The sequence below is a fragment of the Spiroplasma sp. ChiS genome, from assembly GCF_002968355.1.
In the GTDB taxonomy this organism is placed as follows: domain Bacteria; phylum Bacillota_I; class Bacilli_A; order Mycoplasmatales; family Mycoplasmataceae; genus Spiroplasma; species Spiroplasma citri.
Map to the genome: position 1 here is coordinate 1 of NZ_PUUH01000002.1, position 57,671 is coordinate 57,671.

The 57,671-nt window shown below is 27.8% G+C and carries 58 protein-coding genes and 5 pseudogenes (1 of these 63 running past the window's edge); 56 read left to right on the forward strand and 7 right to left on the reverse strand.

Going from position 1 to position 57,671, the window contains the following annotated elements; all coding sequences use genetic code 4:
* From C6B38_RS12255 to C6B38_RS10845, 4 genes and pseudogenes are all read right to left on the reverse strand, one after another.
* Positions 1 to 126, reverse strand: a pseudogene (locus tag C6B38_RS12255) (hypothetical protein); the annotation flags it as partial.
* 253 nt (positions 127 to 379) lie between these two features.
* Positions 380 to 700: a DUF3137 domain-containing protein gene (locus C6B38_RS10835; RefSeq protein ID WP_233485439.1), complete on the reverse strand. Its 321-nt coding sequence runs from the start codon at positions 698 to 700 to the stop codon at positions 380 to 382.
* Positions 678 to 920: a hypothetical protein gene (locus C6B38_RS10840; protein ID WP_233485440.1), complete on the reverse strand. Its 243-nt coding sequence runs from the start codon at positions 918 to 920 to the stop codon at positions 678 to 680. Before C6B38_RS10840 ends, C6B38_RS10835 begins: the two co-directional genes overlap by 23 nt.
* Before the next feature lie 111 nt (positions 921 to 1,031).
* On the reverse strand, positions 1,032 to 1,511 hold the full coding sequence (locus tag C6B38_RS10845) for a hypothetical protein (RefSeq protein ID WP_233485441.1): 480 nt from the start codon (positions 1,509 to 1,511) through the stop codon (positions 1,032 to 1,034).
* Positions 1,512 to 1,692: 181 nt separating this feature from the next.
* Here C6B38_RS10845 and C6B38_RS00470 point away from each other — a divergent pair, with 181 nt between their 5' ends.
* From C6B38_RS00470 to C6B38_RS00565, 23 genes are all read left to right on the forward strand, one after another.
* Positions 1,693 to 3,579 (forward strand): prolipoprotein diacylglyceryl transferase family protein, encoded by a 1,887-nt coding sequence (locus tag C6B38_RS00470; protein WP_105298237.1) that lies wholly within the window; start codon positions 1,693 to 1,695, stop codon positions 3,577 to 3,579.
* A 48-nt stretch (positions 3,580 to 3,627) separates the two neighbouring features.
* Complete coding sequence (locus C6B38_RS00475; RefSeq protein WP_105298238.1) at positions 3,628 to 4,152, forward strand: ferritin; 525 nt, start codon at positions 3,628 to 3,630, stop codon at positions 4,150 to 4,152.
* Between the two features lie 182 nt (positions 4,153 to 4,334).
* The gene (locus C6B38_RS00480) at positions 4,335 to 4,544 is read left to right on the forward strand and encodes a hypothetical protein (protein WP_105298239.1); all 210 of its coding nucleotides are present in this window, start codon (positions 4,335 to 4,337) and stop codon (positions 4,542 to 4,544) included.
* 311 nt (positions 4,545 to 4,855) lie between these two features.
* Positions 4,856 to 6,385, forward strand: a complete 1,530-nt coding sequence (rny, locus tag C6B38_RS00485; protein WP_105298240.1) for a ribonuclease Y — start codon at positions 4,856 to 4,858, stop codon at positions 6,383 to 6,385.
* Between the two features lie 86 nt (positions 6,386 to 6,471).
* On the forward strand, positions 6,472 to 7,830 hold the full coding sequence (gene ffh, locus C6B38_RS00490; protein ID WP_105298241.1) for a signal recognition particle protein: 1,359 nt from the start codon (positions 6,472 to 6,474) through the stop codon (positions 7,828 to 7,830).
* Positions 7,831 to 7,977: 147 nt separating this feature from the next.
* Positions 7,978 to 8,190: a hypothetical protein gene (locus C6B38_RS10850; RefSeq protein WP_233485442.1), complete on the forward strand. Its 213-nt coding sequence runs from the start codon at positions 7,978 to 7,980 to the stop codon at positions 8,188 to 8,190.
* Positions 8,191 to 8,271: 81 nt separating this feature from the next.
* Positions 8,272 to 8,478, forward strand: coding sequence for a hypothetical protein (locus C6B38_RS10855; RefSeq protein ID WP_233485443.1), 207 nt, complete (start codon positions 8,272 to 8,274; stop codon positions 8,476 to 8,478).
* A 6-nt stretch (positions 8,479 to 8,484) separates the two neighbouring features.
* Complete coding sequence (locus tag C6B38_RS10860; protein ID WP_233485444.1) at positions 8,485 to 9,150, forward strand: hypothetical protein; 666 nt, start codon at positions 8,485 to 8,487, stop codon at positions 9,148 to 9,150.
* 125 nt (positions 9,151 to 9,275) lie between these two features.
* Complete coding sequence (gene pyrH / locus C6B38_RS00500) at positions 9,276 to 10,001, forward strand: UMP kinase (RefSeq protein ID WP_105298242.1); 726 nt, start codon at positions 9,276 to 9,278, stop codon at positions 9,999 to 10,001.
* The gene (frr, locus tag C6B38_RS00505) at positions 10,002 to 10,550 is read left to right on the forward strand and encodes a ribosome recycling factor (RefSeq protein ID WP_105298243.1); all 549 of its coding nucleotides are present in this window, start codon (positions 10,002 to 10,004) and stop codon (positions 10,548 to 10,550) included.
* 61 nt (positions 10,551 to 10,611) lie between these two features.
* The gene (gene uppS / locus C6B38_RS00510) at positions 10,612 to 11,319 is read left to right on the forward strand and encodes a polyprenyl diphosphate synthase (protein WP_105298244.1); all 708 of its coding nucleotides are present in this window, start codon (positions 10,612 to 10,614) and stop codon (positions 11,317 to 11,319) included.
* A complete protein-coding gene (locus tag C6B38_RS00515) occupies positions 11,300 to 12,388 on the forward strand; it encodes a phosphatidate cytidylyltransferase (RefSeq protein ID WP_105298245.1) in 1,089 nt (362 codons plus the stop codon). Before uppS ends, C6B38_RS00515 begins: the two co-directional genes overlap by 20 nt.
* A gap of 3 nt (positions 12,389 to 12,391) precedes the next feature.
* The gene (gene dxr / locus C6B38_RS00520; protein WP_105298246.1) at positions 12,392 to 13,534 is read left to right on the forward strand and encodes a 1-deoxy-D-xylulose-5-phosphate reductoisomerase; all 1,143 of its coding nucleotides are present in this window, start codon (positions 12,392 to 12,394) and stop codon (positions 13,532 to 13,534) included.
* 39 nt (positions 13,535 to 13,573) lie between these two features.
* A complete protein-coding gene (gene rseP / locus C6B38_RS00525) occupies positions 13,574 to 14,923 on the forward strand; it encodes an RIP metalloprotease RseP (RefSeq protein ID WP_105298247.1) in 1,350 nt (449 codons plus the stop codon).
* Between the two features lie 27 nt (positions 14,924 to 14,950).
* Positions 14,951 to 19,309 (forward strand): PolC-type DNA polymerase III, encoded by a 4,359-nt coding sequence (locus C6B38_RS00530; RefSeq protein ID WP_105298248.1) that lies wholly within the window; start codon positions 14,951 to 14,953, stop codon positions 19,307 to 19,309.
* A gap of 59 nt (positions 19,310 to 19,368) precedes the next feature.
* Entirely contained in the window at positions 19,369 to 20,262 is an 894-nt protein-coding gene (era, locus tag C6B38_RS00535) for a GTPase Era (RefSeq protein ID WP_105298249.1), read from the forward strand.
* A gap of 1 nt (position 20,263) precedes the next feature.
* Complete coding sequence (locus C6B38_RS10865) at positions 20,264 to 20,461, forward strand: recombination protein O N-terminal domain-containing protein (protein WP_233485446.1); 198 nt, start codon at positions 20,264 to 20,266, stop codon at positions 20,459 to 20,461.
* A complete protein-coding gene (gene recO / locus C6B38_RS00540; protein WP_233485455.1) occupies positions 20,421 to 21,011 on the forward strand; it encodes a DNA repair protein RecO in 591 nt (196 codons plus the stop codon). The genes C6B38_RS10865 and recO overlap by 41 nt, the downstream gene beginning before the upstream one ends.
* Positions 21,012 to 21,070: 59 nt before the next feature.
* A complete protein-coding gene (locus tag C6B38_RS00545; RefSeq protein WP_105298250.1) occupies positions 21,071 to 22,438 on the forward strand; it encodes a glycine--tRNA ligase in 1,368 nt (455 codons plus the stop codon).
* 18 nt (positions 22,439 to 22,456) lie between these two features.
* Positions 22,457 to 24,337: a DNA primase gene (gene dnaG, locus C6B38_RS00550; RefSeq protein WP_105298251.1), complete on the forward strand. Its 1,881-nt coding sequence runs from the start codon at positions 22,457 to 22,459 to the stop codon at positions 24,335 to 24,337.
* A gap of 5 nt (positions 24,338 to 24,342) precedes the next feature.
* The gene (locus C6B38_RS00555; protein ID WP_105298252.1) at positions 24,343 to 25,680 is read left to right on the forward strand and encodes a sigma-70 family RNA polymerase sigma factor; all 1,338 of its coding nucleotides are present in this window, start codon (positions 24,343 to 24,345) and stop codon (positions 25,678 to 25,680) included.
* Positions 25,681 to 25,691: 11 nt separating this feature from the next.
* Positions 25,692 to 26,354 carry a tRNA (adenine(22)-N(1))-methyltransferase gene (locus tag C6B38_RS00560; RefSeq protein WP_105298253.1) on the forward strand — a complete coding sequence of 221 codons (663 nt, stop codon included), beginning with the start codon at positions 25,692 to 25,694 and terminating at the stop codon, positions 26,352 to 26,354.
* Positions 26,354 to 27,097 carry a Nif3-like dinuclear metal center hexameric protein gene (locus C6B38_RS00565; RefSeq protein ID WP_105298254.1) on the forward strand — a complete coding sequence of 248 codons (744 nt, stop codon included), beginning with the start codon at positions 26,354 to 26,356 and terminating at the stop codon, positions 27,095 to 27,097. The genes C6B38_RS00560 and C6B38_RS00565 overlap by 1 nt, the downstream gene beginning before the upstream one ends.
* A gap of 9 nt (positions 27,098 to 27,106) precedes the next feature.
* Here the strand turns inward: C6B38_RS00565 and ispH are convergent, their stop codons facing one another.
* Positions 27,107 to 27,988 carry a 4-hydroxy-3-methylbut-2-enyl diphosphate reductase gene (gene ispH / locus C6B38_RS00570; RefSeq protein ID WP_105298255.1) on the reverse strand — a complete coding sequence of 294 codons (882 nt, stop codon included), beginning with the start codon at positions 27,986 to 27,988 and terminating at the stop codon, positions 27,107 to 27,109.
* A gap of 287 nt (positions 27,989 to 28,275) precedes the next feature.
* On the opposite strand from ispH, the gene C6B38_RS00575 reads away from it, so the two are divergent.
* From C6B38_RS00575 to C6B38_RS00600, 11 genes are all read left to right on the forward strand, one after another.
* Complete coding sequence (locus C6B38_RS00575; protein ID WP_105298256.1) at positions 28,276 to 28,674, forward strand: hypothetical protein; 399 nt, start codon at positions 28,276 to 28,278, stop codon at positions 28,672 to 28,674.
* A 220-nt stretch (positions 28,675 to 28,894) separates the two neighbouring features.
* Complete coding sequence (locus C6B38_RS10870; RefSeq protein ID WP_233485447.1) at positions 28,895 to 29,272, forward strand: hypothetical protein; 378 nt, start codon at positions 28,895 to 28,897, stop codon at positions 29,270 to 29,272.
* Between the two features lie 52 nt (positions 29,273 to 29,324).
* Positions 29,325 to 29,489, forward strand: coding sequence for a hypothetical protein (locus C6B38_RS10875; protein ID WP_233485448.1), 165 nt, complete (start codon positions 29,325 to 29,327; stop codon positions 29,487 to 29,489).
* Between the two features lie 137 nt (positions 29,490 to 29,626).
* Complete coding sequence (locus C6B38_RS00585; protein ID WP_105298257.1) at positions 29,627 to 31,009, forward strand: DEAD/DEAH box helicase; 1,383 nt, start codon at positions 29,627 to 29,629, stop codon at positions 31,007 to 31,009.
* A gap of 268 nt (positions 31,010 to 31,277) precedes the next feature.
* Positions 31,278 to 31,547: a hypothetical protein gene (locus C6B38_RS10880; protein WP_233485449.1), complete on the forward strand. Its 270-nt coding sequence runs from the start codon at positions 31,278 to 31,280 to the stop codon at positions 31,545 to 31,547.
* Between the two features lie 72 nt (positions 31,548 to 31,619).
* Positions 31,620 to 31,973 carry a hypothetical protein gene (locus C6B38_RS10885; RefSeq protein WP_233485450.1) on the forward strand — a complete coding sequence of 118 codons (354 nt, stop codon included), beginning with the start codon at positions 31,620 to 31,622 and terminating at the stop codon, positions 31,971 to 31,973.
* Positions 31,963 to 32,091 (forward strand): hypothetical protein, encoded by a 129-nt coding sequence (locus tag C6B38_RS11780; protein WP_255401046.1) that lies wholly within the window; start codon positions 31,963 to 31,965, stop codon positions 32,089 to 32,091. The genes C6B38_RS10885 and C6B38_RS11780 overlap by 11 nt, the downstream gene beginning before the upstream one ends.
* Before the next feature lie 350 nt (positions 32,092 to 32,441).
* The gene (locus C6B38_RS11785; RefSeq protein WP_255401047.1) at positions 32,442 to 32,570 is read left to right on the forward strand and encodes a hypothetical protein; all 129 of its coding nucleotides are present in this window, start codon (positions 32,442 to 32,444) and stop codon (positions 32,568 to 32,570) included.
* Positions 32,571 to 32,609: 39 nt separating this feature from the next.
* On the forward strand, positions 32,610 to 33,116 hold the full coding sequence (locus C6B38_RS10890; protein ID WP_233485451.1) for a hypothetical protein: 507 nt from the start codon (positions 32,610 to 32,612) through the stop codon (positions 33,114 to 33,116).
* A 2-nt stretch (positions 33,117 to 33,118) separates the two neighbouring features.
* Positions 33,119 to 34,048 carry an ABC transporter ATP-binding protein gene (locus tag C6B38_RS00595; RefSeq protein WP_105298282.1) on the forward strand — a complete coding sequence of 310 codons (930 nt, stop codon included), beginning with the start codon at positions 33,119 to 33,121 and terminating at the stop codon, positions 34,046 to 34,048.
* A 110-nt stretch (positions 34,049 to 34,158) separates the two neighbouring features.
* Positions 34,159 to 35,754, forward strand: coding sequence for an MATE family efflux transporter (locus C6B38_RS00600; RefSeq protein WP_105298258.1), 1,596 nt, complete (start codon positions 34,159 to 34,161; stop codon positions 35,752 to 35,754).
* An 84-nt stretch (positions 35,755 to 35,838) separates the two neighbouring features.
* Here the strand turns inward: C6B38_RS00600 and C6B38_RS00605 are convergent, their stop codons facing one another.
* Positions 35,839 to 36,954 (reverse strand): GNAT family N-acetyltransferase, encoded by a 1,116-nt coding sequence (locus C6B38_RS00605; RefSeq protein ID WP_105298259.1) that lies wholly within the window; start codon positions 36,952 to 36,954, stop codon positions 35,839 to 35,841.
* 241 nt (positions 36,955 to 37,195) lie between these two features.
* On the opposite strand from C6B38_RS00605, the gene C6B38_RS00610 reads away from it, so the two are divergent.
* From C6B38_RS00610 to C6B38_RS00680, 17 genes and pseudogenes are all read left to right on the forward strand, one after another.
* Positions 37,196 to 37,591: a hypothetical protein gene (locus C6B38_RS00610; protein ID WP_105298260.1), complete on the forward strand. Its 396-nt coding sequence runs from the start codon at positions 37,196 to 37,198 to the stop codon at positions 37,589 to 37,591.
* A gap of 66 nt (positions 37,592 to 37,657) precedes the next feature.
* On the forward strand, positions 37,658 to 37,792 hold the full coding sequence (locus C6B38_RS11790) for a hypothetical protein (RefSeq protein WP_255401048.1): 135 nt from the start codon (positions 37,658 to 37,660) through the stop codon (positions 37,790 to 37,792).
* A gap of 197 nt (positions 37,793 to 37,989) precedes the next feature.
* Positions 37,990 to 38,280: pseudogene (gene rplU / locus C6B38_RS10895) on the forward strand (50S ribosomal protein L21); the annotation flags it as partial.
* Positions 38,281 to 38,540: 260 nt separating this feature from the next.
* Complete coding sequence (locus C6B38_RS00620; RefSeq protein ID WP_004028591.1) at positions 38,541 to 38,855, forward strand: ribosomal-processing cysteine protease Prp; 315 nt, start codon at positions 38,541 to 38,543, stop codon at positions 38,853 to 38,855.
* 2 nt (positions 38,856 to 38,857) lie between these two features.
* Positions 38,858 to 39,148, forward strand: a complete 291-nt coding sequence (gene rpmA / locus C6B38_RS00625; RefSeq protein WP_105298283.1) for a 50S ribosomal protein L27 — start codon at positions 38,858 to 38,860, stop codon at positions 39,146 to 39,148.
* A gap of 81 nt (positions 39,149 to 39,229) precedes the next feature.
* On the forward strand, positions 39,230 to 39,544 hold the full coding sequence (locus tag C6B38_RS00630) for a hypothetical protein (RefSeq protein ID WP_105298261.1): 315 nt from the start codon (positions 39,230 to 39,232) through the stop codon (positions 39,542 to 39,544).
* Positions 39,545 to 39,822: 278 nt separating this feature from the next.
* Positions 39,823 to 41,370 (forward strand): annotated as a pseudogene (locus tag C6B38_RS00635) (sodium-dependent transporter); the annotation flags it as partial.
* Positions 41,371 to 41,373: 3 nt separating this feature from the next.
* Positions 41,374 to 41,532 (forward strand): hypothetical protein, encoded by a 159-nt coding sequence (locus C6B38_RS09490; RefSeq protein WP_162475777.1) that lies wholly within the window; start codon positions 41,374 to 41,376, stop codon positions 41,530 to 41,532.
* A 307-nt stretch (positions 41,533 to 41,839) separates the two neighbouring features.
* Positions 41,840 to 44,506 carry a valine--tRNA ligase gene (locus C6B38_RS00640; RefSeq protein ID WP_105298263.1) on the forward strand — a complete coding sequence of 889 codons (2,667 nt, stop codon included), beginning with the start codon at positions 41,840 to 41,842 and terminating at the stop codon, positions 44,504 to 44,506.
* Positions 44,487 to 45,822: pseudogene (gene trmFO / locus C6B38_RS00645) on the forward strand (methylenetetrahydrofolate--tRNA-(uracil(54)-C(5))-methyltransferase (FADH(2)-oxidizing) TrmFO). Before C6B38_RS00640 ends, trmFO begins: the two are co-directional and overlap by 20 nt.
* 60 nt (positions 45,823 to 45,882) lie before the next feature.
* Positions 45,883 to 47,301 (forward strand): NADP-dependent glyceraldehyde-3-phosphate dehydrogenase, encoded by a 1,419-nt coding sequence (locus C6B38_RS00650; protein ID WP_105298264.1) that lies wholly within the window; start codon positions 45,883 to 45,885, stop codon positions 47,299 to 47,301.
* A gap of 59 nt (positions 47,302 to 47,360) precedes the next feature.
* A complete protein-coding gene (locus tag C6B38_RS00655) occupies positions 47,361 to 47,699 on the forward strand; it encodes a hypothetical protein (protein WP_105298265.1) in 339 nt (112 codons plus the stop codon).
* 32 nt (positions 47,700 to 47,731) lie between these two features.
* Positions 47,732 to 48,187 (forward strand): peroxiredoxin, encoded by a 456-nt coding sequence (locus tag C6B38_RS00660; RefSeq protein WP_105298266.1) that lies wholly within the window; start codon positions 47,732 to 47,734, stop codon positions 48,185 to 48,187.
* A gap of 142 nt (positions 48,188 to 48,329) precedes the next feature.
* A pseudogene (locus C6B38_RS00665) lies at positions 48,330 to 49,035 on the forward strand (type 1 glutamine amidotransferase domain-containing protein).
* Positions 49,013 to 49,939: an NAD-dependent epimerase/dehydratase family protein gene (locus C6B38_RS00670; protein ID WP_105298267.1), complete on the forward strand. Its 927-nt coding sequence runs from the start codon at positions 49,013 to 49,015 to the stop codon at positions 49,937 to 49,939. The pseudogene C6B38_RS00665 and the gene C6B38_RS00670 overlap by 23 nt, the downstream one beginning before the upstream one ends.
* A gap of 435 nt (positions 49,940 to 50,374) precedes the next feature.
* Positions 50,375 to 51,973, forward strand: coding sequence for an MATE family efflux transporter (locus tag C6B38_RS00675; RefSeq protein ID WP_105298268.1), 1,599 nt, complete (start codon positions 50,375 to 50,377; stop codon positions 51,971 to 51,973).
* A gap of 138 nt (positions 51,974 to 52,111) precedes the next feature.
* A complete protein-coding gene (locus C6B38_RS00680; protein ID WP_105298269.1) occupies positions 52,112 to 53,149 on the forward strand; it encodes a hypothetical protein in 1,038 nt (345 codons plus the stop codon).
* Positions 53,150 to 53,295: 146 nt separating this feature from the next.
* Here the strand turns inward: C6B38_RS00680 and C6B38_RS00685 are convergent, their stop codons facing one another.
* Positions 53,296 to 53,652, reverse strand: a complete 357-nt coding sequence (locus C6B38_RS00685; protein WP_105298270.1) for a hypothetical protein — start codon at positions 53,650 to 53,652, stop codon at positions 53,296 to 53,298.
* Between the two features lie 139 nt (positions 53,653 to 53,791).
* Here C6B38_RS00685 and thyA point away from each other — a divergent pair, with 139 nt between their 5' ends.
* From thyA to C6B38_RS00710, 5 genes are all read left to right on the forward strand, one after another.
* The gene (thyA, locus tag C6B38_RS00690) at positions 53,792 to 54,661 is read left to right on the forward strand and encodes a thymidylate synthase (RefSeq protein ID WP_105298271.1); all 870 of its coding nucleotides are present in this window, start codon (positions 53,792 to 53,794) and stop codon (positions 54,659 to 54,661) included.
* Positions 54,661 to 55,143 (forward strand): dihydrofolate reductase, encoded by a 483-nt coding sequence (locus C6B38_RS00695; protein WP_105298272.1) that lies wholly within the window; start codon positions 54,661 to 54,663, stop codon positions 55,141 to 55,143. The genes thyA and C6B38_RS00695 overlap by 1 nt, the downstream gene beginning before the upstream one ends.
* Before the next feature lies 1 nt (position 55,144).
* Positions 55,145 to 55,936: a lysophospholipid acyltransferase family protein gene (locus C6B38_RS00700; RefSeq protein ID WP_105298273.1), complete on the forward strand. Its 792-nt coding sequence runs from the start codon at positions 55,145 to 55,147 to the stop codon at positions 55,934 to 55,936.
* 20 nt (positions 55,937 to 55,956) lie between these two features.
* Complete coding sequence (locus tag C6B38_RS00705; protein WP_105298274.1) at positions 55,957 to 57,267, forward strand: thymidine phosphorylase; 1,311 nt, start codon at positions 55,957 to 55,959, stop codon at positions 57,265 to 57,267.
* Positions 57,268 to 57,368: 101 nt separating this feature from the next.
* Positions 57,369 to 57,671, forward strand: partial view of a segregation and condensation protein A gene (locus C6B38_RS00710; RefSeq protein WP_105298275.1) — the beginning only. It continues 459 nt past the right edge of the window; the window shows 303 of its 762 coding nt (coding positions 1–303); it begins with the start codon at positions 57,369 to 57,371; its stop codon lies off the right edge, out of view.

The window sequence follows — 57,671 nt, forward strand, 5'->3', positions numbered from 1 at the left end:
TTGTTTAATTTTTTGATAAATTGATAAACCAAAATAAAGAAAAATTGCTAATACAATAACAACAAAATAAAGAAAAATTGCTAATACAATAACAACACTAAATATTGTCGTTAATCAAGTTGGCATAATACATCTCCTTTCTAAAAACTAAAAAATTGAAATTTGCAAACTCGCTCCGCTCGTTGTCGCTTCGCTCCATTAAAAACACTACTGAATAAATTATCCGCTAATAAATTACGCGGAATAATTTATTCTTTTACTTTTTAATTTCAATATCTTTTGCAATCTACTTTTTCACTCGGGAAACATTATCTTTACCATACTTTTTCACTCGGGACCGCAAAATAAAATATTGCTTTGTTTGCATAATTTCAACTCTTTAGTTAAAAATATTAAAAAAATTTACTTTCCAAAACTGTAAAAACCAAAAATACAAAATGTGTGTGGTTTCTACATTTTTACTATAGAAATATTTATCTAATAAAAGAGTAAATTTATTGTTAACAAATGACATCGATAAAACTTCTTGATATTTGTTACTATTATCAATTAGATTAGCCATTGCTTTTGGGGTTAAAATTTTACGTAATTTTACAGGGTCTGTTGTATTAGTATCAAAAAGATTAGGAAATTCTGTTCCTTCTAATTCAATTTTTTTATTATTTAAAATAAATTTTTTAAATTTGCCTTGATGTGGCACAATATTGGCTGCAATTTCAATATTTTTTTGATAAAGTAGCTGTAAAGAAAAAGTAGTTTTCAGAGCGTTTCATTTTAATTCATAATAATAAATATGTTATATTAATTCCATTTGCAATACTATTTGATGTTTTTTGGTCTTTTGATTTATTATTAGAAAGAGAAACTAAAACAATTAAACCAATAAAAAGACAAAAAATTAATGTTTTTAAAAAAACCATTGTTTTACGAACCCCTAATAACGCCTAACGAAAAGGCGTTATTTTTTATTGTGCCGTTAATAACTTTGTTATCAATTTTTCTTCTAAACTACTAACTTGAATTAAACTTTGTTACAATAAATTATTTTTTTTCGGATTTTTACTAAAACTAGTGAAATTTAGTTCTGGGATAATTTTAAAATTATTACTTATTTCATCTAAAATAACTTCATCTTTTCAAAGATCAGCAATTGCAATTCGGTAATATTCATTATAATCTAATTGATTAAGGAAAAGACTAATACTAATAGCACCAGCTTTAATCAACATATAAAGAATAATTGTTATTACTAACAGTGGTAAAGGTAAATATATTAAATAAAATGTGAGTGCAGGGTCATAATTATTAGCAATAAAGGTAAGAATAATGCCAATAATTAAAGCAGTAGTAAAAAATAAGATTAATGAACTGAAAATAACATCAATAATAATTGATTTAATAATTGATTTACACCAAAAACTAGTAATTTTTCGATAATGATTTTGTATGTGTTCTTGATGAAGTGCCTTAATTTTATTAATTGCTGGTTCTGATAACGCAGTGCTAGTCATTTGTTATTTTACATCGCTTTCTAAAAGTAATATTGTTTTAAATAAATTATAGTTTAAAAAAATTAAGATTACAATTAAGTCCTAAAAATAAATGGACTTTTTTGTTTGAACTTGGTATATAATAATTATGCATTGTTTTATAATTTAGAAATTAAAAACACTTAAGGAGTGAAAAAAATAAATGAACAGGTTACTATTAACAAGTGGACCACCAAATCCAGGATGAATTACACCAACTAATACGCCACATAATATTTTAGCAACATATGGTGGGTGAATTCATATGTATGCTGTTTTTATTACATTAGGAATGATTTGCTCAGTTTTAGCATGTTTTATTCGACTAAAATTAAAAAAAGTTCCAATTGAACCATTAATTTGATCAATTTTTGCTATTATTCCATTTTCATTATTTGGAGCTAGTTTTTTTGGAAAATTTAATAATGATGTTAATCATACTTGAGTATTAGAACCAGGTGATGTTCCATTTTGATCTTTATTTGCGTTTTGAAAAGCTGGAATGAGTATTCATGGTGGTGTTTTATTTGGAACAATTACTGGTTTAATTGTTTTTGGCATTGTTGGTCGAAAAGCAAAAGTTTCACTTTGAGTTTATACTGATTGCATTATTCCAAATATTTTATTAGGACAAGTATTAGGTCGTTGAGGTAATTTTTTTAATCATGAATTATTAGGAAGTGTTACTTCCTATGATTCATTACGCTGATTACCAGCTTTTATTCGTGATAATTTATGACAGTGGGATGGTTTATCACCAGAAACAAATAAACTTGGTGAAATTGTGTTTCGCCAACCAATCTTTTTATATGAATCATTCTTTAATTTCTTAGCATGATTATTTATTACTTTTTTTATTCCTGTTGCTGGGCAATTATTTAGTAAAAAGCCATGAAAAAAAGATGCAAAAGAATATCCTTTTGATTTAAAGTATAATTTTATTCATTTTTTTAATCGAAAATATATTAAACCCGATAAACTGACTTGAAAAGAAGTTTGAGATAAAGCATATTTTAACTATATACCAAACCAAAAACAATTAGATGAAATGGTTAAAAGAAATGAACAAGCGGATAGTTTAAAGGAAGAATCTGGTTTTACAAATAAAATTAAAAAATGATGACATAATGATAGTAGTGCTGCATTAACAAAATTAAATAATCCAGGGCGTTATGCAATTACACGCAGTGGGGTTCATACTGGTTTTTATTTCTTTTTATGAAATTTAATTCGTTTTATTTTAGAAACACAACGTGATGATGACACAAGTTTATTTATTAAAAATCATCGCACTCTAGATTATACGGTCTTAATTTTAATTGCTCTGTTTGGTTTAGGATTAGCAATTTATGCCCAATGAGGAGCACCTAAAAAATTCCGTAAGAATGGATTTATGTATGAAAAAGAATATGTTGATTTTCATAGCTTGCAAACATGAAAATTTGAGAAATATTTAAATAATAATATTGTTATTGGCGAAGACAATTACATTGATAAACTACTAACAGTCATTAAAATAAAAGTAATGGAATTCTTAGGATATCAAGTTGAACCTTTTGAAAAATATTTTGAATTAAAATATGTTAAAACAAGTGAACACGAAGGAAGTAAAGATGAAGTTATTAATTATAGTTTTAAAATAGTTGCATTAGCAACAGCAAAGAATAAATTTATTGATGAATTAGTTGTTAATCAAACTTTTAAATTTAATTTAAGTAAAATTTTACAACAAACAACATTAGAATTATCAAAACCTGATAATAATAGTTATTTTACCTTAACAAAAAAACAATTGGGATTATTATTAAATGATATTATTCATACTTCTGAAAAGACAAGTGAAATTAAAACAAGTTGGCATCAATTTTATCCTCATATTAATGAACAAAAAACAACAATTTTTAATCTTGATTTTAATGATTTAATTGCTTTTGATGAATTAAAAATTAATCCAAAAGCTAAAAAAATTGAAATATCAAAATTCCAATTTAAAGAAAATCAATTTTATTACTTTAATAAAAAGATTTATTTTAAATTAAAATGAAAATAATTAACTTTTAAGAGTGTACAATAAGAATAGAAAGAGAGAGAAGAAGTTATGTTAACAAAAGATATTGAAAAAGATTTACAACATTATATTGATGAACACATTAAAATGCAATTCTTTTGCTATAATTTGAGTTCAGCCGCTGATAAATTAGGGTTTCCTGGTTTTAGCCATTATTTCCAAGTTCAAGCACAAGATGAAGTTTTACATCAACGTCGAATTATGAATTTTGTTTTAGACCGTGATGGTCATTATCAAATTAAAAATATTGCTGAAGAATATAAAGTTATTAAAAATATTATTGAATTAATGGAAACCTATCAAACAAAACGGGCATATTTTGCTGAATTAACAAATAAATTAGCACAATATGCCAATACCGTTGGTGATTTAGTTACTTATAAATTTTATGATTGATTTATTATTGACTTTTATGAAGAATTAGCTGAAGTAAAAGACATTATTGAATGAATTAAAATGTCAAACAATAATTATTATGAAATTGATCGAAAAATGGGAACAAAAGAAGAACCAGATACTTTAACAGTTATTGACCCTTTTAGCCCCCATGCATAAAAAATGTTTTTTCTTTTTAAGAAAAAACATTTTTTAAATTTGTAAATTGTAAATGCAAGTGCAACAAATCTTATTAATTAAATATTGGTATATTTTATATAGAAAAAAATTATTTTCTAATTTTCTAATATAAAATAATGCTATCTTAGTTAAACTAAGACAGAAAGATGGGTGAATTTAAAATGAAAAAAATTTTAAGTTTATTAAGTATGTTAACAATTTCTGGTGCACATTCAAACAAACAATTAGAATCTTTAACACTAAAAACAAACAAACAATTAGAATCTTTAACACTAAAAATTGAAAAATTTGAGCAAACAAAAAATAATTTAGAGAAAGAACAAACAGAATTACAAAATAAAATTAACGAATTAGTTATTATTCCATACTAAAAAATAAGTGCAATATGAATATGTTAAGTAAAATAGACATATTCAATAAAAGCACTTTAAATTGATTAAAATTAATATAATTATGAAGTTAAAATTGATTAAAATTAAGTCAAAAGGTGATAAAATAATAAAAAAATATTAAAATATAGGATTAAAATGAAAAAATATTCTTATAAAATTAAAATATTACGCGAAAATTTTTCTAAAAGAGAGTATAATAATATGTGGCAATGATTTCATTGCTAGTATTCCACTTATATATTTACAATTAATACTTCTTACTTAATTTTTTAAGTAAAGGAGAAATAATTATGCAAACACACATATGAGTAATTATCATTATTGCTGTTACAATAGGTTCTTACTTTCTTGGATATTTATTTGAAAAATATTTAAGATTTAAATTAATCAAAAAAACAAAATTAAAAATTAAACAAGCTGAAGAAAAAGCAAAAAAAATTATTAACGCTGCTAAAGCAGATGGACGCGTTGAAGCAGCACAAATTAGACAAGAAATGAAAGATGAATTAACTCGCAAACGTGAAGAATTTTTAGCGACCGAAAAATTTTTAGTAGATAGAGAACGTTTAATTGTTGAGAGAGAAGAAGTATTAAATGGCAAAGAGCAAGAAGTGTTTCGCAAGAAAGAAGAATTGCAAGGAAAGATTAACTATTATCAAGAAATGGTAGAACGGAATCTTCATCAACTTGAAAAAGTTGCCGGATATTCACTTGAAGAAGCAAAGGATGTTCTTTTTAAAAAAATAAGTGATCGGTATCAAAAGGAAATTGGTGAATTTTTACGAAATGATGAAAATACTGCAAAAATTAATGCCAAACAAACAGCCATTAACATTATTACTACTGCAATTGAACGTTATGCAGCAAAAGTTGTGGCAGAAAAAACAACAACTTCAATTTATTTAGAAGATGATAATATGAAAGGACGAATTATTGGGAAAGATGGTCGTAATATTCGTACATTTGAAATAGCTGCAGGGGTTGATTTAATTATTGATGATACACCTAATGTTGTCCAAATTTCATCTTTTAATCCAATTCGTCGGGAAATTGCAAAAAAAACTTTAGAAAAATTATTACTTGATGGTCGAATTCAACCAAATCGGATTGAAGAAACAATTAAATTAGAACAAGAAGAAATTGAAATGACAATTCTTGAAGCAGGAAAAGAAATTGCAACTGAATTAGCAATTGATAATTTAGATATTGAATTAATTCGTCACTTAGGAATTTTAAAATATCGAACTAGTTATGGTCAAAATGTCTTGTTACATTCTGTAGAAGTAGCAAAATTAGCAGCAATTATGGCTAGTGAACTGGGGTTAGATCCAGCAATTGCAATGAGAGCAGGGCTATTACATGATATTGGAAAAGCAGTTGATTTTGAAAATGAAGGAAGTCATGTTACCTTAGGTATCCAAATTGCAACAAAATGTAATGAACATCCAATTATTATTAATGCAATTGCTTCGCATCATGGTGAAGTACCAGTAACTAATCCTTATTCTGTTTTAGTATCAGCAGCTGATACTTTATCAGCTGCTCGCCCAGGTAGCCGTAATAATACTGTTGAAAATTATATTGCTCGAATGAATGAGCTAGAAAAAATTTGTCAAACAGTACATGGTGTCCAATCAGCTTATGTTTTACAAGCAGGACGACAAATTCGAGTTATTGTTAATCCAATTATTAATGACGATGCTCGTACTCATAAAATTGCTCTTGATATTAAGGAAAAAATTAAACAAGCAAAAACAATTCCTGGTGATATTGTTATTACCGTTATCCGTGAATTACGAGTCACTGAAACTGTTATTTAAAGAATAAAATTTTTATTCTTTTTTATGCTAGTTTTAGTATAATTAATAAGAGTGATTTTGTTATAAAAATTAAAGGAGAAAAAAATATGATTGGAGATTTTTTAGCGAATCGATTAAAAAAATCAATTGAAAAAAATATGAAAAAATCAACTTTAACAACTGATGCCATTACTGAAACAATGCGTGAAATTCGATTAGCATTATTAGAGGCGGATGTGAATAATGAAGTAGTTAAAGATTTTATTAAAGCTGTTGAAACTAAAGCTCGTGGTGAATATATTCTTGATGGATTAAATTCAACACAAATGATGGTAAAAATTGTGCATGAAGAATTAGTTAATATATTTGGAAAAACAGCCAAAGAATTATCGTTTGCTTCAAAACCAACAATTATAATGATGGTTGGTTTACAAGGAAGTGGTAAAACAACCACAACGGGGAAAATTGCTAAGTTAGTTGAAAAGAAATATCACAAAAAACCGTTATTAGTTGCTTGTGATATTTATCGACCAGCAGCGATTGAACAATTAAAAACAATTGGGAAAAATTTAAATATTGAAGTTTTTGAACGCGGAACGCAAAACCCAATAACAACTGCGCAACAAGCAATTACTTATGCAAAAGATAATAAAAATGATGTTATCTTAATTGATACAGCTGGACGTTTACACATTGATGCTGAGTTAATGCAAGAATTAAAAGAAATTAAAAATAATATTACCCCAGATGAAATTCTTCTAGTTGTTGATGGAATGACAGGGCAAGACATTATTAATGTTGCAACTGAATTTAATCAGTTATTAAAATTAACAGGAGTAGTTGTTACAAAATTAGATGGTGATGCTCGTGGTGGGGCTGCTTTGTCAATTACACATTTGACAAAATTACCAATTACTTTTATCGGAACCGGAGAAGGAATGAGTAATTTACAAATCTTTTATCCTGATCGAATGGCTGATCGAATTTTAGGAATGGGAGATGTTCAAACCTTAGTTGAAAAAGCAAAAGATGTGTTAGATGAACGTGATATCAAAAAAACAATGAATCGAATGATGATGGGACAGTTTGATTTGCAAGATTTATTAAACCAAATGCGTCAAATTTCAAAAATCGGTAAAATGGGCGGAATTATGAAATTGTTACCTGGAATGCCAAAACTAAGTGATGAAAAGATTGCTGATGCTGAACGAAAATTAAAAATAACTGAGGTATTGTTATCATCAATGACAGTGAAAGAACGCCGTGAACCACGGTTATTAAAACATTTATCACGAAAAAATCGCATTTTAAAAGGCTCAGGACGAACTGAAAAAGAATATAATGAGTTAATTAATCAATTTGAGAAAACAAAAAAACAAGTTGATGAAATTGCTCGGCAAATTAAATCAGGGCGTATGCCAAATATTCCTGGTATGGGTGGTTTAAGCGGAATGGGTTTTAATTAATCTATTTTAAGAAAACTGTTTTTTAAACAGTTTTTATTTTGTAACAAAAAAATAGTGTTGTTTTAACAAAATTATTTCTAAATGATAAAATGACTATACAAAATTGAATACTATAAATTATTAAAATATTTAGAAAAGGAAAAACATATGAAAGAAAATAACAAAAAATGGTGAATGATTAATTCAACATTAGTTTTAATGGTAACGGTTTTTGTCAGTTTTATTCTATATGTCTTATATCTTGGTTATTTAAGTCCAAGACCACTTGAGTTAGGGACAATTGTTACTAATCCTAATTTAAAAACCCTTAAAACTAATGGTTTACATGTTCCAAAAAAATTCATATTAAAGAAAAACTAAAGCAACAATTTCCGAATTTGAATATTAATAAAATAAAAATTAAAGATAAGATTAGTTCTTCTTCGGCAACACTTGTTTCAAGTGATTTTTTGTTTTATCGGGGGTCAGTGATTCTTTATTTATACTCTCGATAAATTAATTGCTAATCACATTGATTTAAATCATCAATATGTTCCAAATAAAACTTGAGTACAAAATCGGGGTTATCGGGGATTATGAATTAGTATTAATATTGCAACAAAACTTGAACAAAATTTAACAAATGCTTTTTTAAGTCCGGCAAATTAGTATAATTTGCCATTTTATGATCAAAAAACATTTATTTCTTATGATAAATTATTGGCATTTTTAGATGAACCGGTTCGTCGTTCTTGACAACAATTTATTAATCATTATTGTGCAACTTATCAAAATAAATTAAAAGAAATTATTACATTATTTTATAATATTTGTGCTTTTCTTTGAACAAAACAAGAAATTAATAAAGTTTTAAGTTCTGTTATTATTAAAGATGGACAACTTTTAAAAACAAAGGCCTATACAGATTCAAACAATCGTCAAATTGAAATTGCAAATGATGTAGTAAATTGTAATTATGAAGAGATATGAAATCGTAATTGAGTTGAAGGTGGAATTTCACAACAAAGTATTTTTTATACTCTATGTCATGAGTTAGGGCATTTACTGCATTATTGTTATAAATTAGATTATAAAGTTAATGTGATTGAACAACTAAAAAAATTTTTATTAAAAAAAATTAATAACTTTCAGCAGCAACAAAGTTTAACAAAAGAAAAGATTTTTCAATTATTTCATCTTAGTAAATTTTCATTTAAAGATAATTTTGAATTTTTTGCCGAAGGGTTTGTATATTGACTTTTAACAAATGATGCTTTAAAAACAAAAACATGAGAATTTTGACATGAGTTTTTAACATCTTATTTGCCAAGTTTAACTTAATATTAATTAGTTTTATTTGAAAGATAAATTAAATTTCTTCACTAATTTGTAATTTTATTTTGATTATTTGTTAAAACAATTTATAATGTATTAGAATAAAATAGAAAAAAAGAGGAAAAGTTATAATGGCATTACAATATAAGCGAGTTTTACTAAAATTATCTGGTGAAGCATTGGGCAATTCTGATAATTTATATGATGAGAAAAAAATTTATGATATTGCAAAACAAATTGTTAAATTACAAAAAGAAGGATTACAAATTGCTATTGTTGTTGGTGGTGGTAATATTTGACGCGGTAATCGTGCTGATACAATCAAAATGAATCCAATTAGTGCAGATTATATGGGGATGCTAGCAACGGTAATGAATGCCTTAGCATTAGAAGCTGTATTAAAGAATGAAGGTAGTCAAAATGTTGTCGTAACTTCAAAAATTCAAGTTCCTGAAGTTGCTTCACCATATTTATTTAAAAAAGCAAAAGCTGCTTTAGAAAAAGGGGCAATTGTTATTATGGCTGGGGGAACTGGTCAACCAAAGTTTACAACTGATACAGCAGCAACAATTAGAGCAATTGAAATTGATGCCGATGTTATGCTAATGGCAAAAAATGGGGTTGATGGGATTTATGATAAAGATCCTCGCCACAATGCCGATGCAGTTCGCTTCGATAATATTAGTTTAAATGAATTACAAAAAAAACAATTAAAAGTAATGGATTTAACAGCATCTAGTTTAGCAATGGAAGATGATGTTAAAATCGTTGTTTTTGATATTAATGAACCAGATAATATTTATAAGGCAGTACATGGTAATGCTCGTTCAACGATTGTTACAGGAGGAAAAAAATAAATGTCACAAGAAGTTATTAACCAAACAAAAGAAAAGATGGAAAAAGTAATCGTTTCATTTGAAAAAGAATTAATTAAAATTCGTAGTGGTCGTGCAAACCCAAATATGTTATCACATATTATGATTGATTATTATGGAACGCTAACGCCAATTCAACAATTGGCTAATATTATGGTGCCAGAAGCACGACAATTAGTTATTAAGCCATATGATCGTTCAATTATTAATTTAATTCTAACAGCGATTAATAAAGCAGATTTAGGTTTAACACCAAGCTCAGAAGCGGATTTAATTCGGTTAAACATTCCTCCGCTAACTGAAGAACGTCGTAAAATGCTGGTTAAGGAAATGTGAAAAGAAAGTGAACAGTTTAAAGTAGCAATTCGTAATGAGCGACGAGATAGTAATGAACATCTTAAAAAAGATTCTGATTTAACTGAAGATGATAAAAAATACTATGAAGGGGAAGTACAAAAATTGACTGACCAATTTATTAAAAAAATTGATGAAAAGGCAACCTTAAAAGAAAAAGAACTAATGGAAGTTTAAAACTTTCATTTTTTTATGAGTCTCGGTATAATTAATAAAACGGGGAAGAAGGGCATAATAAATGAAAATACCACAACATATTGCAATTATTTTAGATGGTAATGGTCGTTGGGCAACTAAGCAAGGGTTAGAACGAACAGTTGGACATGAAGAAGGAGCAAAACGAATTAAAGATGTAGCACTAAAAGCAAATGCTCTTGGTGTTAAGTATTTAACTATTTATTGTTTTTCAACTGAAAATTGAAAACGAAATGCACAAGAAGTTACTTATTTAATGGCAATGCCAGAACGATTATTAAATAATAAACAAGTTAATAATTTTAAGAATGAGAATATTGTTTTAAATCATATTGGTCGCCGTACAAAAATGCCACCAAAAACATTAGCAGCAATTAATAATGCTATTTTACAAACAAAAGATAATAATGGAATGGTGTTAACATTTGCTTTTGACTATGGAGCGATTGAAGAATTATTAACAGCAATTAATCAAATGCTAGTTAAAAAATTAACAAGCATTGATGAAAAAACATTATTTCAACATTTATATACTGCAGATTTACCTGATGTTGATTTAATGATTCGATGTGGTGGTGAACAACGTTTAAGTAATTTTTTATTATTGCAAAATCGTTATGCTGAATTATATTTTACCAAAGCATTTTGACCAGAATTTGATGAAAATGCTTTAACTGCAGCAATATTAGATTATAATAATAGAAATAGAAGATTTGGAGGAATTGAAAGTGATGAACAATCAGGAAGATAATGTTCTTGTGAATGAAAATGAAACATCGACAGAAGAGCACAATTTAACAAATAACGTATCAAAAAATAAGGAACATAAAGGAATGTTTCAAAAAAAATATGTTGCTCGTCATATTACATTTTATTCGTTATTAGTTTTTTTAAGTTTATATTTATTCACAGGAGCAATCGCAACAGAATGGCATAATAATGTTCCACATATTGAAATTGTTAATTATGTTTTTATTGGAATTAATGCTGTTATTTTAGGCTTAGTTAACTATGAAATTTTGCGATTAGTTGGGCGAACAAAGTGACCAATTTATACCCAAATTATTACATATTTATTAATAATTTTTTTATTTTTGTTTCCAGCTGAATCAATTGCAAATGAATATGGTGGAATTGGAGCAATTAATTATCCGTTTTATACGTTATTAAATTGAAATTGATTAAAACCTTGAATTATCTTTGTTATTTATTTATGTGCTATTTTAGGATATTATTGTTTAGTATTTAGTTCAAAAGAAATTACTTTTGGTAAAATAACATTAGTTTTAATTTTTACCTTATATTTAACTTTTGCTTTAAAAGCAATGAATAAATTTATGTTAAATCCTGCCTATGGTTGAAGTAGCGTAGTTTGATTAGCATTAATTATTATTTTAACTGATACTTTTGCTTTTGTTGGAGGTGTTACTTATGGAAAGCATAAATTAGCGCCAACAATATCTCCAAACAAAACATGAGAAGGAGCTGTGACAGGAACAATCTTAGCAGCAGGAATTGCAATTACTTATGCAATTTTAATGTTTCATTTTGCAACTAGTAACCATTGGGTTTTTAACTTTTTTTCAAATGATAATGATAAAAATGTCATGCGTTATGTGATTTATATTTTATTAGCATTTGTATTAAGTATTTTATCACAATTGGGTGATTTATCATTTTCTTGAATTAAACGTCGTTATAATATTAAAGATTTTAGCAATTTATTACCTGGGCATGGTGGTGTTTTAGATCGTTTGGATTCATTTTCATTAGTCTTTTTTGTAATGTTTATCATTTCCAATATAGTATTACAACGATAATTTATGCAAAATATTATTATTTTTGGCGCTTCTGGGAATATTGGTCAACAAGCGTTACAAATTATTGAATCAAATCCAAATGATTTTCAAATTACAGCTGTTAGTATTTATCATAATGTTCCAACTCTAATTAATATTTTAGAAAAGCATACCACAATCAGGATTGTTCATCTTGGTGATGAAACCCAAGCTATTTTAACAGCACAATATCCAAATATAACTTTTGTAACCGGAGAAACGGGAATTAATGCAATGTTAGCTGCTTTTCCTACAGCTTTAGTTTTAAATGCAATTAGTGGTTTTGCAGGATTATACCCAACATTACAAACTTTATATGGAAAAAATCGTACTTTATTATTAGCAAATAAAGAATCATTAGTAGTGGCAGGGGATTTAATTAACAGTTTATTAACAAAAAATAATAATCAATTATATCCAATTGATTCTGAACATTGTGCTATTTTTCAATGTTTAGAGCAAACCAATCCGTGTTCAGAAATTATTTTAACAGCTTCGGGAGGGATGTTTGCTAATAAAACATTAACTGATTTAAAAACGATTGATGAGCAACAAGCATTACAACATCCAACTTGAAAGATGGGACAAAATATTACCATTGATTCTTCAACAATGGTAAACAAAGGATTGGAAATTATTGAAGCTTATCATTTATTTAAAACTTCGAAAATTACTGTTGTTTTACATCCACAAGCTATTTTACATTCTGCAGTACAATATGCAGATTATTCAATTATTGGCCAATTATCAAAGCCTTCAATGTTACAAGTTTTAAATTATTTTTTATATTATCCAACTCGAAAGAATAGTTCTTTCTTAAAACCATTAAATTTTGAGGAATTAATAACTTTAACATTTCAAAAAGCTGATTTATCACGTTGAAAAGCACTACAGTTAGCCTATCGTTGTTTGAATGAAAATAATTCATTAGCAATTGCTTTTAATGCAGCAAACGAAGAATTACGTTCTCTTTTTGTAGTCGGAAAAATTAATTTTTATCAAATTGTGGATTATATTGAATATTTTATGGACCAAATTAAGCCACAAAAATTAGTTAATTATCGTGAAATCAAAGAATTAAATGATATCATTAAAAGAGATATTATTAATTATTTTTCAGAAAAATAATGTTGTTCCAAATAAAAAAAGTAAGGAGTTAAGAAATAAATGTCAGCAGGAATGGTAGTTTTAGGTTTTGTAATTGGGGTTATAATTTTATTAATGTTGGTTACAATTCATGAATTTGCACATTTTATTATTGCGAAATTAGCGGGAGCTTATGTTTATGAATTTGCAATTGGTTTTGGTCCCAAAATTTTTTCTTGAGGGAAAAAAGAAACCCGTTACTCAATCCGAATTTTTCCTTTTGGAGGGTATGTCTATATTGCCAGTCAATTAGTTGATCCACCAAAGGGACGTGAAGAGGAACATGTTCCTGAAGAACGAAAAATGGAAAATATTGCAAAATGAAAACGATTAATTTTTATTGTAGCAGGAGCTTTAATGAATTTTTTTATTGCTGTTTTTATTTTTACCACAACTTTTGCAGCATTAAGTTATAAACCATCTGATATGACATATTGAGGAGGTAAATATGATTCGAATGGTGCAGCATATGCTGCTTTTGCAACTAGTGGTCAAAATGTTGCCCAAGATATTGTGATTTTAGATTATTGATTAGGACCTAGCAAAGAAAAAATTAAAGTAGCACAAGAATATTATCGTGATCAAGAGCAGGATAAACCTGATAATAACCAGAATCATATTTTAGCAAGTCACTTGGGAACAGTAGATAAGATTCCAACTTATTTAACAACAGTTTCTAATTTTATTAAAAATTTAAAACAACAATATGATAATAGTGATAACGATAAAAAAATTAATTATATTATTATTGGTTTTGCTCGTGTAAATAGTAAACAAAAAGTTACAATTGATGCAGATGGTCATTTATTTTATACGGAAGCAGTTGAATTAACAAAAACAAACAATACTTATACAGTTGGAATTAGATCTCCTGATCGTCAGTTTGCTTCAACTGCGCAAGCATATGGATATGGTTGGGGAGAAACCTTTAGACAATCAGTAACAATTTTAAAATCATTTGGGTTATTATTTACTGGCCAATGAGGGCAATTATCTGGTCCAGTTGGAATTGCTAAAACAGTTTCTTCAATGTTAACAGAAGGGCCAGTACTTTTCTTTATGTATGTGGCAATGTTATCCGCTAATTTATTTGTTTTAAACTTAATTCCAATTCCACCATTAGATGGTTATAAGTTTTTTGAAACATCAATTGAAGGAATTGTTGGTGTAGTGAAACGTCTAAATGGTCGTATAAGAATTTGAAAAAAACCTTATGATCCATCGCAACAAAAAATATTATTAGAAGAATATCAAGCAAAAGACCAAAAATGACAGTTACCACATAAAACAAAGATTATCATTAATGTGACGGGAGCAATATTGTTTATTTTATTATTTATTGGAATAACAATTAAAGATGTCTTTTTTTAAGCAGAAAAGCTAGGTGAGGATTAGATGATGGACCAACAATTGATAAAACTATTTACAGCAAATAATTTAGAATTTACCGGAAATTATTTTGATGATGCTAAAGTCATTAAAGCAGAATATAGTACTAGTGAAGGTTTTTTTCGTGTTGTTATTGAAATTAATGATTTTTTACCGCCAGAAGTTTTACTAAAATTAGAACAAACTTTATTAGAAAATCAAACATTACCCACAAAGATTTCTTTACGGGTTCGAAAAGAACAATATGAATTAGCAACTATTTTTAGTTATTTAGAATATATTCGGTTAAATAAATCGGAATTAAAAAATAGTTTTTTTAGTAAATTATCCCCAGAGCGATTCGCTTTAACTGATAATATTTTAAAAATTACTGTTCATTCAGAAAGTGAACAAAAATTAGTAGGTGAGCATTTTAATTATTATCAAAAAAAACTTCGTCGTTATGGTTTTAGTGATTTACAATTAGTTCTAGTGATTGATTTACGGGAAAATAATATTTTAGAAATTAACGAACAAGAATTAATTAAATATCAAGAAACAGCGCAAAAAACAGAACAGTTAATTTCAAAGCCAACAAATAGGGGTAATTCTGTTCGAAGAGAACCGAATAGTTATCATAGAGCAAAAATTGGAGAAGCAAGTTATGAACGATTAATTGATATTGACCAAGATGTTCCCAATGTTACAATTTATGGAAAAATTTTGAGTAAAGAACGGCAATTAATTTCAACAAAAAAATTTATTTATGTAATAACAGTTACTGATTATAGTGATACAATTGGTGCAAAGTTTTTTACTCGAACAGAACAACCAGATGATTTTATTGAAGAATTAAAAACTAATGAATGAGTTAGTCTTTTTGGTGATATTCGGTATGATACTTATGCAAATGAACAAATGTTTTTTATTAAAAAAATTTCTCGTTTAGATCGCGAAGACTTGTATCGTGAAGATAATGCGCCTGAGAAACGCATAGAGTTACATTTGCATACTAAAATGAGTGTTATGGATGGAGTAACAGATCTTGCAATGCTTTTTAAAACATTACAGCATTGGAATCATAAAGCAATTGCTTTTACTGACCATTTAAATGTTCAAGCTTATCCGGAAATTTATAATCTTAATAAGAAATATCCCGATATTAAAGTTATTTATGGTGTTGAAGCAGATGTTTTAGATGATAAAGTATCATATGTTAAAAACCCTCATCACCATAATTTACGAACTGCAAAATATGTTATTTTTGACTTAGAAACAACTGGCTTAAGTAGTGGTTATGATGAAATTATTGAGTTTGGAGCGGTTATCATGGATGGTATTAGTGGTGAACGCCAAACAATTAATCATCTGTTCAAACCATCAGTTAAGTTATCATCATTTACAACCGAATTAACAGGAATTACTGATGAATTATTAGCTGATAAACCAACTTTTATTGAATTAATTGACCAAATTTTAGAATATTTTAAGGATGCAATTTTAATTGCGCATAATGCTGAGTTTGACCTTGGCTTTATTCAATCATGGTTAAAAAAAGCTGGGCGCTCAGAAATTAATAATACAGTAATTGATACTTTACAATTATCACGGATTTTAGAACCACATTTGAAAAATTATCGCTTGGGAACAATTGCTCGTTGTTATAGTGTTATTTATAATGAAGAAGTTGCTCACCGTGGTGATTATGATGCAATTGTTTTAACTGACATTTATGAACATCAACTACGGAAAATGATTAATAATTATGGTATTGAGTTTGATAATGACATTGAGAATATTCATGACCCGGCTGTTTACAAAAAATTGCGACCAAAACATATCACAATTTTAGCAAAAAATCAGGTGGGCTTATTGGAATTATTTAAATTAATAACTTCTGCACATACTAAATATTTTTACTCATCACCAAAATTATTACGAAGTGTAATTGAACAACATCGTAGTAATTTATTAATTGGGTCATCGTGTGTTAACGGTGATGTTTTTGAAGTGGCACGAAATAAAAATTTATTGGAATTACGAGAAACAATTAAGTTTTATGATTATATTGAAGTTCAACCTCCAAGTGTATATAAACATTTAGTCCAAATGGGTGATTTGTCAGAAGAACGACTATTAACGGTAATCAAAGATATTGTTTTTACAGCAAAAGAATTAAATAAATTAGTTGTTGCTACTGGTGATGTTCATTATCTTAATCCAGAAGATAAAATTTTTCGTGAAGTTTATATTAATGCAAAAAGAATTGGGGGCCGACCACATCCTTTATATGACTATAAGCAACGAGTAACGGATAATCCTGATCAGTTTTTAAGAACAACAATGGAAATGATGAACCAATTTAAGTTTTTAAATGATGATGAATTAATTTATGAAATTGTAGTAACAAATCCAAATTTAATTTCTGACCAAATTGAAAAAGTTGAAATTATTAAAGATAAATTATATACGCCTAAGATTGAGGGTAGTGACCAATTATTAAAAGAATTATGTTATCAAAATGCTTATAAAATTTATGGTAATCCATTGCCAGAAATTGTTGCTTCACGTTTAGAACGAGAATTAAATGCTATTATTAAACATGGTTTTGCTGTTATTTACTGAATTGCGCATAAATTAGTTGATAAATCATTACAAGATGGTTATTTAGTTGGGTCGCGGGGAAGCGTTGGTAGTAGTTTTGTTGCAACAATGAGTAATATTACCGAAGTAAATCCATTACAACCACATTATTTATGTTCTTATTGTAGTTATAGTGAATTTATTGTTGATGGATCCGTTAAGTGTGGATATGATTTATCAGCTCGTACTTGTCCAAAGTGTCAAAAACCATTAAAGGGGGAAGGACATCATATTCCATTTGAAACATTTTTAGGGTTTGAAGCGGATAAAGTTCCTGATATTGATTTGAACTTTTCAGGAGAATATCAACCAATTGCGCATGATTTTACCAAAGAAATGTTTGGCGAGCGTAGTGTTTATCGTGCGGGAACAATTTCCACAGTGGCAGAAAAAACTGCATATGGTTATGTGAAAGGTTATTTTGAAAGTAAAAATATTTTACATTTAAAACGCCGCGCAGAATTAGAACGAATTGCTAAGGGTTGTGAAGGGGTTAAACGAACAACTGGCCAGCATCCAGGTGGAATTGTTGTTATTCCAAATGAATATGAAGTTGAAGCGTTTACACCAGTTAATTTTCCTGCTGATGATATAAAATCAAATTGGTTAACTACTCATTTTGATTTCCACGCAATTCATGATAATGTTTTAAAGTTAGATATTTTAGGTCACGTTGATCCAACTGCTTTGCGAATGCTACAAGATTTAACGGGAGTGGATCCAAAAACAATTCCAACAAATGATGAAGCGGTTTTAAGTCTTTTTCGAAGTTTAGATGTTTTAAACATTAAACCAGAAGATATTAATGGTGAAAAAACTGGCGCAATTGGCATTCCTGAATTTGGTACTTTTTTTGTTCGTAAGATGCTATTAGATACAAAACCTACTTCATTTGCAGATTTAGTTCAAATTTCAGGATTATCACATGGAACAGATGTTTGAATTGGTAATGCCCAAGAATTAATTCGAAATCAAAATATTAGTATCTCAGAAGTAATTGGGTGTCGTGATGATATTATGGTTAATTTAATTTATAAAGGGTTACCTGCTCAAAGTGCTTTTAAGATTATGGAAGATGTTCGTAAGGGAAAAGGTTTAACAGCTGAACATGAGCAATTAATGCGGGATAATAATGTTGAACAATGATATATTGATTCATGTAATAAAATTAAGTATATGTTCCCAAAAGCACATGCAACAGCCTATGTTTTAATGGCATGACGGGTGGCATGATATAAAATTAATTACCCAGTTGAATATTATGCAACATTTTTTTCAACTCGAACAGATGTTTTTGACATTAAAACAATTTTAAAAGGAGCAGAAACAATCAAACAAGTATTAAGAGATATTCAAACTCGGTTGGATAATAAAGATTTTAATGCACCGAATAAACCAACTCAAAAAGAAAAAGATTTAATACCAGTTTATGAAATAGCATTAGAAATGTATGCCCGAGGAATTAAAATGAGTAATATTGATTTAAAAACAAGTCGCAATAAAAATTTTACGGTTATTACAACTGAAAATAATGAAAAAATTATTTTACCACCATTTTCGGCAATTGATGGCTTGGGAGGTGCTGTTGGTGATAGTATTATTAATGCTCGTTATGAAAAACCATTTTTATCAGTTGCTGATTTACAAAAACGAACAAATATTACAAAGGCTCATTTAGAATCATTTGAAGAACTTGGAATTTTAAAAGATTTATCGTTAGATGATCAAATTGCTTTTGAGTTTTAAATAAGATAATTTTTTAAGGTATTTTCCTTTATAAATAGAATAATTAAGAGGTGAGGAAAATGGCAATTAAATCAGGCTTTGTTGCAATTGTGGGTCGACCAAATGTTGGAAAATCAACATTATTGAATACAATTTTAAATAATAAAGTAGCAATTGTAACGGCAAAGGCACAAACAACGCGTAACCGGATTCAAGGTATTTATAATGATCAAGAATCACAAATTGTGTTTATGGATACACCAGGCATTCATAAAGCTCATCATGAAATGGGAAAATTTATGAACAAAGTTGCGTTATCAGCAACCAAAGCAGCTGATGTTATTTTATTTTTAGCCCCGGCAAATGAACGAATTGGTGATAATGATCGTTATATTATCAAAGCACTACAAGAGCGAGCAATTCCAATTTTTTTAGTTGTCACAAAAATTGATTTAGTTTCCAAAGGTGATTTAATGGTAAAAATTGCTGAATGAGAAAAAATCCATCAGTTTACTGCAGTCATTCCAGTTTCAGCAGTTAAACATAAAAATCTTGAAATATTATTAATTTTATTAAAAACACATTTAGAAGTAGGACCACAATATTATCCCGATGATATGCTAACTGACCAACCCGAAAAGTTTTTAATTCGTGAAATTATTCGAGAAAAAATTTTGTTATTAACAGAAGATGAGATTCCCCATAGTGTTGCGATTCAAATTGATAAAATTGAAGATCAACCACAACTATTAAAAATTATGGCTTCAATTTGTGTTGAACGTGATTCACAAAAAGGAATTATTATTGGAAAACAAGGGCGCCTAATTAAAAAAATTGGAACGCAAGCACGCTTAGAATTAGAACAAATTTTAGGAACAAAAATATTTTTAGAATTATTTGTTAAAGTAGTTGATAAATGACGGGATAAGCCTTCAATGATTGCTCGTTTAGGATATAACAAAGAAAGTTATTAAAATGGCCCAAAAATTAACAGGAATAGTGTTGAATAAACAACCTTATGATGATAATAGTGCCATTGTAACGATTTTGTCAAAAGAATTAGGCAAATTAGCTTTTTTTTGCCCCTGGAGTACAAAAAATTACATCAAAAAATCAGTATGCAGTACAATTCTTAGCAACAAGTGAGTTTGAAATATTTTTATCATATCATAATAATAAGTTAAGTAAATTAAAAACAGGAAATTTATTAAGAACAAGAATTAAATTAGCGCAAAATTATGATGATTATTTATTAGCAACATTAATTTGTGAAATTGTTGAACAAGCGGTGGCTGACCGTCAGCCCGATAATGCATTGTACGAATTATTAACAACAACATTAGATAATTTAGTTGCATGAGAAGATAATTTAAGTATTGTAATTGCTTTTATGTTTCGTACTTTAAAATGATATGGATTAGAATGAAACTTTACAATGTGTAAACGCTGTGCTAGCAAACAACACATTAAAACAATTAGTTTTCTTGAGGAAGGATATCTTTGTAAAAATTGTTTATTACCAAGAGATTATCTTTTTCCAATTGAATTAGTTAAAGTTTTTAATAGTAATTTTCATACTAATTTTTATTTTCACAATAAGATTAATATAAAAGTGTTAATAATATTATTTAAAATGTTATGTGAGTATTATTTAACAAAAGTTGGAATATTTTCGTGTAGTATTTATGAAATGCGACAAAAATCAATTTATTTTAAAGAATAACATAGTATAATAGTATAATAGTATAATTGAGAATAAAAAAATAAGAAGGAGTTACATTAATGCAATATACATTAGAAGAAGTTGTTAATCATTTAAAAACACAAGGTTTTGTGTTTCAAGGTAGTGAGATTTATGGCGGTTTAGCAAACAGCTGAGATTTTGGACCGTTGGGGGTTGAATTAGAACGAAATTTAAAAAATTTATGATGACAACATTTTATTACAAAATCAAAATATAATGTTGGTCTTGATAGTGCTATTTTAATGAATAATAATGTTTGAAAAGCTTCTGGGCACCTTGGTAATTTTGCTGACCCATTATTAGACTGTAAAAAGTGTAAAACCCGAATGCGGGTAGATAAACTAATTGAAGATAATTATCCGAAATTAAATTGTGGTGGTTGAAGTAATGAACAATTAGAAACTTTTATTACTGAAAAAAATATTTTATGTCCAAATTGTGGTGGACATGACTTTACTGAAATTCGTCAGTTTGAATTAATGTTTAAAACAAATCAAGGTGTAATTGAAGATGAAAAATCAGTTGTTTATTTGCGCCCAGAAACAGCACAAGGAATTTTTCTCAATTTTAAAAATGTCCAACGTTCTTTACGAAAAAAAATCCCTTTTGGAGTTGGTCAAATTGGAAAGTCATTTCGTAATGAAATTACCCCGGGAAATTTTATTTTTCGTACACGTGAATTTGAACAAATGGAATTAGAATTTTTTTATGATAGTAACGAAAAGGTTGATTGATTTGAATATTGAGTTAAAGAAGTAACCAAGTTTTTAGAATTAATTAATTTAAAATCAGAAAACTATCGTTTTCGTGAGCATAATGCTGATGAATTAGCCCATTATGCGAAACGAACTATTGATATTGAATATAAATTTCCGTTTGGAATAGGTGAATTATGGGGGATCGCTGACCGTGGGGATTATGATTTACGTCGTCATAGTGAAATGAGTAAAAATGATTTGTCGTATTTAAATCAAGAAACAAATGAAAAAATTATGCCGCATGTAATTGAACCATCTGTTGGAGTTGGTCGTTTGATGCTAGCTATTTTATATGATGCTTACCATGTTGAAAAAGTTGATGACAATGAGACGAGAATTGTTTTAAAATTAAGTCCGTTATTAGCTCCGTATCAAATTGCGGTGATTCCATTAAGCAAACAATTAAACAGCGAGGCTTATCAACTATATGAAAAACTCTTAGTTCATTTTCAGTGTACTTATGATGAAACAGGAAATATTGGAAAGCGTTATCGTCGTCAAGATGCGATTGGAACACCGTTTTGTGTAACAGTTGATTTTGATACTCAAGAAGACCAAAAAGTTACCGTTCGTAATCGTGATACAATGAAACAAGAACGAGTGGCAATTACTAATTTAGAAAGTTATTTCACCGCAGCATTAAAATAATTAAAAGGAGTGAAAGGTATGGCATTAATTAGTAATGAAAAAATTGATTTAATTAAGTCAAAAGTAAATATTGTTACCGTAATGTCAGAATATTTATCGCTTGAAAAACGTGGTCGTAATTATTGAGCAGTTTGTCCCTTTCATCAAGATTCACATCCTTCAATGAGTATTTCACCAGAAAAGCAAATTTATCGTTGTTTTGCTTGTTCAGCTGGTGGCAATGTTTTTACTTTTTTACAAGAATATGAAAATATTAGTTTTATTGAAGCGTTAAAAAAAGTTGCAGTAATGGCCAATATTTCATTAGATGAATTAACTGCTTATCAAGAAAAACCGAAATATGATCAAAGTGAACAGTTAATTTTTGAAATTAATGCCTTAGCAAGTGCTTACTTTAGTAATAATTTAGAAACAAAAAAAGCTTATGATGCAAAAGAATATTTAACAAAACGGAACATTAATAATACTGAAATTGAATTATTTCAGATTGGTTATGCGGAAAGTGGTTTTGATCATTTGTACCATTTTTTAATTAAAAAAGGATATTCAATTAATGATATCCAACAAGCGGGTTTAATTACAATTAAAAATGGTAAAATATATGATTATTTTAATAATCGCCTAATGTTTCCAATTAAAAATAAAGATAGTTATGTTATCGGTTTTTCTGGGCGAGTAATTAAAACTACCAGCCAAGTAGCAAAGTATCTTAATACTCCTGAAACAAAGGTTTTTAAGAAAGAACAACTAATGTATAATATTCACCGGGCGAAACCTTTTATTCGTCAGCAAAATAATCTAATTTTACTTGAAGGATATATGGATGTTATTAGTTTAGAAAAATTAGATATTAAAAATACCGTTGCTTTGATGGGAACTAATTTAAGTGAATATCATTTAAAAGAAATTAAAAGATTAACGAATGAATGTTTACTTTTTTTGGACGGCGATAAGGCTGGAATTCATGCTAGTTTAAAAGCAGCAATTAAATTGTTAAGTAATAATCTAAAAGTTAAAATTGTCTTGAATAAAACTCAGCAAGATCCTGACGAATTAGTTAATAGTGGTCAAGGGAAATTAATTCAAACAATGTTAGCAAATGCCCAACATCCAATTAATTTTGCTCTTGATTATTTTCAAAATAAATTTAATTTACAAGCAGCAAATGAATTAGAAGAATTTTTTAATATTGTGGCACCTTTAATTAAAGCCAGTCCAAATCCATTGGAACAAGAATTAGCGGTTAATAATTTAGTTAAAATAACAGGAATATCGAAAGAAACAATTACAACAAAAATTGGGCAAATTAAATCATATCAAAAAGCAGTTTTTTCACCTATTACATCAGAACCAATTCCTAATGTAACTAACGATAATAATTATCAGCAAAGGTTATCAACAAGGTTCAAACCACAGCAAAGCAAGACTGTTGTAATTAAAAAGACAAAATATAAAATTAAAAATTTAAAGCGATATCTTTTAGCGGAGCAAAATATGGTTTTACAATTACTTGCTTCTCGTAAAGCAGCGGATTTTTATCAAAGAAAAATTGGAAATTTAAATTTTGATGGTTATCGTTTGTTAGCAAATGATATAATTACTTATTATAATGGACATTTGGGGGCAGAAAATGTTAAAATTAATATGTTGTGTGATGAAATAAATGATCCAAATTTAAAAAAAATATTAATGGATATTATTAATAAATCAACGATTAAAATTAAATATAATAAGAAAGAATTAGAAGACTATGCGCTCTTAATTGATGATTTTGCTAATGAAAAAGAGATTGCAATGCTATGAAATAAGTTAGAAAAAGCAAGTAATCTAATTGAGAAACAAGCAATTTCAATGGAAATTGACAAGTTGAATCAACGATTAAAATTTAAAAAGGGGTAGAGAGAATGGGATTATCAAAAAAAGAAGTCAGAGATATGAAATCTTTTGATGAATTTAAAGAATATATTAATAAATATTTAGAAGAAAATAACAATGAAATTGAACAAGAAAAATTAATAACATTAATTAATGATCATTTTGAAGTTGATGATAATGATGTTGAAGAATATTTTGAAGAATTAGTCACTAATGGTGTTGAATTTAGTGATGTTAATTTAGAAGAATTAGAAGAAAATGAAGTTCCTGAACCAGAAAAAGTAACAAAAAAACAACCAGATGAAAAATTACGTTATAAAGTTGGTGGTATTTCAAATGAAACAAAAATTCAGGATATTATTAAAGCTTACTTTAATATTTTGGGAACAAGTAAGATTTTAACTCGTGAGGAAGAAATTAAATATGCCAAAATGCTAGAATCATCTGATCCAGAAGAAATACGTTTTGGAAGGGATAAATTAATCACTTCTAACTTAAAGTTAGTTGTTTCAGTTGCCCGCAAACATTTAAACCGGGGATTAGATTTTTCAGATTTAATTGAAGAAGGAAACATCGGGTTAATGAAAGCTGTTGATAAGTTTGATTATAAGCGTGGTTTTAAATTTTCAACATATGCAACATGATGAATTAGACAAGCAACAACACGGGCAATTGCTGATCAAGCGCGAACAATTCGGATCCCTGTTCATATGGTTGAAACAATTAATAAATTAACAAGAATTGAACGTCAATTAACACAAGAATTAGGGCGCGAACCAAGTTACAATGAAATTGCCGAAAAAATGGGGCAAGGAATGGTTGGCGAAAAAGTTCGTGAAATTAAAAGATTATCAATTGAACCGGTTTCATTAGAAAAACCAATTGGTGATGAGGATGATACTCATTTTGGTGATTTTGTTGATGATAAAGATATTTTTACACCGGATGAATATGCTGAAAAAGAATCATTACGAGAAGTAATTGATGAAGTTTTCCATGAAATTTTATCAGCCCGAGAAGAAAAAGTAATTAGAATGCGGTTTGGACTTTTACCAACAAAGTTACGAACAGTATTACGGTTAGCAAAAGAATGCGAAGATGAAACTTTTCCTGAATTAGTCCAAACAGTTAAATCACTTGATATTCACTATGATACACCAATTGAAAAAGTACAAAGTCAAAAACATGCGTTAATTGATAAACATTTATCAAAATATGATTCGCCAAAAACATTAGAAGAAGTAGGCAAAGAGTTTAAAGTTACACGAGAACGAATTCGTCAAATTGAAGCAAAAACAATTCGTAAGTTTAAACCAAACCAAGCTAACTCAAAAGCAAAAGTATTAAAAGACTTTTTTAAAGGATAGAGGTTTTAAAAATGGATAGATTATCGGAACGTTTATTATTAATTGCTAAACAAGTTAATGAAAAAGATATTATTTGTGATATTGGGACAGATCATGCAATGATTCCAATTTATTTAGCAAAAGGAAATTTAATTACCAAAGCTTACGCTTGCGACATTGCTGAACAACCATTAAACCAAGCAAAAAAAAATATTGCAAAATATCATACTGAAGAACTTATTACCCCAATTTTAGCAGATGGCTTAGCAGGAATTTCCCATATTAAGATTGATACATGTATTATTTCAGGATTAGGAAGTGCAACAATTTTAACCATTCTGCAACAAGATTCTGATTTAATTGATCGCTATATTTTATGTCCTAATGATGATCCATTTTTATTACGAGAATGAATTAAAAAACAAAAATACTTTGTTGAAAAAGAATTATTAATTAAAGAAAATGATATTATTTATGAAATTATTGTTGTTAATAAAAGTACAGGTCAAAAAGTTAAAAATAACAAAGACTTATATTTTGGTCCTTGTCTTCGCAAAGAACATAATAAACTTTTTCAAGAAAAATGATTGTTAAAAAATGATTATTATTTAACATTATTAAACAAGATTCCTTCAAACACTAAGCGTTATCAAGAAATTAAAGCAAAACTAAAAATGATTAACAAGGTGATTTAATGTTAATTAAAAAATTATATCAAGAAATTGAAACTGATTTTTCATTGAAAGTAGCTTGTAAATGAGATTATAGTGGTCATCAGTATGGAAGTAAAAATCATTTTGTAGCAAAAATTATGGTTTGTTTAGATTTAACGAGTGAAGTAATTACAGCGGCAATAGCTAAGCAAATTAATGTTATTATAACCCATCATCCTTTTTGTTTTGGCAAGAAAAAAAGAATTCAACGCATTCATTATAAACAAACAATTATTGAGCTTCTTAATAAACATCAAATTGCTGTTTATGCTTTACATACCAATTATGATGGTTTAATGAATGAATTGATTTTACAAGAATTAAATCCTCAAAAAATTGTTGCATTTGATGATAATTTAACAAAGATTGGTCATATCAGTTTAACAGCTGATGAAATTATTATGAAATTAAAAGCAATTTTTAAAATTACAACAGTACAGCATAATTTACCTACGTTAGATCAACCAATTAAAACAGTTGCTTTAGCAGCAGGAGCAGCAGGTAATCTGATTGCAAATATTGACCAAAATATTGATCTTTTTATTACTGGTGAAGTTAAATGAGATCAATGAGTATTAGCAAATGAAAAACAATTAGCAGTTATTTGTTTCAACCACTATATGGAAGATTTTTTTACTGCTGCTTTTGCTGGATACTTAACACGAAAGTTTCCAACTTTAACAATTATTCCATATCATATAAAAAATATTATTAACTATCGTTAATAATATTTTTTATATTTGTTCTAAATAACGAATTACTTCTAATTGAATGATACTAGGTGTTGATGCTCCAGCAGTAACAGCAATACAAGTTTTATTTGCTAGCCAAGTTGGTTGAATATCACTTTTATCATTAATGCGATATGATTCAATACCAATTTGTTCACCCATTGCAACTAATTTTAAGGTGTTACTGCTACGTTCATCACCAACAACAAGTAAAAGGTCAATTGTTGTTGGATCTAAACTTAGGACAGCATTTTGTCGTTCTAATGTTGCATTGCATAAATCATTTTTAAAAATAATTTCATTTGGAACAAGAGTTTTAAGTTTTTCAACAATTGCTTCAATATCAATTTTAGAAAGCGTTGTTTGGTTTGTAATTAAAATCTTTTTGGTTGGATCAAGATTGGGTAAAATGCTAGCAACTTCCTGTTCTGTTGTCACAAGATTAATGGTTGGACTAAGTGCTAACATTGCATTTGTTTCTGGATGAAAGTGCTTCCCAATAAAAATAATTTGATAATCTGGTTTTGCTAAATATTCCTTAATTAAATTTTTCGTAACTGTTACTCATTCACATTCAGTATCAACAAGTGTAATATTTTTTTGAACTGCAACATCTTTAATCAGATCATCGCTACCATGAGCACTTAAAATCACAACAGCATTATCTGGCAAAGTTTGAATTAACTCAAGGCGATTAAGTTTAAAATCATTAACAGGAATAACACCTAAGTTAACGATTTCATCAATGACATGTTTATTATGGACAAGATAACCTAACATATAAATTTGTCGCCCGGCATATTTAATAGCAGCTTCTTTTGCTCATTTAATTGACTTAACAACACCAAGACAATAACCACGAGGTGTTACTTTTACAACTTTCATTTTTTCACCAATCCATTTTTATCTACTTATATGATATCATAACTAAAAATGTCTTTTATCATTTTAAAATAATATCTTAAACTTATTCATTAATCGAACTAAATTTGATATAATTAACTCGTCTATTTTAAGTAAAAATTTTATCTTTTTCTTAAAATATTACAATTATCTTAAATACTAAATTCAATTTGGGATAAAAAATTATTTAATGCAAAAACTAATGATTAATGCTATTTTAACACTAGCAACCAACATTGGTTTGATTTCATTATGAAAGGAGATTGAGTATGCCAGTAAGCTCAAAAGCTAAAAGCAAAAAGGTGCCCCAGTCGAAAAAACCAGTAGCAAAAAATGCGACAGAAAAAAAATGATTATTCATTAAATCACAAGCAGTTGTTGATTCAACTCCAGCTATGAAAAGATCAATTGATCGTTCAGTAGGAGATATTTATACAAAAACAGCAGCAGATTATCGGGCAAAAGATGGAACTGCCATTATAACTGCCATTACAGCAGAAAGATTAATTGCAGAACGTTTAGGAAAAACAGCAACACAGAGAAAAACAATTGAAGCACAAAGTAAAAAAAAGACCATTCAAATGTTAAATTCAAAGGAAGACAAAACACCTGCTAAAAAAGCAGCATCAAAAAAACCTTTGAAAAAAGTAGGGATAAAAAATAAGTAATGTTAACAATAACTAGATTTTCTAGTTATTGTTTTATTTAAAGTTTTTATTAATATTTTTCCTGTTTTTACAAAATAGAAAAATAAGATTAAGAATTTGAAATAATTAGAACTATAATAATAAAAGAGAAGAGGTTGGATCATGAAATCATTTGGTAAATGAAGTATAACTTTGAATTATTGTATTAATTATTTTAGTTTTAGCCTTAGTTTTTTTAGGAATGTACTATGATGGTTATTATTGAGAAGGAAAAGGATTGCCGGTTAATATTAATGATATTAAAACATTTAATGGAAATGGTTATCAGTTAATAACCCAATTGGGAATTGGAAAATTAATGCGGTTAGTATCATCCCGGTCATTTATTTGAGGATATTCAAATATTGTTGTGCCTGATGGTGGGCAAGGAATTGATTTAATGACATGATTGCAACAACCGGGTAATGTTAATAATAGTGGTGTGATTCAATGACCCCAAAATTATGAATTAGAAGCAGGGACAAATTTTTCTGAAGTAGTTGGTAGTTTATTAATTGTGTTATTAGTTGCTATTCCTGTTTTAATCCTAATTGGGATATATGTTACAAAAAAATGATAAAAGCAATGACACATCCTTACTCAATTGAATATTTAGATACACAGACAAAAAATTGAAAAAAACAATAAAAGGAGCTAGAAAGGCACTGAAAAAAATGAATAAAGCTGTTCGCAAAGGACGTGAAACGCCAACAACATTAGCACGAGAACAAGAACGATGAGATAATTTAATTGTTAATGCTGAAGCAGATTTTATTAAACAAAAAGAACTTTTTTAAACGCAGAATAATAAAAAACCAGTTGTGAAAAAATTAGTACCTGTTGGTAAAAAATAAAAGTTATTATAATGAAATTAGCAATAATTTCATTTTTTAAATATGTTATAATTTGGAAGGTGAGAAAAGAGGGTTAAATTATGAGTAATTTTAATCAATTTGGCTTTAAACGGTTTTTAAATTTCGGTCTTGCTGAATTAAATTTTGTTGAACCAACTATTGTTCAAGAAAAAGTAATTCCATTATTGTTAAAACATCAAAATGTTATATGCAAGGCGCATACAGGAACTGGTAAAACATTTGCGTTTTGTTTGCCAATTTTAAATAATATAAATTATGAGCAAGTGAAAATTCAAGCCATTATTGTGACCCCAACACGTGAATTAGCAAAACAAATTTATGATAATATTCGTTTTTTTAAAAAATTTGAACCAAATTTACAAGTTAATTATTTTATTGGTGGCGAAGATATTAAACGTCAAATTGAACAATTACAACGAACACAGCCGCACATTATTATTGCCACTCCAACTCGGCTAAAAGATTCATTTGATCAACAAAGTTTAAATTTAGGTAAATTAACAACTTTTATTATTGATGAATGTGATATGCTTTTTGATTTAGGTTTTATTGAAAATGTTGATTATATTTTGAGTAAAGTTAATTCTAATGTTCAAGTATCTGTTTTTTCTGCAACAATTCCGCATGAGTTAAAACCTTTTTTAATCAAATATTTAAAAAATCCACATTATTTAGATTTAAATGCCAATCAATTAACAAATCAAAACATTACACATATTTTAATTCCAACGAAGCATCAAGAACGAGAAACAATTTTATTAAAACTTTTAAAAACATTTGATTCATATTTATGTTTAATTTTTGTTAATAAAAAAACAGACATTAATAAGTATTATGATTTGTTATTAGAACATAATTATTCTGTAGTTCAATTACACGCAGGGTTAGAACCACGATTGCGAACAAAAGTTGTTAAACGGATTCGAAATTTAGAATATAAATATGTTATTGCAAGTGATATTGCAGCCCGTGGGATTGATTTTATTGGTGTTAGTCATGTTATTTCAATTGATTTACCAAATGATTTAGAATATTATATTCATCGTAGTGGGCGTACTGGGCGGGCAAATTATATAGGGTATAGTTATGTTCTTTATAATACGAAAAATTTAACTTTAGTTCAACAATTAATTTCAAAGGGAATTACTTTTAAAACAAAGAAATGAAATCAACAGGGAGAATTGGTTGAAACAGTTATTAGTATTGATAAGTCTAAAAAACATTCTTCTCTTGTGGTTGATAATGAAATTAATAAAATTATTCATCGTTATAAGACAAAAGATAATAATAAAAAAGTTAAACCTGGTTATAAGAAAAAACGTAAAGCAGAAATTGATGAATTTAAAAAACAAGTTCGGCGAAGTCATATTAAGGAATCAATTAAAAGAATTAAAAAAGAAAAAGCGAAAGAACGGGCAAACAAATTATTTGATAAAGATTAAAAAGAAAAACTTCAAGTTTTTTGTTAATATTAATTTTTTTAAAACAAGAAACAAAAGTCTTTTTTTATATAATTATTTTGTAGTTTTTAAAATTACAAAATATATTATGAAATTAATGAAATAGGAGGAAAATTATGACTCATAATAAAACAGTCGAAGCAACGCAAGGAAAAAAAGCGGATTTAAATAAAAAGATAGTTCATTTTTTTCATTAAAAATGTTTCGTTATACTTTAATTAAAATGTTAAAGGCACCATCAACATGGGTGATGTTTGTTTTAAAATTAGCAGTGGGAATAATTATGGTTTTATCATTAGGATTAGGAATGAGAGATGTCGCTAGTGGAGACTATACTGATGCTGCTAAATCATTATTTATTATTTATTCATGGATTTGATATATGTTATACTTTGGGTTAACATCAATGTTTATTGGTTTTAAAGCGGTACAGTTAATTCGTGATGAAATTGATGATGGAACGTTATTAATTTTTTCATCAATTCTAATATCGCGAACAAGAATGATTATTGAAAAATAATTAGCTTTACAGTTATTATGCTTAATTTATTCACTAATTATTTTATTATTACCACCAATTTTATTATTAGCCATGGGACCGAAAGGAACAGCAATTGGAAAAGTAATTTTAAGCAAAGTTAACTTTATGATTTTAACAAATTTTATTTTACAATTATTTTTAACTACAATTGGTATTTTAATTTGTGGTTTAAATGCAAAAGGTGTTATTGGTATTTTATTTACAATTGGTTTTTTAACCGTAATTGGGGCAATGATTCCTTTTATTTATAATGCAAGTAAAGGTGATCGCGCATCACAATATTTGATCCAAACCGCGGATTTAGCAAAAAATCCAGTTAAATTTAAGGACTCTGATGTTAAAAAAAACATACGATGATTTATTAAATCCGACTGGTTAACCAGTATGAAGTGTAATGGACAATAAACTTAGTATGTCATTTTCTAATAGTAGTGAAAATATGGAAGATTTTGATGTGACTTCGCTAGCACGAAATATTGATTTAGTGATTACTAAAATACCTAATAATGTAATGGAAAAATAATGGAAAAGATATTTCTTGAGACGATGTTGTTGCAGAAGTTAAAAAAACACCAAATGATTATCCAATATTAGCTAAATTAATTAATACTAATGTATTAGAATTTGATGGTTATAAGTCAAATAAATTTAATGTTGTTAAACCTACAAACAGGTAACGAAGTTACATTTACCAATAATAGTGATAAAGGAATTAATATTTTATCTGATTTTTATAATGATGTAAGTTTACAATAACTAATTACGCTGTCAAGAACAAAACCATCATCTAATTCTAAAATTTATTTATATGTTTTAGATAAAACAAAATTAAAAACTAAAACAACAAAAAATATTTATCAAATTATTAAAACAATGTATGATAAATCAATTTTTTCACCGACAATTTTTGGTTATCCAAAAAATAGTTATATTTTAGGAGGAATCCTTGCACCAAGTCGAATTGCATCTCTTGTTTTTAACACATTGTCAAAAAATAGTTAAAATAGATTTATTAATTTTTATTGAGATTTTCATGAATTCTTGGCCCATAATTTATATAATGAAAATGTTTATATTAATGATCCAGTTATGTCGTTATATACTCAATTTATTGCGCAAATGTCTTATTGGTCAAAACAAGGAATATATGGTCGATATAATGCTATTCATGATAATGAACAACAGTCACAAAATGAATTAAATAGTGTTAAAAAAGCTCAAACAAATTATAAATTAATGGCATACTTAAATTTATGACAACAATGAGTTGTAATGTGAACAGGAAATGCTAGTGCTAGTGTATCAGGAACAAACGATATCGATGCAACAATGTTGTTACCAATTAATAATTATTTAGATGTTAAAATTGATAGTGTTATTTATCAAACAAGTGATTCTAATATAAAAACAAATTATTTTTTAATGAGGGACTTTAATAAACCAGTAACATTAACTAGTTTAGCTGGATTGTACACAGGTTATTTATTAGTAACTCTTGCATTAGCAGGGTTAACATTATGATGAATTACAAGAAAGAATTTTGTATAGTTATGAAAACAAAAAAAAGTAATTTTACACCAAATCCTGATTTAGCAATTGAGATTCATGGATTTACAAAAAAATTTAAAAAATTTGTAGCTGTTGATGATATTGATATTAATGTTGCAAAAGGGAAAATTCATGGTTTTATTGGGCCAAATAGTTCTGGGAAAACTACAACAATTAAATCATTAGTTGGGGCCATTATTCCAACAAGTGGTAATTTTAGTATTAATGGTTTAAAATCTATTTCACCATCAGCAAAGAAACTGATTGGATATATACCTGAAAATGCTTGATTTCCAAAGCACTTAAATGTTTATAAATATTTAATTGAAATAAGTTATTTACGAGATGTTAAGTATAAAGAAGCAAAAGTAAAAGCAAAGGAAATTTTAGAAAATCTAAATTTATGAAAATTTCGAACTAAAAATCCTAATACATTTTCATTAGGAATGAAGAAAAAAGTCTTGTTAGCACAAGCATTAATCGCTGATCCAAAGGTATTAATTTTAGATGAACCAGCTGCTAATTTAGATCTAACTGCTCGTCAAGAATTATTCAATGATTTAATTAAAGTTAAAAATCAAGGTAAAACAATTTTAATTTGTTCACATATTTTAACTGAATTACAAGATTTAACCGATGAGATTACAATTCTAAATTATGGTAAGGTTGTGTTTTCAGGCGCTATTATTAATTCTAGTCAAAATTATTATCAATTTACCGTAATGGAAAAACCAATGCTAGCAAGTTTAGAAAATGGTAATGCGCAAATTAAAGAAATTGCTTATCGTGCTTTTGAAGAAAAAGTTATCTTAATTACGATTAAACCATTTGTAACAAATATTACAGAAATTTACGATCGTGTTGTTTTTTCAGTTAATAAAAATTTTGGTAAAGCAAGTGCATTAAGTATAATTAATGTTAAAAAACCTTAGTAAAATATTTTTTTTGAGCTATAATTATAACAAAGATTATTAATGTAGTTTCAAAATTACTTTACATCGTAAGGTTTTTTTATTTTTTTATTGAGGGGAGGGAAATTAATTTGTCAGAAGTTTTAACGGTTCGTGAAAAAAAATTACGGTTTGAAAAACCTTGAAAAACAATAGCCTACTTTTGTGTTCCAACTGTTTTTTTAATGATTGTACAAGGGCTGTATAATATTATTGATAAAAGTTTAGTGTTATCATTTGCCGCACCTGATTTAATTCATGACCAATTTTATATTGATGCATATAATTCGTTAAAAAATATTAATGTTACAGAAATTCTTTTAGCCGATATGCGGTCATTTATTAATGTTGCAACTCAATATGCTTCACAAACATATAATTTACAATGGTCATTTAGTATTATGATTGGAATGGGTTGTGCAATGAATTTTTCAATTGCTTATGGGCAACGGGATATTCCAAGTATGCGCCGGATTGCGGGAAATGGTTTTTCATTAACAGTTCTTTTTTCAGTAATGGTAGCATTTGCAATTTTTTGTATTGTGTTTCCAGGGTGAAATGCTATTTTTATTACTTCTCAAATGGGAAAACATTATAATCCAATTACAGAAAGTTTATGTTGAGAATATTCATTTCCAATGTTAGCGGTCGCGCCAATGATGTTTTTAAGTTATTATTTTATGTCATTAATTCGTAGTGAAGGACGAATGAAATGAGTAATAATTATGATTTTAAGTTCATTATTAATTAATGCTGCAGCAGCAATTTTCTTTATGAAAGTTTGTCATCTTGGTATGTCAGGAGCAATGTTAGGTACAGTCTTTTCTTGAACAGTACAAGTAATCTGAGGATTTATTATTGTTTTTAAAACAAAAAATAGTTATTCAAAATTTTACTGAAATGATTTATTCCAAATTGAAGGAAAAAATATTGCTAATTTTACTAAAGCAGGGCTACCAAATTTTATTAATAATGCTGCTTTAGTAGTTACATCTTATGTTGCGACATCTCTTGTTGTTCAATTACCAAACCAAGAATATCATAATGGGGTTGCTGTTTTACAAGAACTTTATTCTTCAATTGTGCCATGAATGACATTAGTATTATCGGCTGGGGTTGGTGTTACACAAGGTGCTCGTAGTATTATTGCTTATAATTATGGTGCGAAAAAGAATGCTCGAATTTGAGAAGTTTTAAAACGTGTTAGTTTATTAATTATTATTTGATTTTGTTTAATGTTAATTGTCTTTATTATTTTTGGAAAAGATATGATGATGCTATTTGCTTTTCCTGAAAAATATGCGATTAAATATCGTTGATGAATTGTTTTAAACTTTATGACTTATCCATTTTGTTCGTTAACTTATATTGCTTTAACGTTGTTCCAAGGAATTAATCGTTCATTTTTAGCAACATTTACAAGTAGTTTACGTTCAATTGTCGTAATTTTACCATTAATTGGAATTGGTTTTGGGGTTAGTCAAGCAACTGGAAATCCAATTTTCTATTATATCTTTATTGGTTTAAATGATTTAATTTCAGCAGCAATTATTATTCCAATTTTAGTTTACTACTGAAAAAAATATCGGAATAAATTAGTGAATGAACCTGATCCATATTTTAGTGAATATCAAGAAGATTTACGAACTAAAAAAGTTTTAAAAGTAAAACATCAACAAAAAAAATAACAAGGTTTTAATACCGAAAATAGGCACATAAAAAACAATTTTATGTGCCTATTTTATTGAAAATTATTTATTGATAGGGTAAATTTAATTATTATTATCTTTTTCAACTAAAATTACTCATTTATCTTTTGTTGAAAAACTATAACAATTTTGGTGATAATTATTAATAGCAAAATCACTTAATCCTTTGAAAGCCATTAAATATTTATTATCAGTGATTTCTTTATTACATTTTTTACAACTAAAATTATTTACCATATTATTAATTGCTGTTTGATTTAATGTTTGGAGATGTTTAATTTTACCACGACTAATTTTTGTGGCAATTTGACTTAAATTAGTGATTTTTGTTTTTGTGATGTATTCACTTAAATATAAATTAATTGGACGAAATCCTAATTTGCGATAAACATTATATCCTTGTGACGTTGCAATCAATCCAACTAAGTCGTAACCTTGCTTATAAACACGATTAATTAAGTGATTCATCATTAGTTTTGCTAATCCTTGTCGGCGAAAATTTTGATGAGTTGAAATATCATCAATAATTGCAATATCTTTTTCAAAGTAAATATTTCCAGTTGCTGCAGGAAGATCATTTTTATATAATAAATCAATTTCAGCAGTATCTTTATTTTTATTTAATTTTAATAAAGTTTTATAAAATGCATAATCTCAACTTTTTGGTCCCATTGCACTTTCAAGAATTTTACTAAAATCAGTTAATCGTTTATTATCATTAACACGTCGGAATTTAAGATTTTTATCAACTTTTAATTTTACTTTTTTTCATTTTGTTAAATCAAGGACCATTCCAACTAAGATTTCATTTTGAATAAATCCTAATGATTCAAAAAAAGCTTGCTCTTTTTCATCAATTTGTTCGCCAATTGTATATCATAAAAAATCTAAGTCATTATCAACATAGTCTTTTACTAACTCTTTTACACGTTCAGCATCTTCTTGGTAATCTAATTGGGTACTAATTGCAATAGTATATGTTTTATCATCATCATTGCTAATATCAGTCATATAAATTTTATTTTCAGTATCAATTAATTCATTTCGAATGCGTTTATCTTGAAAGGGATTGGTCATGTAACGGACAAAATTTTGTGCTAATTTTGTTGCCTCATATTCACCTTTAATTCGGAACATTCGCTTAATTTTAGGATTCTGTCGATACTTTTTTTGTTTCATTTTTTCATCTACCTTAAATTATATATATTATATCGTGTTTTTAAGAAAACAAATATTAAAATCTGCTGATTTTCAAAATAAATTTAATTAAAAGATTACTATTCCAATTCTTTCTTTATCATATCTTATTGACACTTTATAATAAAAATTGTAAAATCAAGCATAATGTAGATGATTTTAAAAATATTAGTAATATTTTTAAAATAAATTACTTTGATTATATAAAAAAAGGAAATTTAATATGAAATTTATTTCAGAAATAAAATCTACCTTTAAAAGAAGTTATAAAGCAGTTAAAAAAGAACTTAATACATTTTTAAAAAAACTTGGTTTTAATAAAAATGAAACTACTAAAATATCAACTAAAATTTTTGACTATATTGATGAAACCTTAGAAACCTATGTGAATAGTGGGATTAATGCTGAAATTGATGCTGAAGCATTAGAACCAATATTTAATGTAAGAAATAAAAATATTGAAAATAATAAAGGATATAATCAAGAGTATGCTAATGAATATAAGAAAATATTTAATGAGGTTAATAACTTTTTACCAGAAGATAGTAAAAAAATAAAACAAACGAATTCAAAATTTATTGTTGAACAAGGTGAGGAAGATGAAACATATAGTCGATAATAAAAAAAGATATGTAGTAATAATAAAAGAAGAATAAAATTAACAAAAAGATTGGAGTGCAAAGAAATGGGAACGTATATAAACATTATGGGGACATATCGTGAAATCACTTGTGATTGTGGAAAAAAATGCAATAAAATTAATGATTTAGATCCAGATTGTAAAATATGCGATAGTTGTGAAGAATGATGAAATTGTTAATAAAAAAGAAGAACTTGTGTTACAATCTGAAGAATAATTAATTTTTAATAAAAACATAAAATTTATTGATTTTTTTTAAGATAACGATATAATTAATTATGGTTGTTTCAGTTTCAACCGCCCTTTGACTTTTAAGTACCTAAAGGATATGCAATACTTATCTACTTACAAGGCGAGTCTAAACTGGAGGTGTAAAAATGTTTGCAATAATTAAAACTGGGGGGAAACAACTTCGTGTTTCTCAAGGTGATGAAATATTTGTTGAAATGTTAAATGGTAATGAAGGTGAAAAAGTTAATTTCACTGAAATTTTAATGATTGATGGCGAAGTAGGAACTCCTTTTATTAAAGGGGCATCAGTAACAGGAACAATTTTAAAACAAGGAAAACAAAAGAAAATTGTTGTTTTCCATTATAAACCAAAGAAAACACAACATAAAAAATATGGGCATCGTCAACCATATACAAAAGTTAAAATTGATCAAATTTTGTTATCAAGTTCTGCTAAAGGAACAACAACAGATGCCAAAACTAAACCTGTGGTAGCAAAAACAACAACTGCTGCAAAATCAACTGTAAAACCTGTTGCTGATAAAAAACTAGTAACAACGGAAAAAAAGTAACAACAAAAGTAGTTTCTTCAGGTGATAAAAAACCAGTAGCGGCAAAGCCAGCAGCTGAAAGTACATCAACAACATCAGCAAAAAAACCAGCATCAAAAACAAAACAAAGTGACAAGTAAAACATTATGATTAAGATTATAATTACTAAAACTGAACAAAAAATTAAGAAAATTGAAATTACTGGTCATGCTAAAGCAGCTGAATATGGTAAAGACCTTGTTTGTGCCGCAATAACAGGAATTGCAACTGGTGGCTTAAATGCAATTGATCAAATTAAATCAAATAGTTGTCAATTCATTGTTAAAGAAGGATTAATTATTATTACAGTAAAAAATAATAGTGCTGACTTACAAGTTGTGTTACAAACAATTTATTATCAATTTTTAACAATTTATCAGCAATATCAAAAATTTATTAGTGTAAAGGAGGTTGAAGAATAATGATAAAGTTCGCATTAGGCTTACAGTTATTTGCTTCAAAAAAAGGAGTAGGATCGACTAAAAATGGTCGTGATTCACATTCAAAACGATTAGGTGCAAAAAGAGCTGATGGCCAAACAATTAGAGCAGGATCAATCATTTATCGTCAACGTGGAACAAAAGTTCACCCAGGAGCAAATGTTGGGCGTGGTGGTGATGATACCTTATTTGCCTTAATTGATGGAATTGTTAAGTTTGAAAAATTTGGACAAAATAAAACAAAAGCATCAGTTTATCAAAAACAAGTTAAATAAATAAAAAATACTAATTTTTTGAAAAAAAGTAGAATTAGTATTTTTTTATGGTTATAATATATCTATTAAAGGATGATTAGAATGATTTGCAATAAAAAATCTTGAAAAGCTTGACAAGTTTATTATCAATTATTGTTTGCCATTTTAATCGGGTTTAGTTTTTTTAGTGTTATTTTACCAATTCAATATATTTATATCATAGGCCCAATTGTGATTATTGTTTATTTCTTATCTTTTATAAAATATCAAAATAAGATGATAATAACAAACATTTATCAACAACGAAATCTTTGAAAATTTTATTTTTACCCAGTTATTGTAAAAATTATTAATATAAGCGATGGAAAATGTCATTACCAAACAGGGAAGGCATCTCCCTATCAATATTTTTCTTAAATGTGCATCAAGTATTTGCAGGAGTATTTGGTGCACGATGATTTCTGAACACGGTGATAGTTGTTTCAGAATTAGTTTTCTAAACTATAAAACTATTATTCAATTTTTTAGATACAGAATTAATAATAAGAAAAATTTGATAAAGTAATGCAACGAGATCTTTTTATTAAACAAAAGAAATCTCATTAGTTAAGAACAATTATTAATAATTTATTAGTAATTGTTTTTTATTTTTAAAAGAAAGGAATTAAAGAAAATGAAAAAAGAAGCATGTTAGCAAGTTTGGTTTTATTGTCTCCACATTGGGTGCAGCAATTGGACTTGGTAATGTATGGGCATTCCCCACCTTATTAAAACAAAATGGAGGTTTAGCCTTTTTTGTTTTATATATTTTGGCAATTATTACTTGTGGGATTCCGTTATTAATTTTGGAATTTAACATTGGTAATATGCGTCGTAAATCGTTAATTAATATTTTTGATGAAGAAAACCCCAAAGCAAGTAGATTTATCGGTTGGTTTGAATCAGCTTTTATGTTTATTGTCGCTAACTACTATACTGTATTAATTGGTTATTTTTTAATTTCATTAATACTAAATTTTACATCGTCAATTAATACACCGTTATGGTTTGATAATAATATTTTAAATCCTGGTGGAATTGGTGTGACCGGTAATGCTAATTTTCAATGATTAGCATACTTAGCCTTTATTGCGATTGTTATTATTGTTGGGACAATTGTGATGTTTCGAGCAAAAGGAATTGAAAAAGCGAATGTTATTTTTATTCCAGTCTTATTTGTTATTTTATTAGTTTTAGCAATTTATGTTTTAACAATTCCAGGAGCATTACAAGGACTGGGAACAGTTTTAATGCCAACGGAAAAAACTTTAAGTTCCTTTGGCAACTTGCAAGTATGAAGTGATGCCTTTAGATTAGGTGTGTTTACTGTTTGCGTCGGATCAGGATTTATGATGTTATTTGCTGGTGCAGCGCCAAAAACACAGGATAATACGAATAAAGCATATATTTTATCACTTCAAATTTTTCCAATTTCGCTTTTAACATTAATTATGGTTTTTGGTTCAGCAGGAATTTTAGTTCATGAACAAAATTCGGGATTAATTACGATTGATGATTATACCAACGCAATTGATGAAGATTTTCCAAAGGATGGTGGTGCTAGTTTTATTTTTAATGTCTTTCCACAAACTTTTAATGTTATTAATAAACAAACCTTTGTTGGTTTTGGAAATTTTTTAGGAATTTTATTTTTTACAGCACTATTATTTGCTGGATTAAGTAGTATTATTGCAATGATTGAAGTTGTTATAAATGGAATTTTTTCAAATTACAAGGTAAAGGAAAAGTATGTTATTATTATTTTAATGATATTAATGGCAACAATTGGTTTAGTATTGATGTTTAAAGATACTAATCAATTACTTTACTCATTCCAAGCTTTAGCTGGTAGTGTTAACATGCTGGTGATGGCTTTAGTTGAAATTATTTTATTTGTTCATATTTACAAAAATTTACCAATAATGATTGCATATAATAATACACACTCATGAATTAAAATTGGTAAAACATATAAATTTGCTATTTCGTATTTAACACCATTATTATTAGCAGTTAATAGTGTCTTTATGTTTTATGCTTTTATTAGTTCGGGGCTATCAAAACCTTGATGATTATCAGTATTAGCAGTCTTATTAGGAATTATTATTCCGTTAGGATGTAGTGTTTTGTCGGTTACTGTTTTAAAAAAATATAAAATTAAACCAGTACCAATTGTAATATGACAAGAAGGATTGGAGAACTAAGCAATGGCAACTTGATTAATTATTACATTGACTATTATTATTGTGTTATTTCTTGTTTTATTTGGAGGATTTATCTTTTTTATGTATAAAGATTGAAACAATAATATTAAAAGTGCAGAAGAAACAAAACTAAAAAAAAGTAAAAATAAAAGTTATAATTAACTTTTATTTTTACTTTAGAATAATATTGTTTGGAGAAACAAAAAATAGTTGCAATTAATTGAAAAAGAATTATAATAAAATTATAAATATTAGAGGAGTAATTAAAAGGATAGTTCAGAGAGTTAATTGTGGTGGTGTGAAATTAATCTATTGTTTTAATGAAGGTTGCTAAATATTTTAACTTGATATTTTAATTAAGGTAATAAGTGATACTTATTAAAAAAAGATGGTACCGTAATTATTAGATAATAATTGCTCCTATTATTTTATTTAAATAATAGGAGTTTTTATTTAGAAAGGAAACAAAATGGGAAAAGAATTAACAAAGAAATATGATCATATCTTGGTCGAAGCAGGAAAATATCAATTTTGGAAGAAAAAAGGTTATTTTACCGCGGATGTTAAAAATAAACAACCAAGTTTTAGTATTGTTATTCCACCCCCAAATGTGACAGGGAAATTGCATTTAGGTCATGCATGAGATACAACATTGCAAGACTTGATTATTCGTTATAAAAAATTACTAGGATTTGATACTTTATATTTACCAGGAATGGATCATGCGGGAATTGCTACCCAGGCAAAAGTAGAAGAACGTTTACGTGTAACAAAAAATATTTTACGACATGATTTAGGACGAGAAAAGTTTATTGAACAAGTTTGAGCATGAAAGGAAGAATATGCTGAAATTATTCGTGAGCAATGAGCTAAATTAGGTTTAGCATTAGATTATTCACGCGAACAATTTACGTTAAATAATAATTTATCAGCGGCAGTGCAAAAAGTTTTTATTGATTTATACCAAAAAGGATTAATTTATCGTGGTAAACGAATTATTTCATGAGATCCCGTACAAAAAACCGCTTTATCAAATATTGAAGTTATTTATCAAGAACAACAAGGCAAAATGTATTACTTTAAATATTTTTTAGAGAATAGCACAAGTGAGTTTTTGACCATTGCAACAACGCGTCCAGAAACAATGTTTGCTGATCAATGTGTTGTTGTTAATCCAAATGATAATCGTTATCACAAATATTGAAATAAAAAGGTAGTAAATCCCGCAAACGGTGAATTACTTCCTATTATTTGTGATGATTATGTTGAACAAGATTTTGAAACGGGAGCAATGAAATGTACACCAGCACATGATGCTAATGATTTTGAAATTGCTTTGCGTCATCATTTAGCGATGCCAATTTGTATGAACTTAGATGGAACAATGAACGAATTAGCTGGGAAATATCATAACCAAGATCGTTTTACTGCTCGTCAAAATTTAGTGCATGATTTAAATCAACAAAAGTTAATTGTTGAAATTAAAGTTCATTCTCACCAAGTTGGTTTTTCAGAACGAAGTGGTGCTATTGTTGAACCATATTTGTCAGACCAATGATTCGTTAAAATGGAATATTTTGCTGAAAAAATTATTAAATTTCAATCATCAACAAATAAAATTAAATTTTATCCATCTCGCTTTAATATAACATTAATTAATTGAATGAAAAATGTTCAAGATTGATGTATTTCACGGCAACTATGATGGGGACATCAAATTCCAGCATGATATCATAAAGATGATTCAACAAAAATTCATGTCGGTTTAACTCCACCAGATAATAGTAAAAATTGAATTCAAGATGCAGATGTTTTAGATACTTGATTTTCATCAGCATTATGGCCAATGGCAAGTTTAGGATGAAATTGAGATAAAACATTATTTCAACACTATTTTCCAACTAATGTTTTGGTAACTGGTTATGATATTATTTTCTTTTGAGTTTCAAGAATGATGTTTGAATCATTAGAATTTACGAAGGAAAAACCATTTAATGATGTTTTAATTCATGGTTTAATTCGGGATGAAGAAGGACGAAAAATGAGTAAGTCATTAGGGAATGGGATTGACCCGATGGATGTTATTAAAGAATATGGTGCAGATACATTACGTTATTTTTTAGTTACAAATAGTGCCCCAGGACAAGATTTACGTTTTTCGTTAGAAAAAGTTAATAGTGCTTGAAATTTTATTAATAAGTTATGAAATGCTGCTCGTTATGTTGAAATGAATTTAACAAATAATTTTAAACCATTGGTTAATTTTGAAATAGAAATTAAAAACTTATTATTAAACCATCAAGAAAATGCTATTGACCAATGAATTTTATCAGAATTAGCAAAAACAATTACTAAAGTACAAACTAATATGGAAAAATATGAATTTGTTTTAGTTGGAAAAGATTTGTATGATTTTGTATGAAATAAGTTTTGCTCATGATATATTGAATTAACAAAAGTTAATTTGCAAAGTAATAATGCAACAATTAAAATGGTATCAACTCAAACATTGTTTTATGTTTTAAAACAAATTTTAATTATGTTACATCCATTTATTCCATTTGTAACGGAAGAAATTTATCAAAAATTAAATTTAAAAGAATCAATTATGTTAGAAGTTTATCCAAAAATTAATTTTAATTATAATGTTGATTATTTAAATTTAGTAACAGAAATTGTTGCTGCAATCCGCGAATTACGAAGCAATTATCAAATTAAAAAAGAACATATTATTGAAATTTGATTTGATCAAGCAAGTAGTAAGAATAACATTACTACAAATGTTATTTCATTAATTAATGAATTTATTTTAAAAATGGTTAATAGTAAAGTTATGGGTGTGCTTCACCAAAAAGATCAAAACCAAAAATATGCAACAATTCCATTAACGAATGTTATTTTAGAAGTTGGATTGAATGATATTGTTGATGAAACAATTGAGCACCAAAAAATCAATGCGGAATTAACTCGCCTAGAACAAGAACTAAAACGAAGCAAAAACATTTTAAATAATCCAAATTTTTTAGCAAAGGCAAATGCTGAAAAGATTAAACTTGAAGAAGAAAAATATGCCCAATATTTAGAACAATATCAACAATTAAAAGGAAAAATAACAAATGACAATTCCAACAATTAACATTATTGGTGCTGGATTAGCGGGGACCGAGGCAGCTTATCAATTAGCGCGGAGAGGTTTTAAGGTTAACTTGTATGAAACTAAACGGTTAATAAAAAATCCAGTACAAAAACAAAATTCATTTGCGGAATTGGTTTGTTCAAATTTGTTACGTAGTGAAAGTTTAACGAATGGTGTTGGGTTATTAAAACAAGAAATGTTAGCATTTGATTCATTAATTATTAAAGCAGCGTATGCAAGTCGTGTTCCAGATGGTGGAGCATTAGCAGTTGATCGTCATCAGTTTTCAGAATATATTACAACGTGATTAACAAATAATTCAAATGTGACTTTAATTGACCAAGAGGTAACAACTATTGATGATAAGGCAATTACATTGATTGCTTCTGGACCATTAACAACATCAAAATTTCAAACTACCATTCAAGCATTATTGGGTCAAGAATATTTTTATTTTTATGATGCAGCAGCGCCAATTATTACAAAAGATAGTATTGATTTTACTAAAGTATATTATAAATCACGTTATGATCAAGGCGATAGCAAAGATTATATTAATTGTCCAATGAGTAAGGATGAATTTGAATTATGAGTTCAAGCATTAATTGCAGCAGAAACAGTGGCCTTACATGATTTTGAAAAAGAAATTTATTTTGAAGGGTGTATGCCAATTGAGATAATGGCAAAACGGGGTATTAAGTCATTATTGTTTGGACAATTAAAGCCAGTTGGCTTAGAAACCTCAAGTGGTAACCGCCCATATGCTGTGGTGCAATTACGTCAAGATGATGCAATTGATACTTTATATAATTTAGTTGGTTTTCAAACTAATCTAAAGTTTCTTGAACAACAACGCCTTATTAGAATGATTTTAGGCTTAGCAAATGCTCAAATTGTTCGATATGGTGTTATTCATAAGAATAATTTTATTAATTCGCCAATTTTATTAAATCAATTTTTACAAGTAAAAAAACATCATAATATCTTTTTTTGCTGGTCAAATTATGGATGTTGAGGGATATGTTGAATCAGCGGCCACAGGAATTATTAGTGCATTAAATATTACAAGATTTTTAAATAAGAAATCAATGTTAACATTTCCACCTGAAACAATGATGGGAGCATTAGTGAATTATATTGTTAATGCTTCAAAAACTAATTTTCAACCGATGAAAGCAAATTTTGGAATTATTCCTGCCTTTGAACAACATTTTAAAAGCAAAAATGAAAAATATTTAGCATATAGTGATCGTGCATTAACAATATTAAAACATTTTATTGTAAACAATAATTTAAATGTGGAAAGTATCTTTTAATAATTTTAAAAAAGCATAAAATATAAGTAGAATAATGCAAACAGAAAAGAGGCGCTAAAAATGAATTTGGAATTAAATGCATTAATTAATGGTGAATTAATCAATAATGGGGATTGATTAGAAATAATTTCACCAATTAATAATAAGCCATATGGTCGTGTTCCAGCTCTAAAAGAAAAAGAAATAAATGAAGCTTTTAAGGGGGCTCGACATTCACAAAAAGCATGAGCAAAATTAACTTTATTTGAACGAATTAGTTATTTGCAAAAATGAGCAAAATTATTAGAAAGTCATAAAACAGAACTTGCAAAAATTATGGCCCATGAAGTTGGAAAAAGTTTAAAAGATGGTCAAATTGAAGTTGAACGTAGTATTGAATATATTGATTATACGATTGAAGAAGCAAAGCGAGTTTTTCCAGAAACATTAACTGGTGATGGTTGAAATTTTAAAAATAAAATAGGTATTTTTTCTCGTGTTCCTAAAGGTGTTGTTTTAGCAATTTCACCATTTAATTATCCTGTCAATTTAAGTATTGCAAAAATTGCACCAAGCTTAGTTGTTGGTAATACTGTTGTTTTTAAGCCAGCAACAAATGGTAGTTTAACCGGATTATATATGGCAAAGTTAGCTTTTGAAGTTGCTTTTCCAAAAGGTGTTTTTAATGTTGTAACTGGTCGTGGACGTGATATTGGAGATTTATTAGTTTTAAATCCTGAAATTAATGTTATTTCATTTACTGGGTCAGTTGCCGTTGGGAATCATATTCGCAAATTAGGGCATGGAAAAGACTTAGTATTAGAATTAGGGGGAAAAGATCCAGTTTTAGTATTAAAAGATGCTGATTTAGCAAAAGCGGTAAAAGAAATTGTTGCTGGTGCTTATGCTTATTCTGGGCAACGTTGTACAGCAATTAAGCGAGTATTAGTAGATGAAACAATTGCTGCTGAATTAGTACAATTATTAAAAATAGAAGTTGGCAAGTTAGAAGTAGGTTCGCCATTAGATAATAAAGCAATTATTCCAGTTATTGATTTAAAAGCTGCAGATTTTGTGCAAGGTTTAATTGATGATGCTTTAGCAAAAAAAGCAACATTAGTACTTGGTAATCAACGAAAAGATAATTTACTTAGTGCAACTTTAATTGACCATGTTACGCCAGAAATGCGATTAGCATGAGAAGAACCATTTGGCCCAGTCTTACCAATTATTCGTTGCAAAAATGTTGAAGAAATGATTACTTTAGCAAATAAATCAAACTTTAAATTGCAGGCCTGTATTTTTACAAAAGATATTAATGCAGCATTTAATATTGCTAATGAGTTAGAAACAGGAACGGTTAACATTAATGGCCGTACTCAACGGGGACCTGATTCATTCCCATTTTTAGGAATTCATGATTCTGGACAGGGAGTGCAAGGGATTCGTGAAACAATTAATTCAGTTACTCGTTTTAAAGGATTAGTAATTAATTATTAAAACTAATCTTTTTTTAGTTTTATGATATATTATACTTATAAGTAGGTAAAAGTAAAAAAATGGAAAATAAAGTGGAGCAAATGTCTTTACGTGAAGAAAAAATTGAACAAACTTTGAATGAACTAATGTCAATAATTCAAGCAATTAATTTAGATCTTAGTGAATTACAAGAACGAGCAAGTTTAAAAACGAATGCTGTTCTTGATGAGTATGATACTATTGCTGAGCAAATTGGTAATATTGCAAAGGAAATCAATGATTTAGAATATAAGTTTGATATTACGGAAATTTCACTATATTTAATTTTTTTAGATTTAAAATTATCGTTTAATATTTTAAAAAATAAGTTAGAAGTAACAAAATATTTAATCCAACTTTTTTTCAAAGACAGTAATTAATTATTATTGTCTTTAATGGAGGTTATTAAAAAATGGATTTAAAACAAGAGAAGTTTTTGTTTACAGATGGGGAAGAACATTTTATTACTGATTTTCAGCAAGGAAAGGGTTATATTTTTTATTTTTTTCCAAAAGCAGCAACACCAGGCTGTACTTTAGAAACAATTGCTTATAATCGTTATTATCAAAAGTTTTTAGCTGCTGGTTATAATGTTATTGGTATTAGCCGTGATAATTTAAAAAAACAAACTAAGTTTCAAAATGATAATAATGTTAGTTTCCCCATGTTATGTGATATTGATTCTAAATTATGTGAAATGTTTAGTGTCTTAAAAGAAAAGAAAATGTTTAATAATGTTTATTTTGGAATTGAACGAAGTACCTTTTTGTTAGACAATGATTTTAAGTTTATTCAAGAATGACGAAAAGTAAAACCAGTTGAGCATATTAAAACAGTGTTGTTAGTCGTAACGGAAACCAATTTATAAATAATAAATATTGTATAGTTTCATTTCATGTAGTTGGCACGAAAAATTTTTATTATTTGTATAATGATACAACTGAAATTGGAAAACTATAATGTTTTTTAACCAAGATAAGTGAAATAATGTATAAGAAGAGAACAAAATAATGAAGAAAATTTTAATTGTAGAAACTAATACAAGTAGATATAAAAATACCAATGAACCTACTGGTTTGTGATTGGGTGAAAGCGCAGAATTTGTTGATGAATTACAAAAACATGGAATTAAATATGATTTTGTGAGTCCAAACGGTGGTTTAGTACCCCCTTGCCCTTGATCCTCGAAGCATGAAATACATGGATGAAGCGATTTGAAATGTATATGAAGACAAAGATTTTTTACAAAGGGGCATTCAAAACACACTAAAACCCAACGAAATAAAACCAAATGAATATAGTGCAATTTACTATACCGGTGGGCATGGTGTAATGTGAGATTTTCCAGACAATAGTGAAATTCAAGCAATAGCTAGACAAATTTATATGAATAATGGTTATTTAGTTTCAGTGTGCCATGGAATTTCTGGTTTATTAAATCTAAAAGATGATCAAGGAAACTATATAATTGCTGGTAAAAAAATCACTGATTTTACTACCTCAGAAGAAAATTTAGCGGGAAAGAAAAAACAAGTACCGTTTTTAAATCAAAAAAATGCAAAAAGTCGTGGTGCCATTTGACATAAGAAACGTTTTTATAAAGATTATGCCTTGATTGACAACAATATAATTACAGGACAAAATCCATTTTCTGTGCGATCAGTTGCAAAACTACTTATTAGGGAACTAAATAATTCAAACAATCTTGGGAAGTAATGGACAAATTGGTCATGAATTGGCAAAGGAACTATATAACAACTATACAAAAGAAATTAGATTGGTAAGTAGAAAACCTGTCAAGATAAATGAAACAGAACAAATTATAGTAGCCGATTTGATGAATTACAATTCCACTCTTAATGCAATTGCAGGAAGCGAAATAGTTTATTTTACTGTTGGTTTACCAATGAATGCAAAGTTAATGGAAGAACAGTTTCCGGTTATTATACAAAATGTGCTTAAAGCTTGTACAGTAAATAATACAAAACTAGTATTTTTTGATAATACTTATATGTATCCCAAAACTACTAAAACACAGCTTGAGGACACACCGTTTGAGCCCAAAGGGAGAAAATCAATTTTGCGAACGCAATTAACTAATATGGTTTTAGCAGCGATGGATAAAAAAGAAATTGATATCGTTATATGTCGTGCCCCGGAATTTTATGGACCTGGACACACGCAGAGTATTACTAATTCTATGGTGTTTGAAAATATTAAACGCCATAAAAAAATTAAAATTCCAATAACGGTAAAAACGTTACGAATTTTAATTTGAGCGCCCGATGCAAGCAAAGCGATGGCTTTAATTGGTAATACAAAAGATGCATATAACCAAACTTGACATTTGCTCTGCGATCGAAGTTTAACATATAAACAAATTTTAGAAATTGCCAATGAAGTTACGAATAGAAAACTACATTATTCAATAATTAAGGAGTGGCAATTTAAATTTGTAAGTCACTTTAACAGCCAAGTTAAAGAACTTTTGGAAATGTTACCACGTTATAAAGTTGATAATTTATTTAACTCAGATAAATTCAAAACATGTTTTCCACAATTTAAAATTACCCCTTTTGAAGAAGGAATAAAAAATATTTTATTACCAATTACAAATTAAATTTTAAACCACAAAAAAGATTTTGTGGTTTTATTTTTTACTAAAATATTTTTCCATGATGCAAGAGGATATCTTTCATTTTAAAGTTAAAGAATTGTCTAAAATTGCGTTATATAAACTTGCATACAAAAATCTTATTTTAGAACAAAAGAATATAGTGAAATTGTCTTTCGTAATATGTTATCGATGCGAATGGTAAAGGTTAATTTGCATTTTTGCTGTTGCAGAATATAAATATTCATGGTTTAACTAGAATAACTTAAAAGACAAAGCCTTGTTAATGCTTTTATACCAAAAAGCATTAAATTTATGGCTCTTAAACAAACACTTACTTTATTTCAACTACTAAAATAAGCCTTTCCTTTTGACCTAGCATTTTGGCTAAAAATATGATAAAATAATAGATAAATAGTATTGTAAAGGGGAACGAAGATAATGAACAAAAACATTTTTTTAAAAAACGAGATTAAGTTACGTTATGACAATTTATGAAAAACAATTTTTATTTTTTCTTTACCAACTGTCCTTGTGATGGCAATGACAGCATTATATCCAATCCTTGATAAATTTATTGCCTTAACATTTGTTACATCAAATGTTTTTTATCATCAACCATATTTGGATTGAAATAAAGAACATATTTCAATTAATAATGGTGAATTAACATATGAATCAGCAAAAATTTTTGTTAATTTATCAACCCATTTTGCAATGCAAATTTATAACTTATTATTTGCTTTTGCAATTTTATTTGCGATTGGAACATCAATTACATTTGCCATTAAATCTGGGCAAAGTAATAAACAACAAACACAATCTTTAGCAGGAAATGCTTTAACAATTACCGTTTTATTTTCAATTGTTGCAGCTTTTTTTGTTTTTTGTTTAGTCTTTCCACAATGAGATAATATTATGATTTTAATTCAATTAAGTAAAAAAGGAACATGAATTGTACAAGATTTAACTTGGCATTATGTTTTTCCAATGTTACTTGCTAGTCCTTTAATGTTTGTTAGTTATTTATTATTAACATTATTACGAACAGATGGGAAAAGCCATGCTGCAATTTACATTACAATTGGAGCAATTGCAATTAATGTTTTATTTTCAATTATTTTTGTAAAATATGGTCGAATGTTATTAGAAGGAACAATGTTAGGAACAATTATTGCATGAATTTTTATTATTATTGTTTCATTATTTTGTATTTATTACAATAAGAATTCTTATTTACGATTTCATTGGCGTGATCTTTTTTATTTACATAAAACAACAATTAAAGAAATTTTTCGGTTAGGTTTTTCATCTTTTATTAATAATTTAGGTGCTGTTTTAGTTTCAATTTTATCATCAGCAATTATTTCATCGTTGCCAGGACAATTTGCTCAGCGGCAACAATATGGTTTAGCATCTTTCCAATTATTTAATAGTGCGGTAAGTCCCTGAATTGCCTTCTTTACCGCAATTGCGTTAGAAATTGCACAAGGGATGAAAACAATTATTGGTTATAACTATGGAGCAAAAAAATATTTACGAATGTATCAGACTTGTTGATATGGATTAGCAATTATTAGTGGTTGATTGTTTTTTACTCTATTATTATTTATTGCTCTTGGTCCACAATTGTTAATGGCTTTTGCTTTTCCTTCTGATTTAGTTGATGAATATTGATGAATAGCAGTTCTAATGTTAATGAGTTATCCTTGTGCTGCCATTTCATTTTTAGGTGTTTCGTTATTTCAAGGAATGAATAATGCACGGAAAGCAGCATTATGTTCTTCGTTTCGTGCCTTTATTGTGTTACCAATTTTAATGTTATGTGGATATTTCTTAGCACATGGATTATCGGATGGCACAGACCAGAGTAATATTTATTATTTTATATTATTAGGGTTAAATGATTTAATTTCAGCTATTGTTGTGGGCATTATTTTATATTTCTTTTGATATAAACATCGTCATCATATTTTTAATGAAGTTGATGAAAAAGATCAAGAATATTTACAAAGCAAAAAACAACAAACAAGCTATTAAAATTAAATAAAATGATAAATGATTATATAACTTTCCAATAATTATGACAATGGTTTCATTTAATTTTAGTTAAATATATGGTATAATTCATTTATAAGCAAAGTGGATAATAGGGCATATTGATATGGAGGGTATCGCATGAATAATAATGATCCAAAATTTAATGGAGGAAACGAAAATTATTTTAATTCGTTTGAAAATAATAATGGTTTTGGCAATGATAATTTATTAAACCAAAATTGGCCAGTAACACCATTAACAAAACCAATTAGAGTTTCTGATAATGCAAATGATTTTAAAACAAAAACTAATCCACCCTTTAATTCTTCTTATATTTCAAAATCTTTAGAAATTAATGGAACGGAAGTTAAACCGCAGCATAATAAACCAATTTATCAACCATTTGTTATGCCTATTATGGCTAACCCAATGAATGCGATGGGAATGGGAGTATATAATCCAATGATGATGGGTTATCCGCAAATGTTTCCTTACCCAATGATGCCACAATTTCCAATGATGATGGGTTATCCGCAAATGTCACAATATCCCGGAATGTTAACTTATCCTCCAATGGCAGAGCCAGAAGTAGAACAACAATTACAAGGAATACAACAACAATCTGCTAGTCAAGGTTCTAATTTTAATAAAAAACAGTATGTTCAAGATCTAGGCCGTCATTTTGTAATTATGAATCCAGATTTGATGAAACAACAACAACAAGGCATTAATAGCGATTTTGATGAGAGTTTTGATTATACATTTAATGAGGGGCCTCCTTTTGGGGCAAACCATGATTTTAATCAAACAAATGAATTTGGTGGTGGTAATTTTGCTGGTCAAAATGATTTTGGCCAAGGAAATACAAATTTTGGACCAACACCAGATTTTAATGCAGCACCAAGTTTTAGTTCATCACCTGATTTTGTTCCATCAGATGGTTTTAATAATAGCAATGTTTTTGGCAAAATTGATTCAACAAAAATGCTATTTCAATATGATGAAGAAACAACCAAGCGAAAATTACCAGTTTGAGCAATAGTTTTAATTGTTGTGTTAGTAGTTTTAGTTTTAGCAGTTATAACAATTGTAATGTTGTATTTTAATTTAGAAGCAGTTCATAATTTAATTAATGGTTGATTTGGGCTTGAAATACCATTTAGTCCATGGTTTTAAAATGTTATTAAATAACATTTTTTTATTTATGTTAATAAAATAAAAAAAATCTAGACAAGGGTTAAAATCTAGATTTTTAACTATTATTTAAAATTTGAAAGGTTTTTTATTTGAAAAAATTATTTTGTTATTTTTAGGTCGTTAATTTATTTTGCTTGTATTGTCCTATTAAAATCTTGTGGTGGTAATGTACTATTTTTGATTTTAAAAAACCAAACAACAAAACCCAAAATTACTAAAATATTATTTTTATTAGGTTTTTTTAAACGATTAATTTTTTTAATAATTTGTTTATCATATTGACAATTATTATCTTTTTCTTCTAATGTAATTTCAGTTTTATCAATAGCATTTTGTTGATGAATTGAATTGCTTAAAATATATGCATAATCAAATTCGGTTTCATTTTCATATTTACTACGTAGAGGATTAAATGTGCCAGGAATAAATAAACTTAATGAAAACTTAATTTTTTTAATTATTTTTTTTAAAAATTTATTCATTGCTGTTCACCTCTTGTAATTAGTAATATGATAACATAAAAAAATTATCTTGTTAAGATTTTTTTTATTTTTTCAGATGATTTTATTTTTAAATAAGGTAAGATTTAAGTATATGAGAATAGAAAATAAGGTGAAAATGATGGAACAATATCTCAAAATGGCTCGTTTTATTTTGGAACACGGGCAAGAAAAAGATGATCGAACAAATACCGGAACAATTTCTTATTTTGGTTATCAAATGCGTTTTAATTTAAGTGAAGGTTTTCCAATTTTAACAACAAAAAAAATTCATTTTAAATCAATAGTTTATGAATTATTATGATTTATTAAAGGCGATACTAATATTAAATATTTAGTGGATCATGATGTTCGAATTTGAAATGAATGACCATATAAGAACTATCAAGCATCATCAAAATATAATAATGAAACATTAGCTGAATTTGTTGAAAAAATTAAAACTGATGCAAATTTTGCTGCTGAATTTGGTGATTTAGGACCGGTATATGGGAAACAATGACGAAATTTTAATGGGGTGGATCAGTTAGCAAAATTATTAGAAAATTTAAAAAAGAATCCATATTCACGTCGTCATATTATTAGTGCTTGAAATCCAGCAGAAGTTGATGAGATGGCTTTGCCACCTTGTCATACTTTAATTCAGTTTTATGTTTCAAAAGATAATAAATTAAGTTGTCAATTATATCAACGTAGTGCGGATGTTTTTTTAGGAGTTCCTTTTAATATTGCAAGTTATGCTTTATTAACCCATTTAATTGCTCAGGTTGTTGGATTAGATGCTGGGGATTTTGTCCATACTTTAGGGGACTGTCATATTTATAAAAATCATCTTAGTCAAATTAAAGAACAATTAAGACGTTCTCTACGGAAATTACCAACCTTGAAGTTAAATCAAACCATTTCTTCGTTATTTGATTTTAAATTTGAGGATATTATGCTTGAAAATTATGATCCAGCCCCATTAATTAAGGGAACTGTCGCAGTATAATGATTAAGTTATTATGAGCAATGGATGAAAATAATTTAATTGGTCAAAATGACCAATTACCATGACATTTAAGAGAAGAATTACAGCATTTTAAAGAAACAACATTAGGGCAAACAATTTTATTTGGTCGGTTGACTTATGAAGGAATTGGACGACCATTACCAAAACGAAAAACATTAGTTTTAACAAGACAGCTTGATTATCAAATTAAGCATCCAGATGTGGAAGTAGTAACTGATTTAACAGCAATTATTAATTTTTATCATCAAAATCCAACCGAAGATATTTATATTTGTGGGGGAAAAAAAATTTATGAGGCAACATTACCATATGCTGATGAATTAATTATTAGTCTTATTAAAGGAAAATACCAAGGCGATACTTATTTTCCTTCGTTTGATTTAAACCAATTTACTTTAATTAAATTAAACGAATATCAACAATTTGTAATAAAATATTATAAGAGAAAGGAACAAAGTTAAAATGTTAAATATTTGAAAAATTATTCTGACATGACCACGATTTTTACAAACAATTACTAAAGCAAGAAGTATTAGCAAAAAAATTAAAAGAGATCCAAATATTGTTTCAGAAGAATATCGTTATCATTGATTGCAAAAACGAACACGTTATATGTTATGAGTACACGATGTTAAAATAATTGTTCATGATTGTGATAATTGAATTGATAAAGGTTGTTTAATGATTGCCAATCATCAATCGAATGTTGACCCGGCAATATTATTTGCTTTAAATGATTTTAATAAAACCGCACCTTGTGCATTTATTGCTAAAAAAGAATTGCAAAATAACCGAACATTTCGGAATTTTTTAACATTAATTGATGTTTTATTTTTAGATCGTGAAAACCCTCGTCAGGCATTAGAAGTTATTAAAGAGGCAAATGATTTAATCCGTGTACCGCGAACAATGGTTGTTTTTCCAGAAGGAACTCGGATTCGAAGCCAAGAAATGGGAGAATTTCATGCTGGAAGTTTTAAAATTGCCCAGAAAGCACATGTTTCAATTATTCCTGTTTCAATTGTTAACTCTTATCCAATTTTTAATAAAGAATTTAAAAAAAGAGGGAAAAAGTATGTTCATGTTGTGTTTCACAAGCCAATTAAGCCAGATACGTTTATGACCAAATCAACTGAGTTAATTGCAAATAATGTTAAACAAATTATTCAAAAAGGAATCGACCAATATCAAGATGTTGATCATAAAAAAGCTTATGAAGAATATAAAACTTCATTAAAGAAAAAAATAACTTAAAAAAAAGAAGGTATCGAATAGTGAATATTTTAGAATTAATTGATAAAAAGAAAAATGGACAAGAGTTATCACGAGAAGAAATTAACTTTATTGTTAAAGGATATACAACGGGGATTATTACGGATTATCAAATGTCAGCTTTTTTAATGGCAATTTATTTTCAATCAATGTCAGTTACAGAAATTTCGTTCTTAACTGAAGCAATGGTTAATTCAGGGGAAGTATATGATTTAACTGGGATTCCTGGTTTTAAAGTTGATAAGCATTCTTCTGGTGGAGTTGGTGATAAGGTTAGTTTAATTTATGCGCCTTTAGTTGCTGCCTTTGGTTTAAAAGTAGCAAAAATGTCAGGGCGGGGGTTAGGCCAAACAGGAGGAACAATTGATAAGTTGGAAAGTATTCCTGGTTTTAAAGTTGAACTTTCTTTTCATGAATTTAAAGATGTTATTAATAAAACAAATTTATCAATTATGGCTCAATCTGATAATCTTGTTCCAGCTGATAAAAAGATTTATGCTTTACGCGATGTGACAGCAACAGTTGATTCATTACCATTAGTGGCGGCAAGTATTATGTGTAAAAAAATTGCAACTGGTAGTGATGGAATTGTGTTGGATGTTAAATGTGGTAATGGTGCTTTTATGAAAACAATATCTGATGCGCGAAAATTAGCACAAATTATGGTTGAACTTGGGATTAAATTTAATAAAAAAATTGCTGCTGAAATTACTAATATGACGCAACCATTAGGTCGTACCATCGGCAATGCAATTGAAATTTATGAAGCATTACAAACATTGCAAGGAAAAGGACCTGATGATTTGACTTATATTGTATGTGAAGCGGCAGCCTTAAGTTTATGCCAAGCAGGGCTTTTTAACGATTTAGCAACAGCAGTTAAAACTTGTGAAGAAAAATTACAAACTGAAGAGCCATTAAATTACTTCCGTGCTTTTGTTAAAAAGCAAGGTGGAGATTTAAGTTTTATTGATAATAATTTAACTTTAAAAGAGGTATTAAAAGTAAAAAATGTAATTGAAATTAAAGCAAACGAAGCTGGTTTTATGGAAATTATTGATACTAATGAGTTGGGATTATTAGCTGTTCGTTTAGGAGCTGGACGTAATACAAAAAATGAAGCAATTGATTATCATGCTGGTATTTATTTAAATAAAAAAACTGGTGAAAAAGTTGCAAAAGATGATGTTGTGATGACTTTATATACTAGTCGCTATGTTACTGCTCCAGTCTATGATTGAGCACAACGAACTTTTCGAATTGTTTCAACAAAACCACCACAAGAAGAATTAGTTTATGAAATAATTCAATAAAAGTGATGCATTAAGTTAATCACTTTTTTTATTTTAATGTCTTTAATTTTTTTTAAAATAGCGGTATTATTAACTAAGAAAATAAACATGGGAGAGAAAGAATGTTACATTTACCACGCTATGAAGTAAAACTTGATAATTTTTCAGGACCATTAGATTTGTTATTGCATTTAATTAAAGAAAAGGAAATTAATCTTTTTGAAATTAAGTTAACAGAAATTACTGATCAATTTTTAGCGTATATTAGGGAAATTGAACAATTGAATATTGAAATTGCATCGGAATATTTAACAATGGCAAGTTATTTAGTTGAGACAAAAACAAAGTTAGTGTTGCCAAAAGAACAGGTTGAAATTGATGATAATTATGAAAAAGATGCTCGCGATGAACTAATTAATCGTTTG